This window comes from Variovorax sp. GW821-FHT10D07 (genome assembly GCF_059415325.1).
Genome location: NZ_JBWKMZ010000002.1, coordinates 492,608 through 547,230 on the forward strand (window position 1 = coordinate 492,608; position 54,623 = coordinate 547,230).

Genomic DNA, 54,623 nt, shown 5'->3' on the forward strand with positions numbered 1-54,623 from the left:
CGGATGCCGTTGGCGAACTGGCTGTAGGTCAGGCCCAGTTCACGCGAGGCGGCGTTGATACGCGCGATCCACAGTTGACGGAACACGCGCTTCTTGGTGCGGCGGTCACGGTAGGCGTATTGGCCTGCCTTCATCACCGCCTGTTTGGCGATGCGGAAGACATTGCCGCGGCGACCGCGGAAACCCTTGGCGAGTGCGAGAACTTTCTTGTGGCGGGCGCGAGCCGTTACACCACGTTTGACGCGAGGCATGTGATTACTCCTTGTTCGTCAGTTGATCAAATGCCCATGCCGGGCAGCATCGCGGCCATCGAAACCATGTTGGTTTCGTGCACCGACACCGCACCACGCAGGTGACGCTTGTTCTTGGTGGTCTTCTTGGTCAGGATGTGACGCTTGAAGGCTTGACCGCGCTTGACGGTGCCACCGGGACGAACGCGGAAACGTTTCTTCGCGCTGCTCTTGGTCTTCATTTTGGGCATGTGAATGCTCCTTTAATTTGTGCTCGTGAGGCGCCTTGGATGAACTCCATGGACTTGTTGGCCCCGAGACACTTCTTCATCCCGCCACCGCCTGCGCTTGCCTTTCAGCACGCGCCGGCGATCGGCGAAATCCCTTCAAATTCTCGCTTCCGTCGGCACCCGGGGCTTTCGCCGCCGGGCCCGGCCGGATCCTTCGCTCAGGCGCCGACGGTGGTCGGTGCCGCGGCGGCTTCCGTCGCCGACTTTGCCGGAGCGCTGCCGGGCTTCTTGCGGCCCGGCGCGATCATCATGATCATCTGCCGGCCTTCGAGCTTCGGAAACTGCTCGACGAGGATCGTGTCGCCGAGCTCGTCGCGGATGCGCTGCAGCAGGGCCAGACCGAGTTCCTGGTGCGTGATCTCGCGCCCCCGGAAGCGCAGCGTGATCTTGCACTTGTCGCCATCCTCAAGAAAGCGCCGGATGTTGCGCATCTTGATGTTGTAGTCGCCATCGTCGGTACCGGGCCGGAACTTGATTTCCTTGACCTCGATGACCTTCTGCTTGGACTTCGCCTCGGCCGCCTTCTTCTGCTCGTGGTACTTGAACTTGCCGTACTCGATCAGGCGGCACACCGGTGGATTGGCCGCCGCAACGACCTCCACCAGATCCACGTCCTGCTCACCGGCGAGACGCAAGGCCTCCGCAAGACTCACAACACCCAATTGCTCGTTATCCGGGCCGATCAGGCGGACTTCCGGGGCCATGATTTCCCGGTTCAGGCGATGTTGGCGTTCCTCGCGGTGGCGGCGGTCGCGAAATGCAGTAGCGATGGTTGGTATCCTCTAAGTTTTGCTACAAAAAAAGTAGCGAAAGCCGCTCAGTCCTCGCGGGCAAGCGGTATATTTGGCACAGAAACATGTGGGGTGTTTCGACGACAAATCAACGCTTGTCAGCAATGTCCTGGACGACCCGTTGCACGAACGATTCGAGGGACATTGCACCGAGGTCTTGATTGCCCCGGGCGCGCACTGCGACGGCGCCAGCTTCCTTTTCCTTGTCGCCCACGACAACGATGTAAGGGAGCTTTTGCAACGAATGCTTGCGTATTTTATACGTAATCTTCTCGTTGTGCAGATCAAGCTGGACCCTAAGCCCTTGATTTTGCAGCGTTTTCGCAACTTGCGCAGCGTAGTCGGCCTGTCCTTCGCTGATATTGAGCACCGCCACCTGCACCGGCGCGAGCCAGGCGGGCATCGCGCCGGCATGGTGTTCGATCAGCATGCCGATGAATCGCTCGAGGCTGCCGACGATCGCGCGGTGCAGCATCACCGGGTGCGCGCGGCCGCTCGACTCCGTCACGTACTCGCCGCCCAGGCGCTCGGCCGTGTTGAAGTCGACCTGCATCGTGCCGCACTGCCACTGGCGGCCGATCGCATCGCGCAGCGTGTACTCGATCTTCGGTCCGTAGAAGGCGCCATCGCCCGGGGCGATCACGAACTCCACGCCCGAGCGGCGCAGCGATTCCATCACCGCGTGCTCGGCCTTGTCCCAGAGCTCGTCGGAGCCCACGCGGTTCTCGGGCCGCGTCGCGACCTTGTAGAGGATGTCCGTGAAGCCGAAGTCCGCGTACACCTTCTGCAGCTGTGCCGTGTAGGCGATGCATTCGTCGAGGATCTGGTCCTCCGTGCAGAAGATGTGGCCGTCGTCCTGCGTGAAGCCGCGCACGCGCATGATGCCGTGCAGCGCGCCGCTGGGCTCGTTGCGATGGCACTGGCCGAACTCGCCGTAGCGCAGCGGCAGGTCGCGGTAGCTGCGCAGGTCGCTCTTGAAGATCAGCACGTGGCCAGGGCAGTTCATCGGCTTGAGCGCGTACTCGCGCTTCTCCGACTCCGTCGTGAACATGTTGTCGCGGTAGTTCTGCCAGTGGCCCGTCTTCTCCCACAGGCTCTTGTCGAGGATCTGCGGGCCCTTCACTTCCCAGTAGCCCGTGTCGCGGTAAATGCCGCGCATGTACTGCTCGACCTGCTGCCAGATCGCCCAGCCCTTGGGATGCCAGAACACCACGCCCGGCGCCACTTCGTCGATGTGGAACAGGTCGAGTTCCTTGCCGAGGCGGCGGTGGTCGCGCTTCTCGGCTTCCTCGATGCGCTGGATGTACTGGTCGAGCTGCTTCTTGTCGGCCCAGGCCGTGCCGTAGATGCGCTGCAGCTGCTCGTTCTTGGCATCGCCGCGCCAGTAGGCGCCGGCCAGCTTCGTGAGCTTGAAGACCTTGAGGAAGCGCGTGTTCGGCACGTGCGGGCCGCGGCACATGTCGACGTATTCCTGGTGGTAGTACAGGCCCATGGCCTGCTCGTCGGGCATGTCCTCGACCAGGCGCAGCTTGTAGTCCTCGCCGCGCGACTTGAAGACCTCGATCACCTCGGCGCGCGGCGTCATCTTCTTGACCACGTCGTAGTCCTGCGCGATCAGCTCGCGCATGCGCGCCTCGATCGCGGCCATGTCCTCGGGCGTGAAGGGGCGCTCGAACGCGATGTCGTAGTAGAAGCCCTCCTCGATCACCGGGCCGATCACCATCTTGGCCGTCGGATAGAGCTGCTTGACCGCGTGGCCGACCAGGTGGGCCGTCGAGTGGCGGATGATCTCCAGGCCCTCGTCGTCCTTGGGCGTGATGATCTGGAGCTTGGCATCGTGGTCGATGACGTCGCTGGCGTCGACCAGACGGCCGTCGACCTTGCCGGCCACCGTCATCTTGGCGAGGCCGGGGCCGATGGACTTGGCAACGTCGGCCACCGAGACCGGGCCGGGGTACTCGCGCTGCGAGTTGTCGGGGAGCGTGATGTGGATCATGAAAAACCTCGGGCGAAAAACAAAAAAGCGCGGTGGATGACCGCGCTTTGCTGTGGCAGGGAAGCTGGCTCGAACCAGCGCGCGCGGTTTAGCGGGCGCTTCCTTCGAAGAAGAAAACACCGCAGGTGGCTTGCGGAGTAGTTCGCGGTGTCATAACCAAAGTGCCTTTCTCGCCCTTGTTGACAGTGGAGCCTCGGATTCTAGCCGCTCGGCGCGCGGGCCGTGCCGAGCGCCCCTTTAGTCCATTACGCCGCGGCCGCCGCGTTCTTGAGCCCCAGCACGTCGATCGGCTCGATCGCCGGCGGCTTCGCGAACAGCTCGGGCGCCTTCGCCATCAGCGCCTGCGCGATCGGGCCGACGAGGTGCGCCTGGCGGTCCGCCTCGGTCTCGAACGCATCGAACACGCCGAAGGTGGTCGGCGACAGTCGCAGCGCAAACCAGATCGGCGTGGTGGCTTCGTCGCGCGCCATCGCGAGGCCGGCCTCGAGGAACTGCTGGACCTCGGCCTCCTTGCCGGGCTTGGCTTCGAGGCGGGCGAACAGGGCGAACTTGATCATGGACATCTCCGGTCGTTGCTAGGTGGAAGCGGCGCGCGGATCGCAACCGCTGTGGCGACTCTAGAGTCGCCGCTCGCTCTCACCTATTGGCATTTTTGACATCTTCGATATTGTTATTGCCATGCGACTCGACATCCTCGCGCTCGACGGCGTGTTCGACACCGGCCTGGCCACGGTGGCCGACGTCTTCACCACCGCCAACGAACTGGCGGGCCTGCTCGCGCTCGGCGTGCCGCCCTTCGAGGTCCGCCTCGCCGGCCTGCGCAAGCGCGTGCGCACCGCGCAAGGCCTGAGCGTGCCGGTCGTGCCGTTCGCCGCCGCCAAGGCACCCGACTGGATCGCGATCCCGGCCATCGGCGAGAAGATGCCCGAGGGCCTGGCGCGGGCGCTCGAACGCAAGGACATCGCCGATGCCGGCGCCGCGCTGCGCGAACGTGCCGACGAGGGCGCGAAGATCGCCGCCGCCTGCATCGGCACCTTCGTGCTGGCCGAATCGGGCCTGCTCGATCGTCAGCAGGCCACCACCACCTGGTGGCTCGCCTCGATGTTCCGCCAGCGCTATCCCGAGGTGCGGCTCGACGACACGCGCATGCTCGTGCCCTCGGGCCCGTCGCTGGTCACCGCCGGCGCGGCGCTCGGCCATGTCGACATGGCGCTGTGGCTGGTGCGCCAGGTCAGTCCCGAGCTGGCCGCCACGGTGGCGCGCTACCTGATCGTCGATTCGCGGCCCGCGCAATCCGCCTACGTGATCCACGACCACCTGAGCCATGCCGATCCGATGGTCGAGCGCTTCGAGCGCTGGGCGCGTACGCGGCTGGCCGACGGCTTCTCGCTCGACGACGCGGCGCGCGCCGTCGGCACCAGCAAGCGCACGCTGGCGCGCCGGCTGCAGCAGGTGCTCGGCAAGAGCCCGCTCGGCTACGTGCAGGACCTGCGCGTCGAGCGCGCGGTGCACTTGCTCAAGACCAGCGACCGGAGCCTCGAGCAGATCGCCGCGCTGGTCGGCTACGCCGACGGCGTGACCTTGCGCACCCTGCTGCGCCAGAAGCTGGGCCGCGGCGTGCGCGAAGTGCGCATGCGCGACTGAGGCGGGCCGGGCACGGACGAAAAAAAGCCCGGCGCGCGGCCGGGCTTCAAGGTGACAGCGAATGTCGAGTCAGTTGCTCAGTGGAACTGCTCTTCTTCCGTCGAGCCGGTCAATGCCTTCACGCTCGACTGGCCGCCCTGGATCACGGTGGTCACGTCGTCGAAGTAACCCGCGCCGACTTCCTGCTGGTGCGACACGAAGGTGTAGCCCTGTTCGCGCGCCGCGAATTCCGGCTCCTGCACCATGTTCACGTAGTGCTTCATGCCCTCGCCGCGTGCATAGGCGTGCGCGAACTTGAAGGTGTTGTACCAGTTGACGTGGATGCCGGCCAGCGTGATGAACTGGTACTTGTAGCCCAGGTCCGAGAGGTCTTCCTGGAAGGTGGCGATCTGCTTGTCGTCCAGGTTCTTCTTCCAGTTGAACGACGGCGAGCAGTTGTACGACAGCAGCTTGCCCGGGCAGGCGGCATGCACGGCCTGCGCGAACTCGCGGGCGAAGCCGATGTCGGGCACGCCGGTTTCGCACCACACCAGGTCGGCATAGGGCGCGTAGGCGACGCCGCGGCTGATGGCCTGCTCGAGGCCGTTCTTCACGCGGTAGAAGCCTTCCGAGGTGCGCTCGCCGGTCAGGAAGGGCTTGTCGTTGGCGTCGTGGTCGGAGGTGATCAGGTTCGCGGCCTCGGCGTCGGTGCGGGCCAGCACGATGGTGGGCACGCCCAGCACGTCGGCGGCGAAGCGCGCAGCGATCAGCTTCTCGCAGGCTTCGCGCGTCGGCACCAGCACCTTGCCGCCCATGTGGCCGCACTTCTTGACGGCGGCGAGCTGGTCTTCGAAGTGCACGCCGGCAGCGCCCGCGGCGATCATGTTCTTCATCAGCTCGAAGGCGTTGAGCACGCCGCCGAAACCGGCTTCCGCGTCGGCCACGATCGGCAGGAAGTAGTCGATGAATTCCTTGTCGCCCGGGTTCACGCCACGGCCCCACTGGATTTCATCGGCGCGACGGAAGGTGTTGTTGATGCGGCGGACCATGGTGGGCACCGAGTCGTACGCGTAGAGCGACTGGTCGGGGTACATGGTTTCCGAGCTGTTGCCGTCGGCGGCCACTTGCCAGCCCGACAGGTACACGGCTTCGAGGCCGGCCTTGGCCTGCTGCATGGCCTGGCCGGCGGAGATCGCGCCGAAGGCGTTCACGTAGCCCTTCTTCGAACCACCGTTGATCTTGTCCCAGAGCTTCTCGGCGCCGCGCTTGGCGAGCGTGTAGTCGATCGGGAACGAACCGCGCAGGCGCACCACGTCGGCCGCGCTGTAGCCGCGCTTCACGCCCTTCCAGCGGGGGTCCGTGGCCCATTCTTTCTCGAGGGCGGCAATCTGCTGTTCGCGGCTGAGTTGTTCGGTGAGGGTCTGGGGCATGGTCACTCCGTGAGTTGATTGAAGGGTTGGTTTCGAGCGTTTCGGCGCTGCGGCCATGGGCTTACTGTAATCGCGTCGCCCACTCTTATGTCTTATAGAAGACATATTTTTGCATCAACAAAATCAATAACTTACGGAGATATTTCTCAATGAGAAAACAACTTTCTCATATCGAGAAAAAATACTGCGGTGCAGCAGCGTGGATTTTCACGATGCGCAATCACTCTTTCGTCTGTGAAAAACGCGGGCCTAAACGCGCGCCGTCAACGCCGCGAATGCGCGATCCAGTCGCCACCCGCGATCACCGCGCGACCCTCGATGCGCGACGGATGGATCTCGTAGACCAGGCAATCGAACGCGCGGCCGTCGCTGGCCTGCACGCGCAGCCAGCGCTTGATGTATTCGCCCGAATCGTCGTCGGCGACTTCCTCGAGCCGGTCGAGCGCGGCCTCCACCTGCGCATCGATCGCATAAATCTCGCCCGCCACGTGGCCCTCGCCGCCGAGCACCATGCCCGGATAGGCACCGAGGTCGTAGAGCGTGCCCGCGACCTCGGCATCGGCCACGCGGCGCGGCAGCGGCGCGAAGCGCGCGATGTCGTTGTGCCCACCCGCGCGCAAGGTGCCGTAGACGAAGACGTAGCGCACGCCCGGCGCGTGCGTCGGTTGCGGCATCATCGATGCCTCCTTTGGCATCATCGATGCCTCCTTTCCCAAATCACCCCAGTCTATTGAACCCCGCCGCACCCGCCCCAGGCCGGCTCATGGCCTACGGCTGCCTCGCGCTGAGCATGTCGCTCGTCGGCTGCTACGTCGCTCTCTCCAAGCCGCTGGTCGCGGCCTTCCCGGTGCTGCTGCTGGCCTGGCTGCGCTTCGGCATCGCGGCGCTCGCCATGCCGCACTGGCTGCGCCGCGCGCCCGACGAACCGCCGATGACGGCGCGCACGCGCTGGCTGGTGTTCCTCGAGTCCTTCCTCGGCAACTTCTTGTTCTCGATCTGCATGCTGTTCGGCGTGAGCCTCACGAGCGCGGTCTCGGCGGGCGTGATCATGGCGTCGATCCCGGCGGCGGTCGCGGTGGCGAGCTGGCTGTTCCTGCGCGAACGCATCACGCTGCGCATCGGCCTCGCGATCCTCTGCGCGGCGATCGGCATCGGGCTGCTCGCACTCGCACCGGCGCATGCGAGCGCGCACCCGGGCACGGGAGCGTCCTCGTCGATGCCGTGGCTTGGCAACCTGCTGGTGTTCTGCGCGGTGCTCTGCGAAGCCGCCTACGCGGTGATCGGCAAGTCGCTCACCGGACGGCTCGGCCCCAAGCGGATCTCCTCGCTGATCAACCTCTGGGGCTTCGTGCTCAGCACGCCGCTGGGCATCTGGTTCGCGCTGCAGTTCGACTTCGCCGCGGTGCGCCCCGGCCTCTGGCTGCTGCTGGTCGCCTATGCCCTCGCAGCGAGCATCTGGACGGTGTGGCTCTGGATGACCGGCCTGCGCCACATTCCCGCCGCGCAGGCCGGTGTTTTCGCCGTGATGCTGCCCGTGAGCGCGGCCCTCGTGGGCGTGCTCGTGCTCGGCGAAAGCCTCTCCCTGGTGCAGCTGTTCGCGTTCGCGCTCGCTCTCGCTGGCGTCTTCCTGGCGACCTGGCCCACGCGCCGCAGGCAAAACGGGCGCTCTCCCCTCTGAAAAAACAACAGCCTCCAATGAAAAAACCGCTTTTTCCCTTGGAAACGCGTTTTTTCTCATTTAGCATCCGCGATGCCAGTGGAGACCCTGTTTTTCATTGGTGACTGTTCAACCAAAAAAGGAAATCAACCATGGCAACTGCAAAGAAGGCTCCGGCCAAGAAAGCTCCGGCAAAGAAGGCCGCTGCTCCCGCGAAGAAGGCTGCTGCTCCCGCGAAGAAGGCCGCTGCACCGGCGAAGAAGGCTGCTGCTCCTGCCAAGAAGGCTGCTGCACCGGCGAAGAAGGCTGCTGCTCCTGCCAAGAAGGCTGCACCCGCGAAGAAGGCTGCTGCGAAGGCTCCCGCCAAGAAGCGCACCCCGAACGCCGCCTTCATGAAGGCCCTGACCCCCAGCCCCGCACTGGCTGCCGTGGTCGGCTCGACGCCGCTGCCGCGCACCGCCGTCGTGAGCAAGCTGTGGGACTACATCAAGAAGAACAACCTGCAAGACAAGGCCAACAAGCGCAACATCAACGCCGACGCCAAGCTGAAGGAAATCTTCGGCAAGGCCCAAGTGTCGATGTTCGAACTGGCCGCGCTGATCGGCAAGCACGTCAAGTAAGCGCACCACTCGAACGACCTCCGGGTCGATCAGGAAAGCCGGCGACAGCCGGCTTTTTTTCGTCCGTGCCTTTTGCGATCGCCTCAGCGCGCTGCGTCGGCACCCTGTGCAAAGAAGCGCGAGGGCGTGCAGCCGAAATGGCGACGGAAGGTCTCGATGAATGCGCTCACCGAGCTGTAGCCCACCGTCAGCGCCACCGCCGTCACGGGCTCGCCCATGCCCAGCAATTGCACCGCCTTGAGCAGCCGCGCCTGCTGGCGCCACTGCGCGAAGCTCAGGCCGGTCTCGACGGCGAAGCGGCGCGTGAGCGTGCGGCGTGCCATGCCGATGCGATCGGCCCATTGCTCGAGCGTGTCGTCGCGCGCGGGATCGTCGGCCAGCGCGGTGGCCAGCGCGAGCAGGCGCCGCTCCTGCGGCAGCGCGAGGTGCAGCGAGGTCCGCGCGCCCGCAGCCAGTTCGTCGACCAGCACGGCCACCAGCCGCAGGCGGCGCGCTGTCTCCCCCTCTTCGCCAAGCGACACCAGCCGCCCCACCAGCTCGCGGATCAGCGGCGTCGACGCGAACACATGCGGCTGCGCTGGCAAGGCCGTCGTCAGCGCCGGATCGAGATAAAGGCTCCACCCGGCCGTCGCGCCATGGCTTTGCGCCGCGTGCGCGCAGCGCGGCGCGATCCAGCCGATCCATCCGGGCGGCAGCACCCAACGCCCCGCGCTGGTCTCGATCAGCTGCAGGCCGGCGCGCAGCGCGAACAGCTGGCCTTCCTCGTGCGCATGCGCGCCCGTGGTGCGCGGTGCCTCGTAGGCGTTGAGATCGAGCCGCGCCATGAGCTCAGCCATCGCGTCGCTCCATCTGCGAAATGGCCCGATGGCGATACCGATTGGCACCGCGCCGCAAGCCCGCAACGCGGCGCCTGCCTAGCATCGAAGCCATCGATCCACCCTTCCCTCTCTTCTTCAAGGAACCGCCATGAAAGCCCAGGATGTCCTGCCCGATGACCAGAACTTCGCCGTCCTCAACGGCCAGCCCGTGCGCAAGGGCTCGGTCGGTGCCTTCCTCGCCAACGTGCGCGTGCTGGAGGACGCCCAGGCCGGCGAGGCGCAGCGCCAGGCCGCGCACGAGGACCTCGTCGCGCTGATCCCCGCGCTCGAGGCGCTCGGCCTGTTCGAGGTGTTCGAGCTGCGCTCCGCAGCCCTGCGCGCGGAGGTCGCGAGGCATCGCGCCGCGCTCAGCCCCGCGCCTGCTGCTGCGCCGCGCGCCTGATCGACGACAGCGTGCCGCGCGTGGTGATGACCTCGGGGTCGAGCGGAATCTCGATCAGCGTGCCGGTGTCGGCCGCCAGCGCGCGCAGCAGCGCGGCCTCGAACTGCGCGGTCTCGGTCACGCGCTCGGCGGCATAGCCGTAGGCGCGCGCCAGCCCGCAGAAGTCGGGATTGCGCAGCGCGGTGCCGCTGGTGCGCTCGGGGTACTCGCGCTCCTGGTGCATGCGGATGGTGCCGAACATGCCGTTGTTCAGCAGCACGACGATGCTCTTGCCGCCATGCTGCGCGGCCGTGGCCAGCTCCTGCCCCGTCATCAGGAAATCGCCGTCGCCCGCGATCGTGAAGGCCACCCGGCCGGTCGCGAGGCTGGTGGCGATGCCGGCCGGCACGCCATAGCCCATCGCGCCACTGGTGGGCGCCAGCTGCGTCTTGTGGCCCTTGGCGAGGCCGTGGTAGCGGAAGTAGCGGTGCACCCAGCTCGCGAAGTTGCCGGCACCGTTGGTGATCGTGGCATCGGCCGGCAGGTGCTTCTGCAGCGTCGCCACCACCGCCGCCATGTCGACCGCGCCGCGCGGCGTTTCCTCGGGCATGCCGGCCAGCGCCTGCGGCTCGAGCCAGGCCTGGTAGTCGGCATTCGCCTGCAGCGCCCAGTCCTCCCAGGGCAGCGTGGGCGGCGCGCTCAGCACCTCGAGGCTGCGCGCCGCGGCACTCATGCCGGCATTGATCGCGAGGTCGGCCTGGTAGACGCGGTTGAGCTCCTCGGCGCTGGCATGGATGTGCACCAGCGTCTGCTTCGCCTTCGGCGCCTCGAGCAGCGTGTAGCCGCCGGTGGTCATCTCGCCCAGGCGCGGGCCGATGGCGAGGATCAGGTCGGCGTCCTTCACGCGCTGCGCCAGCTTCGGATTGATCGCGATGCCGGCATCGCCCGCATAGAGCGGATGGTGGTTGTCGAAGGTGTCCTGGAACCGGAAGGCATTGGCCACCGGCAGCCGCCAGTTCTCGGCGAAGCGCTGCAGCGCCTGCGCGGCCTGCGCGGTCCAGCCGCCGCCGCCGGCGATCACCAGCGGCTGGCGCGACTTCAGCAGCAGTTCGCGCAGGGTGCGCAGCGCGCCCGGGTCGCTCCAGGGCTCGACCGCCTCCACCCGCGGCAGCGGCCGCGCGGCGGTCTCGCTGCGCAGCATGTCCTCGGGCAGCACCAGCACCACCGGGCCGGGGCGGCCGTTCATCGCGGTCGAGAAGGCGCGCGCGACGTACTCGGGGATGCGGTTCGCATCGTCGATGCGCTCCACGCGCTTGGCGAAGCCCTTGGTGCTCGGTCCGAAGAAGCTGCCGTAGTCGACCTCCTGGAAGGCCTCGCGGTCGCGGAAGTCGCTGCCCACGTCGCCGACGAACAGCACCATCGGCGTGGAATCCTGGAAGGCGTTGTGCACGCCGATCGAGGCATTGGTGGCGCCCGGGCCGCGCGTCACGAAGCAGATGCCGGGGCGGCCCGTGAGCTTGCCGTGCGCCTCGGCCATGAAGGCCGCGCCGCCCTCCTGCCGGTTGACGATGAAGCGCGCGCGCTCGCCGTAGGCATGGAAGCCGTCGAGCACCGCGAGGAAGCTCTCGCCGGGCACGCCGAACGCGATCTCCATGCCCTGTTCGAGCAGGCACTCGACGATCAGGTGGCCTGCGGGTTGTGATGTACTCATGAGCAGTAGAACTCCAACACTTTGTCCGCGGCGATTATGTGCGCCCGCCCCGCCTCCCTTGTTTTAATTCCCCAAATGGTTAAATTCGCGCCATGAAGGCCACCGCCCCCGACACGCTGGAACCCCGCTCGCGCGATGCCGACCGTTCGCAGCTCGCGATCCTCGCCTCGGCGCGCGACGAGTTCTCGGCGCGCGGCCTCGCGGGTGCGCGCATGGACAGCATCGCCGAGCGCGCGGGCCTCAACAAGCGGCTCATCTACTACTACTTCGGCAGCAAGGACGACCTGTTCCTCGCGGTGCTCGAGCGCACCTACGCCGACATCCGCGAAGCCGAGCAACGGCTGCACCTCGACGAGATCGATCCGGTCGAGGCGATCCGCCAGCTGGTGTCCTTCACCTGGCACTACTACCTCGAGCATCCCGAGTTCATCACCCTGCTCAACAGCGAGAACCTGCACCAGGCCTCGCACCTCAAGCGCTCGGAACGCATCCAGGAGATGAACTCGCCGCTGGTGCAGCTGCTCGACACGGTGCTCGAGCGCGGCCGGCGCGACAACCTGTTCCGCGCGGGCGTCGATCCGGTGCAGCTCTACATCTCGATCGCCTCGCTGTGCTACTTCTACCTCTCGAACAACCACACGCTCTCGGCCATCTTCGGCCGTGACCTGCGCGCGCCCAAGGCGATGGCGCAGCGCCTCTCGCACATGACCGACCTCGTGCTCGGTTACGTGCTGCACTGAAGAGCCCTTCCCGCCGCGCTCCGTCGCTTCCTGCCGCTCCTCGCGCGGCGGCGGGGCCGCGCGCCATCGCCGTGCGCGACGGCCCCCATCGCTTCCACGATCTACGGGTATCCACCAGGGTCCACCCGTTGACGCTGCCGCGCCCGCGTTCCTAAAATCAGCAATTCACTTATTGGTGAATTAAGCTCACAACGACACCAGCGGCCCCGCCGCGCGGAGACACCACCCATGAAGCAACTCGCACGCACCGCCACGCTGGCCGCGATCGTCGGCCTGGGCGCCCTGCTCCCCGCCCTCACCGGCGCGGAAGTCGCCTACCCCAGCAAGCCGATCCGCGTGATCGTGCCCTTCGCGGCCGGCAGCACCACCGACATCATTGCCCGCGCCATCGCCGACAAGATGGGCGCGAGCATGGGCCAGCCGCTGGTGATCGAGAACCGCGGCGGCGCCAGTGGCACCATCGGCCAGCAGGCGGTGGCCACCGCGGCGGCCGACGGCTACACGGTGATGATCCATTCGTCATCGCACACGGTCAGCCCCTCCACCTTCGCCAAGCTGCCCTTCGACACGGTGAACGACTTCGCGGGCGTCACGCCGATCTCCTCGCTGCCCAACGCGCTGGTGATCGCGCCCTCGAAGAACATCAAGACGCTGCCGCAACTGCTGGCCGCCGCGCGCGCCAAGCCCGGCAGCATGAACTTCGCCTCGGCCGGCCAGGGCAGCGCTACGCACCTGAACGCCGAGAAGTTCAAGATGGCCGCCAAGATCGACGCCACCAACATCCCGTTCAAGGGATCGGGCGAGGCCGTCACCGAGGTGCTCTCGGGCCGCGTCGACTACTACTTCTCGCCGATCGCGCCGGTCATCGGCCAGATCAAGGAAGGCCAGCTGCTGGCGCTCGCCGTGGGTTCGCCCAAGCGCGCGGCGGCGCTGCCCGACGTGCCCACCACCGCCGAGGCCGGCGTGCCCGGCTCCGAGTTCAACTTCTGGATCGGAATGATGGCGCCCGCGAAGACGCCGCGCGCCGTGGTCGACCGCCTGCACGACGAGGTGGCGAAGGCCCTCGCCACGCCCGAGGTGAAGGAGCGCTTCCTCAAGCTCGGCGCCGATGCCTGGACGCTCAAGCCCGCGCAGTTCGATGCCTACATCAAGCAGGAGATCGCGAGCAACGCCGAGCTCGTGAAGGCCGCCGGCCTCGCGGTCCAGCAGTAACGCCGCTTCCGCCAGCGCCCGCATCCCCCGCTCCGCCCGCAGCCCACCGACTTCCGACCGAACGTCCCGCGCCGCCACCGGCGCGCTCTCCATGATCCGCAAACTCCTGCTCTCCCCGGCGCTGCGCCCCTTCCTGCTGATCCTGCTGCTGCTGGTGCTGTGGGACCTGGCGATCCGCCTCTTCAAGATCCCGGCCTACCTGATCCCGCCGCCGTGGGAGGTGGTGAAGCAGCTGATCAACGAATGGCCGCGCCTGCTGGCCGAGAGCTGGAAGACCACGCTGGCCACGCTCGGCGGCTTCGGCCTCACCATCCTCATCGGCATTCCGATGGCGATGGTCATCGCCTACTCGCGGCTGGTCGAGTCCTACGTCTATCCGCTGCTGGTGTTCTCGCAGAGCATCCCCAAGGTCGCGATCGCGCCGCTGTTCGTGGTGTGGTTCGGCTTCGGCATCTTCCCCAAGGTGATCTCGGCCTTCCTGCTGGGCTTCTTCCCGGTGGTGGTCTCCACCGTGATGGGCTTCAAGTCGGTCGAGCCCGACATGCTCGATCTCGCGCGCTCGATGGGCGCGAGCCGGCTGCAGACCTTCTTCAAGATCAGCCTGCCGCAGGCGCTGCCGCAGATCTTCAGCGGCCTCAAGGTCTCGGTCACGCTGGCCGTCGTCGGCGCGGTGGTCGGCGAGTTCGTCGGCTCCAACTCGGGCATCGGCTACGTGCTGCAGGTGGCCAACGGCAACTTCGACCTGCCGCTGATGTTCGCCGCGCTGGTCGTGCTCTCGAGCATCGGCGTGATCCTGTTCGTGGCGGTCGACCTAGTCGAGCGCCTGATGATTCCCTGGCACGCCTCGCAGCGCCACGCGGACTGATCCACCCCGCCCTTTTTCTTTCTGGTTCCTTCGCCCACGCCAACAACTCCCTGGAGACAAGACATGAAGAAACTGCTTCCCTCGCTGCTCGCCGCCGCCGCGCTCGCCACCTTCGCCATCGCTCCCGCCCATGCGCAGGGCGACAAGCCCAAGGACAAGGTCACGCTGATGCTCAACTGGTATCTGTACAGCGAGCACGCGCCCTTCTTCCTCGGCAAGGAAAAGGGCTTCTACGCCGAGGAAGGCATCGACCTCGACATCCAGGAAGGCCGCGGCTCCGCCGTCACCGCGCAGGCGGTGGCCGCCAAGTCGGCGACCTTCGGCTACATCGACGTCACGACCATGATCAAGGCCGCCGCCAAGGGCGCGCCGCTGAAGTCCACCGGCGTGCTGTTCCAGGTCAGCCCGATGTCGGTCATGGGCTTCACCGAGAAGAACATCAAGACGCCGAAGGACATCGTCGGCAAGACCGTGGCCGTGACGCCGGGCGACTCGATGTCGCAGATATGGCCGCTGTTCCTCAAGGTCAACGACATCAAGCCCGACCAGGTGAAGATCGTCTCGGGCGACGGCCAGACCAAGCTCAATGCGGTGATCAACGGCCAGGCCGACCTGCTGCTGGGCTACGTGATGGACCAGGCGATCAAGCTGCAGGACGCCACCGGCAAGCCGGTGTCGCCGATCCGCTTCGCCGACTCGGGCGTGAACCAGATCAGTTCCGGGATCATCACCAACAAGAACCTGCTGACCGAGAACCCCGACCTGGTGAAGCGCTTCATGCGCGCCTCGACCAAGGCCGCCGAAGCGGCCGAGAAGAGCCCCGAGGCCGCGGTCGACGCGATGCTCAAGGCCAACCCCAAGGCCGGCGTGCGCGACACGCTGATCGTGGGCATGAAGCAGAGCGTGGCGCTCTATCACACCAAGGACACGGCGAACCAGCGCCCCTTCCGCGTGGCGATGAAGAACGTCAACGAGTCGCTGGACCTGCTGGTGCAGTACGGCGGCATGGACGCCTCGACGCGCGGCAAACCAGAAGACTACGTGACGCTCGATTTCCTGCCGTAAACAGCTCGCCCCCAGGCTCCGCGCACTTCGTGTCGCTTCTCCCACCCCCTACCGGGGGCAACACCAGCGGCCCGGCAAAGCCGGTTCCGCGGTGTTCCCCGAAAACGCCGCAAGCGCCCCGTCACCTCGTTCGCTTCGTCCTTTACTACGCTCCATGTCTCCAGTCCAACTGATCGAAGCGCGCGGCGTCTCGAAGATCTACCAAAGCAAGGATGGCCCCGTCGAGTCGCTGAAGCCGCTCGACTTCGCCATCAAGGAAGGCGAGTTCGTCTCCGTCGTCGGCCCCTCGGGCTGCGGCAAGAGCACCCTGCTCAAGATGGTGGCGGGCCTGCTGCCGATCAGCGGTGGCAGCCTCACGCTGGCGGGCAAGCCGATCCAGGGACCGCAGAAGGACGTGGGCATCGTGTTCCAGAGCGCGGTGCTGCTGCCCTGGCGCAGCGTGGAGGACAACATCCTGCTGCAGGCCGAGATGCGCCACCTGCCGATGGACGCCGCCAAGGCGCGCGCCCACGAGCTGATGGCCATGGCCGGCCTCAAGGGCTTCGAGCGCAAATACCCGTGGCAGCTCTCGGGCGGCATGCAGCAGCGCGCCTCGATCTGCCGCGCGCTGCTGCACGATCCGTCGGTGCTGCTGATGGACGAGCCCTTCGGCGCGCTCGACGCGATGACGCGCGAGAAGATGAACCTCGAGTTGCAGCGCATCTGGATGGCCTCGAAGAAGACCGTGATGCTGATCACCCACAGCATCCCCGAGGCCATCTTCCTGTCGGACCGCGTGATCGTGATGAGCGAGCGCCCCGGCTCGATCGCGGCCGTCTACGACATCGAGCTGCCGCGCGCCCGCACCCTGGACATGATGGCCTCGAGCGAGTTCGGCCACTACACGAAGCTGGTGCGCGCGCATTTCTTCTCGCAGGGCATCCTGGACCACTGAGAGCGAAGCCATGGACGCGCCCCGTTTCCACGTCGAGGAGATCCGCTTCGCCGAGCGCGACGTCGCGCTGCGGCTGCCGTTCCGCTTCGGCGCCGCCACCGTCACCGCCTGCCCGCAGGTCTACGTGCGCGCGCGCATCCGCTTCGAGGACGGCCGCACGGCCAGCGGCTGCGCGGCCGAGATGATGGTGCCCAAGTGGTTCGACAAGAACCCGGCGCTCACCAACGAACAGAACTTCGAGCAGTTGCGCTTCGCGCTGCGCGACGCGCGCGAGGCCTACACCGGCGAGGCCGATGCCCAGACCGCGTGGACGCATTTCGCCGCCAACTACGCCGCGCTGATGGCGCGCGCCCGTGCCAAGGGCCTGCAGCCGCTGGTGGCGGGCTATGGGCCGGCCCTGATCGACCGCGCGATCTTCGATGCGCTGTGCCTGCATGCCGGCACCGGCTTCGCCGCCGCGATGAGCGCCAATCTCGGCGGCATCGACATCGCGGGCAGCGGCCTGGCCGACGACCTCGCCGGTTTCGACATGCCCGGCTTCCTCGCGCGGCAGCGCCCCTCGGAGCGCATCGCCGCGCGCCACACCGTGGGCCTGGCCGACGCGATCGACGACGACGATGCCCTGCCCGACGCACCCGCCGACGGCCTGCCCACCACGCTCGTGGCCGCCGTGCGCCGCTACGGCCTCACGCACTTCAAGCTCAAGCTCTGCGGCGACACCGCGCGCGACATCGACCGGCTCGAACGCATCGCGCGCGCCATCGACGGCCATGCGCAGTTGGTCACGCTCGACGGCAACGAGCAGTACGCCGACGCCGATGCCTTCGGCGCCTTCCTCGACCGTCTGCTGTCCACGCCCGCGCTGTGGGCGCTGGCGAAGAAGACGGTGTTCGTCGAGCAGCCGATCCGGCGCGACGCCGCGCTCGAGCGCGACGTGCGCTCGCTCGGCCGGCGCATCCCGCTGCTCATCGACGAATCCGATGCCACGCTCGATGCCTTCGTGCGGGCACGCGAACTCGGCTACACCGGCGTGTCGAGCAAGAGCTGCAAGGGCTTCTACAAATCGGCCGTCAACGCGGCGCGCTGCGCGCGCTGGAACGCGGCCGACGACGGCACGCGCTACTTCCTCTCGGGCGAGGACCTGACCATGCAGGCCGGCCTCGGCGTGCAGCAGGACCTGGCGCTCGTGAGCTGGCTCGGCCTCTCGCACGTCGAGCGCAACGGCCACCACTACGTCAACGGCCTCGCGGCCGTGCCCGAGGCCGAGCAGCGGGCGCTGCTGCGCGCCCACCCCGATCTCTACGAATCCAGCGATGGCGCGGTGCGCCTCGCGATCCGCGGCGGACAGCTCGCCCTGTCCTCGCTCGCTTCCGCGCCCGGCTTCGCCACCGGCCAGCCCGGCGCGGGCATCTCGTGGGACGCCATGCGTTCCGTCTACTGAAGCAGCGCTTCTCTGTCCCTCTCTCACTCAAGGAAAGAACATGCCCACCCAACGTCTAGGAATCATCATGCACGGCGTCACAGGCCGCATGGGCATGAACCAGCACCTGATCCGCTCGATCTGCGCCATTCGCGCCCAGGGCGGCGTGACGCTGTCGAACGGCGACAAGGTGATGCCCGACCCGATCCTGATCGGCCGCAACGCCGAGAAGATCGAGGCGCTGGCCAAGGCCCACGGCATCCAGCGCTGGGGCACCGACCTCGACAAGGCGCTCGAGAACAAGGACGACACCGTCTTCTTCGACGCCGGCACCACGCAGATGCGCCCCACCCTGCTGGCCAAGGCGATCCGCGCCGGCAAGCACGTCTACTGCGAGAAGCCCATCGCCACCAACCTCAACGAGGCGGTGGAGATCGCGCGCCTGGCCGAGGAGGCCAAGGAGAAGCACGGCCTCAAGCACGGCGCGGTGCAGGACAAGCTGTTCCTGCCCGGCCTGCGCAAGCTCGACATGCTGCGCCGCGCCGGCTTCTTCGGCCGCATGCTCAGCGTGCGCCTGGAGTTCGGCTACTGGGTGTTCGAGGGCGACCTGCAGCCGATCCAGCGCCCGAGCTGGAACTACCGCAAGGAAGACGGCGGCGGGATGATCCTCGACATGATGTGCCACTGGCGCTACGTGCTCGACAACCTGTTCGGCGAGGTCAAGTCGGTGAGCTGCCTGGGCACCACCCATATCCCGAAGCGCTGGGACGAGGCCGGCCAGCCCTACGAGGCCACCGCCGACGACGCCGCCTACGCCACCTGCGAGCTCACCGGCCACAACGGCGAGCCGGTGATCGCGCAGATCAACATGAGCTGGGTCACGCGCGTGCGCCGCGACGACCTCGTGACCTTCCACGTCGACGGCACCGACGGCTCGGCCGTGGCCGGCCTGTCGAGCTGCCGCGCCCAGTCGCGCGTGGCCACGCCGCGCCCGGTGTGGAACCCCGACGAGAAGCAGACCATGAACTTCCTCGACCAGTGGCAGGAGATTCCGGACTCGCAGGTCTACGACAACGGCTTCAAGATCCAGTGGGAACACTTCATCCGCCACGTGGTGGAGGACGCGCCCTACAAGTGGACCCTGCCCGAAGGCGCCAAGGGCGTGCAGCTGGTCGAGGCCGCGCTCGAATCGTGGCAGGACCGCCGCTGGGTCGACGTGCCCGCGCTGAAGGTCTGAGGAGGCGACCGCGCATGGCCCTGTCGCTCACCCTTCCCACCGCCGGCGGCGCGCTCGCCCCCTACACGTTGCGCGGCAGCGTGCCGGTCAAACCGGCCGCCGGCGTGCGCTTCGACCGCATCGCCTACTCGGCCGCGCACGTCGTGGCCGACCCGCTCGCGGCCATTGATCCCTGGCTGCAATGCGCGGTCGACTGGGACGCCACCCTCGCCTACCGGCGCCACCTCTACGCGCTCGGCCTGGGCGTGGCGGAGGCCATGGACACCGCGCAGCGCGGCATGGGCCTGGACTGGCCGACCTCGCTCGAGCTGATCCGCCGCTCGATCGACGCCGCCAGCGACATTCCCGGCGCGCTCGTGGCCTCGGGCTGCGGCACCGACCACCTCGACATCGATGCGGTGAAGAGCGTGGACGACGTGATCCGCGGCTACGAGGAGCAGATGGCCGCCATCGAGAAGCTCGGCGGCAAGCTGATCGTGATGTGCAGCCGCGCGCTGGCCCGCGTTGCGAAGAGCCCGGCCGACTACGAGCGCGTGTACGACCGCATCCTGAGCCAGGCGAAGCAGCCCGTGGTGCTGCACTGGCTCGGCGAGATGTTCGACCCCGCGCTGGCCGGCTACTGGGGAACGATCGACGTCGATGCCGCGATGGAGACCGCGCTCGGCGTGATCGCGGCTCATCCCGACAAGGTCGACGGCATCAAGATCTCGCTGCTCGACAAGGACAAGGAGATCGCCATGCGCCGGCGCCTGCCGACCACCGGCGGCCCCGACGGCCAGGGCGTTCGCATGTACACCGGCGACGACTTCAACTACGCCGAGCTGATCGCGGGCGACGGCCACGGCAGCCACCCCACGCACGGCAAGAGCGACGCGCTGCTGGGCATCTTCGACGCCATCGCGCCGGCCGCCAGCGCCGCCCTCGGCGAACTGGCCGCGGGCCGCGTCAAGCGCTTCCACGAGATCCTCGGCCCCACCGTGCCGCTGTCGCGCCACATCTTTGCCGCGCCCACGCGCTTCTACAAGACCGGCGTGGTCTTCATGGCCTGGCTCAACGGCCACCAGAAGCACTTCACCATGGTCGGCGGCCAGCAGAGCACGCGCTCGCTGCAGCACTTCGCCGAGCTGTTCCGGCTGGCCGACGCGGCCAACCTGTTCGAGCAGCCCGAGCTCGCGGTGCGGCGCATGAAGACGCTGCTGTCGCTGCACGGCGTGGAGTGAGCCCGTCCATGCGCGACTTCTCGCAGAACCACGACTGGCTCTCGATCAACACCGCCACGGTGCGCAAGCAGTCGGGCGCCGAGGTGCCGCTCGACCGCATCGTCGACCAGTGCGCCGAGCGCGGCATCCGCGCCATCAGCCCATGGCGCGACCAGGTCGCGGCCGTCGGCATCGACAGGATCGCGCGGCAGCTGAAGGCGCACGGCATCGGCCTCTCGGGCTACTGCCGCGGCGGCTTCTTCCCGGCGCCCGATGCCGCGGGCCTGAAGGCCGCGCTCGACGACAACCGCCGCGCCATCGACGAGGCGAAGACGCTCGATGCGCCCTGCCTCGTGCTGGTGGTCGGCGCGCTGCCCGGCGCGCTCGACGGCAAGGCCGCCTACCGGGACATCGCGCGGGCGCGCTCCGAAGTGCGCGACGGCATCGCGGCTTCGCTCGAGTACGCGCGCGAGGTCGGCATGCCGCTGGCCATCGAGCCCCTGCACCCCATGCAGGCGGCCGACCGCGCCTGCATCAACACCCTGGAGCACGCGCTCGACCTCTGCGACGAGCTCGATGCCGGCAGGAGCGGCATGCTCGGCGTGGCGCTCGACATCTACCACGTGTGGTGGGACCCGAAGCTGCAGCAGCAGATCGCGCGCGCGGGCCGCGAGCGCCTGCTGGCCTACCACGTCTGCGACTGGCTCACGCCCACGCGTGACCTGCTGTCCGACCGCGGGATGATGGGCGACGGCGTGGTCGAGCTCAAGAAGATCCGCGGCTGGGTGGAGGACGCCGGCTTCGCGGGCTTCAGCGAGGTCGAGATCTTCTCGAACCTCGACTGGTGGCAGCGGCCGGGGGCCGAGACGCTCGACGTCTGCATCGAGCGGCATCGCAGCGCGGTCTGAGCTCGCCCCCGGGGCGAGCAAGCCATGGCGGCCTGTGCTGCAATGCGCCCATGCCCGCCCCCAGCCTCGACGACCTGCGCCGCTACGCCGTGGCGCGCACTCTGTTCAAGCCCACCACGCTCCCCGGCGCGATCAAGAAGCTCGGCTTCGTGCAGGCCGATCCGATCCGCGCCCCGGCGCGCGCGCAGGACCTGACGCTGCGCCACCGTGTCAACGACTACCGCGCGGGCGATCTCGAGCGGCGCTACACGCGGCTCGCGATCGAGGAGGATTGCCTGGTCAACTACGGCTTCCTGCCGCGCGAGCACCTGGCGCTGATGCATCCGCGCGAGGCCGCCAAGCCCTGGGACGCCGAGACGCGGCGCAAGGCCGCCGACGTGCTGGCCTTCGTGCGCGAGCGCGGGCGCGTGCATCCGCGCGAGGTCGAGCAGCACTTCGCGCACGGCCGCATGCGCAACTACTGGGGCGGCTCGGGCAATGCGTCGACGCACCTGCTCGACGGCATGCACTACCGCGGTCTTCTGCGCGTCGTGCGGCGCGACAGCGGCACGCGCATCTACGAGGCGGTCGAGCATGCGCCGGCCGACGAGAGCCCGGCCGGCCGCGCGCGCCGCGCGGCCGCGCTGATCGAACTGATCGTGCGCAAGTACGCGCCGCTGCCGGCCGGCAGCCTGACCTACCTGGTGCGGCTGCTCGGCTACGGCGCGCCGCACCTGGCGGCACAGACCCAGGCCGCGCTGCGCCTCGCGCGCGAGGAGCTCGCGAGCCTGCGCATCGACGGCACCACCTGGTACTGGCCGGCCGACGAGAACCCGGCCTCGCGCCGCCATGCGCCCGACGACGCGGTGCGCCTGCTCGCGCCCTTCGACCCCGTGGTGTGGGACCGCCGCCGCTTCGAGCTGCTCTGGGGCTGGACCTACAAGTTCGAGGCCTACACGCCCGCGCCGCAGCGCCAGTTCGGCTACTACGCGCTGCCGCTGCTGTGGCACGACCGCGTGATCGGCTGGGCCAACGTCAGCGCACCCGAGGGACGGCCCCAGCCCGCCTTCGGCTACGTCGAGGGCCGCAAGCCGCACGGCGCGGCCTTCCGCGCGGCGCTCGACGACGAACTCGGACGCATGGCCCAGTTCCTCACAGCGCGCTGAGCCGGCCGCGGGCCACCCCCGGCGGCCTGGGGTCTTGGCCCGTGCGCGACAGGGCCGGCCGCGGCGCCTGCCTAGAATCGCCCTCGCCCCGGTGCGAGCCGGGGCAAGCGTTCTCAGGGCGGGGTGCAATTCCCCACCGGCGGTGATGGCGGCGTTCTTCGAACAGAAGGCACCGCATGAGCCCGCGAGCGCCCGTGGCTTGCAACGAGCCGCGGGGTCAGCAGACCCGGTGCGATCCCGGGGCCGACGGTCACAGTCCGGATGAAAGAGAGCGCGAAATGCGGGCCGGCCCGCGCGCTCCTGCCATGGAGCGTGCGGTCTGCTCCGTGGTTTCGTGCGCCCTGATTCAGGAAACCTGCTTTTGAAGAGGCACACCATGAGTCAGATCAACGACCTTCCCCTTTCCGCCATCGCCGCGACGGACGCGCCGCGCGGCCAGCGCATCGCCTTCGTCGAGGCGCAGTGGCATTCCGACATCGTCCACCAGGCGCGCGACGCCTTCCTCGAGGAGATGGAGCGCCTGGGCGTGCCGCGCGATCGCATCGACGTCTTCGACGTGCCCGGGGCCTTCGAGATCCCGCTGCATGCCAAGCGGCTCGCGCTGTCGGGCCGCTACGCCGGCATCGTGGCCTGCGCGCTGGTGGTGGACGGCGGCATCTACCGGCACGAGTTCGTGGCCAGCACGGTGGTCAGCACGCTGATGTCGCTGCAGCTCGAGACCAACGTGCCGATCTTCTCGGCCGTGCTCACGCCGCACCACTTCCACGAGCACGTGGAGCACCGCAAGTACTTCCACCGCCATTTCGCGGTCAAGGGTTCCGAGGTGGCCGAGGCCTGCGTCAAGACGCTGAAAGGTCTGCAAGAGGTCGAAACGCTGCTGGCGGCCTGAACGCGGGCGCGCTAGTCTGGGTGGATGGCTTCCCCGTCATCCCCTTCCTCGCCCTCCGCCGCGCCCGATCGCTACACGCTCTACGGCGCGCCCGGCTCGGGCGCCACGCCCGTGCATGCGGCGCTCACGCTGATCGGCCTCGGCGACCAGGTCGACACGGTCGACATCGCGACCTGGGAAGGCGATGCCGAGCGCGACCGCATCGCCGACCTCAACCCGATGCGCCAGGTGCCGGCGCTGGTGCTGCCCTCGGGCGAACTGATGACCGAGAGCGCGGCGATCCTGATCTGGCTCGGCGACCGCCATCCCGAGGCCGGCCTCTGCCCCGCACCCGGCGATGCGCTGCGCGCGCAGTACCTGCGCTGGATGGTCTACCTGCCGGCCGCGATCTATTCGATGTTCTGGGTGCGCGACGATCCCGCGCGGCTGGTGCCCGACAAGGCGGCGCAGCCCGCGATGCTCGAGCGCTCGGCCGAGCGCGTGGCCCATTGCTGGCACCTGATGGACACGCAGATCGACCCGCCCTCGCCCTACCTGCTCGGCGAGCGCATCGGCGTGCTCGACCTCTACGTGGCCGTGATGTCGCGCTGGACGCCGTGCCGCGAACGCTTCTACCGCGAGGCGCCGCGCATGGCCGAGGTGGTGAAGCGCGTCGATGCCGAGCCGCGGCTGGCCGCGTTCTGGGCCGAGCGCTTTCCGTTCACGCCGGGCTGGGAACGCGGCGGGTGATGCCCGTCGGGCCGCGGCTTCCGATAATCGCGCCATGACCCGCAAAGAAGCCACCACCGACTACCCGATGACGATCTACCACAAGCCCAACTGCAGCACCTCGCGCAACGTACTGTCGTTGATCCGCGAAAGCGGCGTGGAGCCCGAGATCGTCGAGTACCTGAAGACGCCGCCGTCGAAGAAGAAGCTGCGCGAGCTCGCCGACGCGATGGGCCTGAAGGCGCGCGAACTGCTGCGCACCAAGGAAGAACCGTACGCCGCACTGAAGCTCGACGACCCGAAGTGGAGCGACGACCAGATCCTCGGCTTCATCGTCGAGCACCCGATCCTGCTGCAGCGCCCGATCGTGGTGTCGCCGCGCGGCACGCTGATGTGCCGGCCATGGGAACGGGTGCGCGAGATCCTGCCTGCCGCCTAAGGGCTGTCCGATTCGCGCAGTGTCCAGCCGTTTTCGCTGGACGCCAGCCGATGGGTCAGTGCGAGCGCGTCGAGGAAGCACGCATCGTGCGAGGCCACGACGAGCACGCCCGGGAAGCCTCGCAGCGCCTGCTCGAGCGCGAGCACCGAGGCGATGTCGAGGTGGTTCGTGGGCTCGTCGAGCAACAGCATCTCGGCCGGCTCGCCGCTCCACAGCGCGCAGGCCAGCGCGGCCTTGAGCCGTTCGCCGCCGCTCAGTTGCGCCAGCGGCCGCAGCACTTCGGCCGCACCGAGCCCCAGCAGCGCGAGCCGGGTGCGCAACTCGCCTTCGGGCAGCGGCGAATGCAGTGCATCGAGCTGCTGCAGCAATGACCTGTCGAGCGGCATCGCGGCGCCGCCGTCCTGATCGAGCCATGCCGAGCGCTGCGGTGCTTCGCAACGCCCGACGATCGGTGCCTGCTGTCCCGCGAGCATGCGCAGCAGGCTGGTCTTGCCGCAGCCATTGGGGCCGCCGATGCCGATGCGCACGGGACCATGCAGGCACAGGTCCAGCGGCTTCGCGCCGGCCGGTTGCGCGGGCACCGCGCCCTCGAGCCACAGCACGCGGCGCCCTGCGGGAACCACCGAGCCCGGCAATGCGAGCGCGATCGCCGACGGTGGCGCCACGCCGGCGGCCGCCTCGCGCACCGCGGCATCGAGCGTCGCGCGGCTCTCGCGCTGCCGCTCGTGCTCGCGGCCCGCGTGGGCCTCGGCATTGCCCTTGAGGCGGCCCAGGTAGAGCCCACCGAGATTGGCATCGCGTGCCCAGGCCGCGCCGCGTGCGCTGCGCCGCTGCTGCGCGTCGTGCTGCCGGCGCAGTTCGCGCAAGGCGGCGTCGCGCTCGTTTCGCGCATGCGCGAGCCGGGCCTGCGCGGCATCGGCCTCGCGCTCGCGCCAGGCGCTGTAGGCCTGCCAGCCGCCGGTGCAGCCGCGCAGGCCGCCGGCCGGCGTGATCTCGACGATGCGGTCCATGCCCTCGAGCAGTTCGCGGTCGTGGCTCGCGACCACCACCACGCCGCGCCAGGCCGCGAGCCGCTCGCGCAGCCAGCGCCGTGCATCGGCATCGAGATGGTTGCTGGGCTCGTCGAGCAGCAGCGCATCGACGCCCGAGAGAAAGGCGCCGGCCAGCGCGACGCGGGTGCGCTCGCCGCCGCTCAGGCTGTCGGCGCGGCGGTCGATGGCGAAGGGCAGGCCCGCATCGGTGAGCGCGGCCGCGAAGCGCGCGCGCAGGTCCCAGCAGCCCTCGGCATCGTCGAAGTCGGCGGGCGTGCCCTGCCCGGCCTCGATGCGCGCGAGCGCGGCGAAAGGGCGTGCGAGGCCCGCGAGCGCGGACAGGTCCGCATCCGGCGCGGCGCCGGCGTTCTGCGCCACGTGCACACGGCGCGAGGGCCGCACGATCGCGCCGGCGGTGGGTTCGCGCCGGCCCGCGAGCAGGTCGAGCAGCATCGACTTGCCGGCGCCATTGCGCCCGACCAGCCCGATGCGCCCGGGCTGGAAGGTCTCGCAGAGATCGTCGAACAACAGGTGCCCGCCCGGCAGCGCGAGGCTGGCGTGGCGCAGCTCGAAGCCGGCGGTGGCGGAAAGAGAAAAGGAAGCGTCCGGCCCTGAACCCGGGCGCGGTGCGTGCGTGCGATGAGCCATGCCGGCCCTCCCATGAATCGTTGGCAAGGCGATGCACGGTGGTCATGCATCGCGGCGATCAAGGAAGGCTCAAAGGCGCATTTCGGGGGGACGCTCCGGAAAAAACGAAAGGACCCTGAAAGGCCCCGGGCCGGTTTGGAGGCGGGCCTCGCGCGAAGGTTCCGCGACTTTTCTTTCTCTGTCTTCTTCAGCGCCGCAGCAACGCGGGCAGCGCCGAGGCCAGCATCGCCACGCCCGAGGCCGTCAGCAGGCTCAGCACGATCTTGCGGAAGGTGGCCTCGCTGATGCCGATGTACAGCCGCGCGCCGAGCCGCACCGGCACGAACACGGCCACCGCGACCAGGCCCAGCAGCGGGAGGGTCGACACGGCGACGCCGCCGCGCGCCACGTGCAGCGAGAAGGCCACCACCAGCATCGTGAGGTTGAAGTTCTGGATCACCGCGCGCTGGGTGTCGCGCTCGAAGCCGCGCAGGGTGCACCACAGCGTGGGCACCACGCCCGAGAAGCCGCCGATGCCGGCCATCGCGCCGCCGATGGCACCGGCCACGCCGTCGGCCACCCGGCCGCCGAAGCGCACGCGCGGCAGCCGCTGCGACATCAGCATCGCGGGGCACCACAGCACCAGCACCACGCCGAGGCAGACCTTGAACAGCTCGACGTCGAGGTGCGGCAGCAGCCAGACGCCGAAGGGAATGCCCGCGAGGCCGCCGGCGACGAAGGGCCACAGCAGCTGGCGGTCGAAGCGGCGGCGCACGCTGAAGGCGGTGATCAGTTGCCCGGTCATGCCGCCGAACAGCGCGAGGATGGCCGCGAGCTGCGGGTCGAGGGTCCAGGCCCAGACCGACATCGACACCATGCTGAACGCAAAGCCGGACAGGCCCTGCACGAATCCCGCCAGCACCGCGCCGACGATCACATAGAGATACAAGGCCTGCATGGCGGCCGATGATATCGGCCGCCGCGAACGCAGCAGGGATCAGGCCGAGGCCGGCACCAGCGCCGTGCGGCGCACGCGCGTCACGTTGAAGGCGCTCGCGATCAGCACGCCCTGCACCAGCGCCAGGCCCACGATCACGGCCACGTACTGGCCATGGTCCATCAGGCGGCCGAAGATCAGCGGCGCCACGGCCTGCCCGATGTCGAGGCCGGCATAGACCACGCCATAGACGCGGCCGGTGGCATTGGGCGGCGTCGAGCGCTTGACCAGCAGGTCGCGCGAGGGACCGGCCACGCCCGAGACGAAGCCCATGGCGCCGAACAGCACCGGCACCACCAGCGGCGGGAAGTCGGCGAAGGCCAGCACCAAGGCCAGCGCGGCGGCGATGCCGAAGCCCAGGCCCACGATGCGCTCGCAGCGCGAGGGATCGGAAGCCAGGAAGCCGCCCGCCACCATGCCGGCCGAGCTCGCCACCATGTAGACCGTGAGGCACACCGCCACGATGCCGACCGGCACCGCGTGCAGGTGGCCGGCCGCGACCGGCGCGAAGGTCTGGACCACGCTGATCACGGCCGCATAGAAGAAGAAGAAACCGAAGCACATCCACACGGCCGGGATGCGCAGGAAGTCGAACTGCCCGCCCACCGCGGCCTCGCCCTGGCCGGTAGCCTTGTGCACGGCCTTCACGTCGAGGTCGAGTACGCGACGGTAGACCCACAGCACCAGCAGCACCACGATCGCGAGCACGCCGGCCGAGGCCAGCGCCACGCGCCACGAGGTGGCGATGGCGATCGGCACCACGAAGGCCGGCGCCAGCGCCCAGCCCAGGCTGCCGGTGATGCCATGCACGCTGTAGGCATGGCCCAGGCGCGTGGGTGCGACCTTGCGGTTGAACAGCGTGTAGTCGACCGGGTGGAACACGCCGTTGCCGATGCCGCCGACCACGGCGCACAGCAGCAGCATCCAGTAGCTCTGCGCCAGCGCGTAGCCGAAGGCGGCCAGCCCCAGCGCGCCCAGGCCCACGAACAGCACCGGCCGCGGGCCCAGCTTGTCGACGATGAAGCCCGAGGCGGCCTGCACGATGCACGAGACCACGAAGAACACCGTCAGCACCGCGCCCAGCTCGGTGTAGCTCACGCCGAAGGCGTCCTTGAGCCAGGGGAACAGCGGCGCCAGGATCAGCTGGCTGAAGTGGCTGATCGCATGCGCCAGCCCGACCAGGCCGATCAGTTGGGCGTCTTTGCGCAGGGTGGTCGGGGGGGTGGCGTTGGGAGTGGTCGAGGCGGAAGAAGACATGGATTGCTACAAAAAACCGGGGCAAGCCCCGATGCTATGTCCGGGCCCGGCGGCAGAATGGCGATACCGCGACAACATTTGTCGAAACCATGCCAAGCGAGCCCCCCACCCCTGCGGACGGCGTTCCGCGACCCGACAAGCCGCGCGCGGCCCCGGTGCCCGCGCCGGTCACCAGCGTGGCCTCGCTCACGCCGCACCTGTACGCGCCCGACGCGGTGCGGCCGCTGCGCGCCAAGGAACACTTCCTGAGCGCCGACACCTTCGTCGAGCTGCACCAGCATCCGTGGCCGCAGCTGACCTTCTCGACCCGGGGCGTGATCCGCCTCAACACCCAGGACGGCAGCTACATCGTGCCGCCCTCGCGCGCGGTCTGGGTGCCGGCCGACATGCCGCACAGCATCATGCTGATCGAGGACGCCGAGCTGCGCACCATCTACCTGCATGCCTGGCTGGGCCCGGCCTGGGAGAAATGCGAGGTGCTCGAGATCAGCCCGCTGCTGCGCGCGCTGATGCTGGCGCTGGACACCACGCCCGACGGCCTGCCCCCCACCGACGCGCATGCGCCGCAGCGCGAACGCATGATCGCGCCGCTTTTGGTCGACGAGCTCGAGCGCGCCACGCAGATCCGCATCGACGTGCCGTTGCCCGCCGACAAGCGGCTGCGCCAGCTCTGCGAGGCGCTGCTGCGCAACCCGGCCGACCGCGCCACCCTGGCCGAACGCGCCGCCAGCATCGGCGCCAGCGAACGCACGGTGGCGCGCATGTTCCGCGACCAGCTCGGCATGAGCTGGCAGCAGTGGCGCCAGCAGGCGGTGATGGCGCATGCGCTGCCGCTGCTGGCGCGCGGCATGGCCGTGAGCCAGGTGGCGGCCGCCAGCGGCTACGCCACCGACAGCGCCTTCTGCGCCATGTTCAAGGCCGCCACCGGGCGTTCGCCGACCTCGTTCCAGCACCGCAAGCGCGGTCCCTCGTCCGCGCACGCCTGAGGTGCTTTGCGGCGTCCGGTCATGGGGCTCTGGCAAGATCGGCCGCCAGCCCGCCATGAACCGACCGCTCCCCCTGCCCCTGCCCGCCGCACCGGCCACGCCCACCTGGGGCGCCGAGATCGGGCGCCGCGTGCGCAGCCTGTTCCTGCTGAAGGCGGTCGGCACCACGGTCTTCACCTGGCTGTTCTTCATCGGCTACTTCCACCTGCTGCGCAACCCGGCCTTTCCGGTCACGGTGATGCCGCTGACCGCGCTCGACGCGCTGGTCCCGTTCCAGCCGCACTTCCTGGGTGCCTACCTGTCGCTGTGGCTCTACGTGGGCGTGGCGCCCGGGCTGCAGCCGAACTTCCGCGAGCTGCTGGTCTACGGCTTCTGGGTCGGCGGGCTGTGCCTCACGGGGCTGGGCCTGTTCTACCTGTGGCCGACGCAGATACCTCCTCTGGCCATCGACGTTTCGGGCTATCGGGGCTTCGAGATGCTGCAGGGCGTGGACGCGGCCGGCAACGCCTGCCCGTCGATGCACGTGGCGGTGGCGATCTTCACCGCGGTACGGCTCGAGCACGTGCTGCGCGAGGCCCGCACGCCGCTGTGGCCGCGGCTCTTGAACTGGCTCTGGTTCGCGGCCATCGCCTGGTCGACGCTGGCGGTCAAGCAGCACGTGGCGCTCGATGCACTGGCCGGCGCGCTGCTCGGGCTGGCCTTCGCGCTGCCCTCGCTGCGCTGGCGTCCGGGTTACCGAGCACGCTGACTCCCCCTTCCGGCCGGCATGTCCCTGCGGTGGGAGCGGATATCATTGGCGCTCACCGACCCTAGACATACGCCGAGCGAGGAAGGGATCGATTGCAATCGATCAGCGGCTGGCAAGAGAGACCACAGGCATCGCACGATGAGTTCGCTGAAGGAATTGCAGGACCTGATCCAAGAGAAGTACGGCATCGAACCGTCGACCCTCGACCCCCATGCCTCCATGCGGGAGAAAGGCGGCCTCGATTCGCTGGCGCTGGCCGAATTCCTGTTCGCCATCGAAGACCACTTCGGCATCACCATGCCCGACGAGGACGCCAACATCGACACGCTGGCCGAACTGGCCGTGCTGGTCGACAAGGTCCGCGCCGCCAAGCCAGCGTGAACACGCCCTCGGAGGTCGCCGTCACCGGGCTGGGCGTCGTCGCCCCGCACGGCGACCATCCCGACACCTTGTTCGAGGCCCTGCTGCAGGGCCGCTCGGCCATCGCGCCGGTGTTTCCCGAACTCCCCAAGCCGGCCGCCGCCGCCACCGTCGCCTTCGACGAGAGCCGCTGGTTCACCAAGCTGCAGCTCGCGGGCGTCGACCGCGTGAGTCAGCTCGCGGTGGCCGCCGCCGACCTCGCGATGCGCGATGCCGGCATTTCCGCCCTTGCCGACAGCGGCCTCGATGCCGAACGCGTGGGCGTCTACGGCGGCTGCGGCATGGGCGGCGCGGCGGCGCTCGAGGCTGCCTACCGCGGCAACGGCCGCGTGTCGCCGCTGACCATTCCGGCCTTCATGCCCAATGCGCCGGCGGCCCACGTGTCGATGCGCCAGGGCGTGCAGGGCCCGGTGCTCACCTACTCGGTGGCCTGTGCCTCGTCGTCGGTGGCGATCGCGGAAGCCGCCAAGGCGATCCAGCGCGGCGAGGTCGATCTCGCCATCGCGGGCGGCAGCGAAGCGCTGATCGTGCCCGGCGTGGTGCTGGCCTGGCAGGCGATGATGACGCTGGCCGGCTTCCAGCCCGGCGAGGCGGCGCAGGCCGTCAAGCCCTTCGCGGCCGACCGCAGCGGCTTCGCGCTCGGCGAGGGCGCGGCCTTCGTGGTGCTCGAATCGGCCGAGCGCGCACGCCGGCGCGGCGCGCGCATCCATGCGCTGCTCGCCGGCTGGGGCCTGAGCAGCGATGCCACCCATCTCACCAAGCCCGACGCGCCCGGCCAGGCGCGCGCATTGCGCTCGGCCCTGCGCCAGGCCGGCCTGGCGCCGCGCGACGTGGGCTATTGCAACGCGCACGGCACCGCCACCCGCATCGGCGACGCGGTGGAGCGCAATGCGCTGGCCGCGGTCTGGGGCGACGATCTCGACGGCCTGCGCACCAGCTCGACCAAGGCGCTGCATGGCCACCTGCTCGGCGGCGCCGGCGCGCTCGAGGCGGTCATCACCATCCTCGCGCTGCGCGAACGCCGGCTGCCGCCCAACGTGAACGGCGGCCAGGCCGATCCCGACTGCGCGCTGAATCTCGTGGCCACAGGCGATGCCGACGCGCCCGCGCTCGAGGCGGCGATCAGCAACTCCTTCGCCTTCGGCGGCACGAACTCGGTGCTGCTGTTCCGCCGCGCCTGAATCGCGCCGGCCTCAAGCGGTCGGCAGTTCGCAGACCCAGTCGATGAAGGCCTGCACCAGCGGATCGGCCGCGCGCTGCGGCGGCACGAACACGCTGTAGCCGCGGCGCGAGGGCGCCTCGTGCTCGCAGGCCAGCGCCAGTTCGCCCGAGCGCAGCGCGCGCTCGACGTAGTAGCGCGGCACCAGCCCCACGCCGAGGTCGGCCCGCACCGCCTCGACCAGCATCGAGAACAGGTCGAAGCGATGGCCGGCGATCAGGTTCTCGGGCGGCTGCATCGCGGCGGGCGCCTGCGCGAACCACTCCTCCCAGGCACCGAGCCGGCTGCGCAGTTGCAGCAACGGTGCCGCGCGGAAATCGCCGCGCGCCATCTCGGCGCGGCCGCGGGCGCCGGGCGCGCACACCGCCACGCAGGCCTCGGCCATCAGCGGCTGCGTGTGGGCGCCGGGCCAGACCGCATCGTCGTACTGCACGCCGACGTCGAAGGGCAGGTCCTCCATGTAGCGCAGCGTCGGGAAGACCTGCAGGTGCAGGCTGCAGCCCGGCTGCAGCGCCGTGAAGCCGGGCAGCCGCGGCAGCAGCCAGCCCTCGGCCAGCACCGGCACCGCGCCCACGATCAACCGCAGGCCGTCGGTGCGCCGCGCCATCGCCTCGAGCGTGTGGTCCTGCAGCCGGATCAGGTCGCCCGAGATCTGGCCGTGGTAGCGCCGGCCGGCCTCGGTCAGCGTGGTGCCGCGCGCGGAACGCTGCACCAGCCGCACGCCGATCTGGCTTTCGAGCAGCCGCAGCTGCTGGCTCACGGCGCTGTGCGTGAGGCACAGCTCCTCGGCGGCACGGCTCACGCCGTGCTGGCGCGCGACCGCGTCGAAGACCAGCAGCGCGCGCGTGCTCGGGATGTGACGTCGCATGGTGTTCGTTAGAAAAACTGACGGAGTCGAAGATTAAACCCCAGCACGACAGCCGACTGAAAGGAAGAATCGCCGACGCTTCGTCCTCGGCGAACCGATGATGCCGTCATCGAGGGTTCGAATCCCTCCGGCTCCGTCGAACGACGGTTTTTCTTTCAACAGGATCCCTCACTCCCGGACTACCGCATGCCCCGTCTCGCGCCCTCTTCCCTCCGCCTCGCCCCGCTCGCCCTCGCCCTCGCGGTGTTCGGCACCGCCCCGCTCGCCCATGCGCAGAGCGCGGCGGTGGCGCCCACGCCGGCCCAGGTGAGCCCGGAGGTCGAGAAGGCCTACACGCAATTGATGGCCGCGCCCACGGTCCAGAAGCTGCTCGAGGCGGTGAAGGCCGACCACGAGCGCTCGGTGGAAGACCTGAAGCTGCTGACCGAGATCGAGGCGCCGCCGTTCAAGGAACAGAAGCGCGCCGAGGCCTTCCTCGCGCGCATGAAGGCGCTGGGCCTGGCCGACGCGAAGATCGATGCCGAAGGCAATGTCGTCGGCCTGCGCAAGGGCACGGGCAATGGTCCGAAGCTGCTGATCTCGGCCCACCTCGACACCGTGTTCCCGGCCGGCACCGACGTGAAGGTGAAGGAGCGCGAGGGCAAGCTGTTCGCCCCGGGCATCTCCGACGACACGCGCGGCCTGTCGGTGCTGCTGTCGTGGCTCAAGGTGCTCAACGACAACAAGATCCAGACCCGCGGCGACCTGCTGTTCGTCGGCAATGTCGGCGAGGAGGAACTCGGCAACCTGCGCGGCATGAAGGCGATCTTCCGCGACCATCTCGACATCGACGGCATGGTCGGCCTCGAGCCCTCGCCCGACGGCAACGTGCTGGTGCTGGGCACCGCGAGCCATCGCTACGAAGTGAGCTTCAAGGGCCCGGGCGGCCACAGCTTCGGCGCCTTCGGCCAGGTGCCCAGCGCGATCCACGGCATGGGCCGCGCCATCGCCAAGATCGCCGAGGTGCGCACGCCCAGCTTCCCCAAGACCACCTTCACGGTCGGCACGGTCGGCGGCGGCACCTCGGTCAACACCATCGCGCCCGATGCGCGCATGGCGATCGACATCCGCTCCGACGACATGGCCTCGCTGCTCGAGGCCGAGAAGAAGATCCTCGCCACGCTCGACGAAGCCGTGGCCGAGGAGAACAAGCGCTGGAACGTGAACACGCTGAGCGTGAGCACCAGGCTGATCGGCGACCGCCCTGGTGGCCGCACCCCACCGGATTCGGTGATCGTCGAGGCCGCCACGCGCGCCAACGCGGCCTTCGGCCACAAGACCTTGCTGCGCGGCGGCAGCACCGACGCCAACGTGCCGATCTCGCTCGGCATCCCCGCGATCATCATCGGCGGCGGCGGCAAGACCGGCGGCTTCCACGCGCTCAGCGAGTGGATCGACGTGACCGATGGCTGGAAGGGCGCGCAGAACTCGCTGGTGACGGTGCTCGGCCTGGTCGGCGTCGCGGGCGTGAGCGAACCGCTGCTGCCCAAGCGCCCGGCGCGCACGCGCTGAGCCGGTCCGCGCGGCGACCTCCTTTCGCCACCGGGGCGGCGTATGCTGTGCCCGCATATCCATTCGCACCAAGGAGGTCGCCATGAAGTTCCGTTCCACCCTGATCGCGCTCGCCCTGCTCGCGGCCGGCGTCTCGGCCAGCGCCGAATCGAAGCTGCTCGATCAGCTCAAGAACCAGATGGGCGGCGGCGCGGCCAGCGCCGGCAGCAACGGTGGCAGCAGCGGCGGCGCGACCGCCGGGCTGGCCGAGAACCTCGGCTTCTCGATGCCCGCGATCGGCAACAACACCATGGGCAACGCGGCCGGCGTGCTGCAGTACTGCATCAAGAACAACTACCTGGGCGGCGGCGACGCGGCCTCGGTCAAGGACAAGCTGCTGGCCAAGATCACCGGCCAGAAGCAGCAGCAGACCGGCTTCGCGAACGGCGCCAAGGGCCTGCTCAAGGGCGGCGACGGCCAGACGCTCAACTTCAAGCTGCTGACCTCGAAGGTCAAGGAAAAGGGCTGCGACTACGTGCTGAAGAACGCGACCAAGCTGCTCTGAGGCCCGGGGCCCCGGCAGCGGCGATGCCGGGGTAAACCGTGCTGCGCCGGCACCGTGCGGCGCACTAACATCGCACGGTCGCGGCATTTTTCCTCTTCCCTTCGTTCTCGTGCCGCGTCCGCCCACGCCCCGCGTGCGCGACAGACCGCTTTCCATGACGCCGCCACCCGCCACCTCCGCTTCTTCCCCGTCCCTGCGCCAGCGCCTGGCGCGCTGGGTTCCCTGTCTGGGCTGGCCGCGCCCCTCCGCCGCCCTGCTGCGCGGCGAGGCGATGGCCGGCATCACGGTCGCGCTGATGGTGATCCCGCAGGGCGTGGCCTATGCGGCGCTCGCGGGCATGCCGCTGGTCACCGGCGTCTACGCGGCGCTGTTCCCGGCGCTGATCGCCGTGATGTTCAGTTCCTCGCAACGGCTGTCGGTCGGTCCGACCGCGCTCACCAGCCTGCTGGTGGGCGCCTCGCTCGCGCCGCTGGCGGTGGCCGGCAGCCCCGAATGGGTGGCGATGGCGGTGTGGCTCACGCTGATGTCGGGCGCGATCCAGATCGTGCTGGGCGCGGGCGGCTTCGGCTGGATGCTGCGGCTGGTGAACTCGCCGGTGCTGATCGGCTTCACGCAGGGCGCGGCGGTGCTGATCGCGATCTCGCAATTGCCGGCGCTGCTGGGCTTCACCGGGCGCACCATCCCGCAGGTGCTGCGCGGCGACGGCCCGCTGCCCGACCTCACGGCCATCGCCTTCGGCCTCGGCGGCATCGCCGTGTTGTGGCTGGGCAAGCGCTTCGTGCCGCGCTTTCCCACCACCATGGCGCTGGTGGCCGGCGCGGCCGCGCTGAGCTGGGGCATCAGCTATGCGCTGCGCGGCGGCGCGGTGGTCGGCAGCCTGCCCTCGGGCCTGCCCGACTTCTACTGGCCCGGCCTGCTGCCGGCCAGCACCTTCAGCGCGCTGGTCCTGCCGGCGCTGATGATCACGCTGGTGAGCTTTCTCGAGACCGCCTCGAGCGCCAAGGTCGACAACGCGCGCGCGGGCACGCTGTGGAACGAGAACCAGGACCTGATCGGCCAGGGCCTGGCCAAGCTGGCCTCGGGCTTCACGGGCGCCTTTCCCACCAGTTCCTCGTTCTCGCGCTCGGCGATCACGCTCTACGCCGGCGCGCAGACCGGCTGGGCCACGCTGTTCAGCGTGGTGGTGGTGGCCGGCGCGCTGCTGTGGCTGATGCCGCTGCTCTACCACGTGCCGCAGGCGGTGCTGGCGTCGGTGGTGGTGACGGCCATCCTCGGGCTGGTCAAGCCCTCGAGCTTCACGGCCCTGTGGCGCATCTCGCGGCTCGAGGCCGGCATCGCCATCGGCACCTTCGTGCTCACCATCGCGACCGCGCCCAGCATCTACTGGGGCGTGCTCGGCGGCCTGCTCGCGAGCCTGGCGAACTACATGTACCGCCACCTGCACCCGCGCATCATCGAGGTCGGCCTGCATCCCGACGGCAGCCTGCGCGACCGCCACCTGTGGAAGCTGCCGCCGCTGGCGCCGCACCTGCATGCGCTGCGCATGGACGCCGAACTCGACTTCGCCTCGGCCTCCACGCTCGAGCGCGCGCTCACGGTGGCGCTGGCCGCCCGGCCCGACCTCACCGACGTGTGCCTGTTCGCCCAGCCGATCAACCGCATCGACATCACCGGCGCCGAGGTGTTCGGCTCGATCCGCCGCATGCTCGAATCGCGCGGCGTGCGGCTGCACCTGAGCGGCCTCAAGCTGCCCGCGATGCAGGTGCTGGAACGCGCCGGCCTGCTGGCGCCGGGGCCGCTCTTGTTCAGCTACCGCACCGACGGCGAGGCGCTGGCGGCGCTGGTGCCGCGCATCGAGGTGCCGCTGCCTACCGAGGCCGAGGCCCAGGCCGCGCACTGAGCGAGCGTCCATGAAGACCACGATCGAGGAACTGCTGGCCTTCCGCACCGTGGTCGACACCGGCTCGATCACGGCCGCGGCCGAGCAGCTCTCGCAGACGGTCTCGGGCGTGAGCCGCGCGCTGAGCCGGCTCGAGCAGAAGCTGGCCACCACGCTGCTGCGCCGCACCACCCGGCGGCTCGAGCTGACCGAGGAAGGCGCGGCCTTCCTGCAGCGCACCCGCAGCATCCTCGACGCCATCGACGAGGCCGAGGAGCAGATGGCCTCGCGCCGCGAGCAGCCCGCGGGCCGGCTGCGCGTGAATGCCGCCTCGCCCTACATGCTGCATGCGGTGGTGCCGCTGGTGGCCGAGTTCCGCCGCCGCTATCCGCAGATCGAGCTCGAGCTCGACACCGACGACCTGCCGATCGACCTGCTCGAGCGCCGCACCGACATCGCGATCCGCATCGGCCCGCTGCGCGACTCCACGCTGCATGCGCGGCCGCTGGGCACGCACCGGCTGCGCGTGCTCGCGAGCCCGGCCTACCTCGAGGCCCACGGCCGGCCGCGCAAGGTGGAGGAGCTCGCCACGCACACGCTGCTGGGCTTCACCCAGCCCGAGTCGCTCAACCGCTGGCCGCTGCGCGGCCCGCACGGCGACGAATGGCAGATCGTGCCCAGCCTCGCGGCCTCGAGCGGCGAGACCCTGCGCCAGCTCGCGCTGGCCGGCGTGGGCATGGTGTGCCTGTCGGACTTCATGACCGCGGCCGACCGCGCGAGCGGCGCGCTGGTGCAGGTGCTGGCCAGGGACACGGTCGACGTGCGCCAGCCGGTCAACGCGGTCTACTACCGCAACACGCAGCTGTCGGCGCGCATCACCTCGTTCCTGGATTTCCTGGCCGAGCGGCTCGCGGACTGAGCCGCGCCGCGCGCCTGTTGCGCCTACTGCGCCTTGGCGACGAAGGGCTCGACCGCCGCCGAGCGGATCTCGTAGCCGCTCACGCCCATGTCGGCCGAGGCGTAGCGCGCCGCGCGCAGGGTGCCGCGCACATGCACCGTGTCCATCGCATGCAGGCCCTTCACCGTCTCGTGGGCGATCACGCGCACGATCTGGTTGGCCGGCGGCGGCGGCGTGTGGATGCAGGCGCCGAAGTACGGCACCAGCAGGAACTCGCGGATGCCGTCGGGCGAGGCGTCCAGCGGCACCACGAAGCCGGTCAGGCGGCCGTCGACGCCGTCGAGCGCCACGTTCACCGGCGCGTTGTCCCAGACCGCGCGCATCTCGTCGAGCATCTGGATCGCGCGCGGGTCGTTGTCGCGCAGCGATTCGAGGCTGATGTTGCGGTAGCGCTGGGTCGGGTCCCAGCTCTTGGGGATCAGTTCCTCCCACTTGAGCTCGGGCGCCACGCCGGCCGCCGCGCTGGCCGGGGCCGCGCGCTCGGGTCCGCATCCGGCCAGCAGCCCCGCGGCCAGCGCCAGCGAGAGGGCCGCGACGCGCACGGGAGCGAAACGCTTCGTCAAGAAACTCATCGACAGGATTGTGCAAGCGCCGCGTGACCGCAGGTTTAAGCGGGACTTAACCGGCCCCTCCCCAAAAGCGGCCGAACACGACAGAATCGCGCGCACCACGAAACATGAGGAGCAGCACATGGCGGCAACGGTCTGGCTGGGGTTGACTTCGTTGGGGATCGTCCATACGGCGATCAGCCTGGTAGCGTTGGCGGCGGGGGCACTGGCCCTGGTCCGTTACAAGGAGATCTCCTGGCGCACCGGCCTGGGCCGGCTCTACGTCTGGACCACGGTGCTGACCTGCCTCACGGGCTTCGGCATCTTCCAGCATGGCGGCTTCGGCCGGCCGCACGTGCTGGGCATCGTGACCCTGCTGGCGCTGGCCATTGGCTTCCAGGCCGGGCGCGGCCGGCTCTTCGGGCGCTTCGCGCGCCATGCCGAGCTGGCGGCCTACTCGGCCACCTTCATGTTCCACTGGATTCCGACCTTCACCGAAACGCTGACGCGGCTGCCGCTCGGCGCGCCGCTGCTGGCGAGCCCCGATGCGCCCGAACTCAAGGCGATCACCGGCGTGCTGCTGGTGCTCTATGCGGTGGGCCTGAGCCTGCAGATCCGGCGGCTGCGCGGCGGCACCGCGCCGCTCAGTCCCCCCGGACCGGTCCGCGCAGGCTCTTGACCTGCGAGCGCTGGCTCTTGCCCTCGAGCCGGCGCTGCTTCGAACCGTAGGTAGGCTTGGTGGCGCGCCGCGCGCGCGGCACCGTCGCCACGCTGTCGACCACGGCCTGCAGGCGCGCAATCGCATCGGCGCGGTTCATCTCCTGGCTGCGGTGCTGCTGGGCCTTGAGCACCAGCACGCCCTCCTGCGTGATGCGGCTGTCGCGCAGCGCGAGCAGCCGCTCCTTCAGGTCCTCGGGCAGCGAACTCGCGCGGATGTCGTAGCGCAGGTGGACCGCGCTCGAGACCTTGTTGACGTTCTGCCCGCCCGCGCCCTGGGCACGGATCGCGCTGAAATCGATCTCGGATTCGTCGACGAGGATGGGGAGATGGCGCTGCACGGGCTGCATTGTGCGCGGTGCGGCGAGGCGGGAAGCTGGGGGGAGCGTGGGGAGAGCGGTCTGGAAGGAGGCATGTCGCGTCGGGCAGACCACCCCGCCCGACGCGCTGCACACACCCGGAGTCCTCTCCTCGATCACTCGCTCCTCCTCTCCGGGCAGGCAGAAGATTAGCGGGGGTATGGCTTCGGGCCATCCTCCTTGTGGAGGATGCCGCCACACACCGCGTTCCGTTCCTCGCGCCGGATCAGACGCGCTCGAACACCGCGGCGATGCCCTGGCCGCCGCCGATGCACATCGTGACCAGCGCATAGCGGCCCTGCACGCGGTGCAGCTCGGCGATCGCTTTCACCGCGATGATCGCGCCCGTGGCGCCCACCGGGTGGCCCAGCGAGATGCCCGAACCGTTGGGATTGACCTTGGCCGGGTCGAAGCCCAGCTCCTGGATCACCGCGCAGGCCTGGGCCGCGAAGGCCTCGTTCGACTCGATCACGTCGAAGTCGCCGACCTTGAGGCCGGTGCGCTCGAGCACCTTGCGCGTGGCCGGCACCGGGCCGATGCCCATGTAGGCCGGCTCCACGCCCGCGTGCGCATAGCCCACGAGGCGCGCCAGCGGCTTCAGGCCCTCGGCCTTCGCGCGCGCGCCCTCGGCCAGCACCAGCGCGGCGGCGCCGTCGTTGATGCCCGAGGCATTGCCGGCGGTCACGAGGCCATCCTTCCTGAAGGCCGGCTTCATCTTGGCGAGCGTCTCCAGCGTGGTGTCGGCGCGCACGTGCTCGTCGGTGTCGAACAGCACCACGCCCTTGCGCGTCTTGACCTCGACCGCAACGATCTGCTCCTTGAAGCGTCCCGCGGCGATGGCGGCCGCGGCACGCTGCTGGCTGGCCACGGCCAGCGCGTCCTGCTGCTCGCGCGTGATGCCGTAGCGCGCCGCCACGTTCTCGGCCGTGATGCCCATGTGGATCTTCTCCCACGGGTCATGGAGGATGCCGAGCATGTAGTCGAGCAGCTGCACGTCGCCCATGCGCGCGCCGTAGCGCGCGGCGGTGTCGAAGTACGGGCCGCGGCTCATCGATTCGGAGCCGCCGCCGATCGCGATGTCGCAGTCGCCCAGCGCGATCGCCTGCGCCGCCGAGACGATGGCCTGCAGGCCCGAGCCGCAGAGGCGGTTGACGTTGAAGGCCGGCGTCTCGATCGGGCAGCCGGCATCGATGGCGGCGACGCGGCTGAGGTAGGCGTCCTTGGTGTCGGTGGGGATCACGTTGCCCATCACCACGTGGCCGATGGCCGCGGGCGCGACACCGCTGCGCTCGATCGCGGCCTTGACCGCGGTGGTCGCCAGCTGGGTGTTGGGCACGTCCTTCAGCGAACCGCCGAAGGTGCCGATGGCCGTGCGGGCGCTGCCGACGACGAAGATCTCGCGTGAGGTCATGAACTGCTCCTGGATGAAATGAACGAAAAGGGAAAAGAGGAAAAGGGGATCAGCGGCCTTCGAAGCGTGCCGGCTTCTTCGCGAAGAAGGCGTCGACGCCGCTGCGGAAATCCTGGCTCGCTGCGCAGACCTGGAAGGCAGCCGACTCGGCGGCGAGCTGCGCCGGCAGCTCGCGCTCGAAGCTGCCGCGCATCAGCCGCCGCAACTGGCCCAGCGCCACGGTCGGCCCGTTGGCCAGGCGCTGCGCCAGCGCCATCGCCTCGCCGGCCAGCGCATCGGCCGGCAGCACGCGGTTGATGAGGCCGATGCGCTCGGCCTCGGCCGCTTCGAGCATGTCGCCGAGCATCGCGATCTCGAGCGCGCGCCGCAGACCGACCCAGCGCGGCAGCGCCCACGAGGCGCCGACGTCGCAGCTCGCGCCGATGTTGACGTAGGCCAGGTTGAAGCGCGTGCCCTCGGCCGCGAGCACGAAGTCGGCCTGCAGCATCAGGCTCAGGCCCGCGCCGGCCGCCACGCCGTGCACCTGCGCGACCACCGGCGCGTCGATGGTGGCGAGCACTTCCAGCGCCTCGTGCAGCGGACCGATCAGCGCGGCCGCGCCGCCCTGCGGATCGGCGCTCAGCAGCGCGAGGTCGCCGCCGGCCATGAAGCCCTTGCCGGCGCCGCTCAGCAGCACCGCGCGCACCGAGCGATCAGCCGCGATGGCGCGCACCGCCGCGAGGAAGGCCTGCGCCATTGGCACGTCGATGGCATTGAGCGCCGCGGGGCGGTTGAAGCGCAGCGTGGCGACCGCGCCTTCGCGGCCGATCTCGAGCGGGGTGTCGGGGGTGGTGGTGGTCATCGTTGTCTGCTCCATGGCATGGGAAGTTCAGGCGGCGGTCGCGCGCGGCTTGCGGCGCACAGGTGCCGCGGGCACCTGCCGCAGCACGCCGTTGAGCAACAGCGCGATCGCCTGGTCGGCGATCTGCTCGGGCGTGAGGTCGCCGTCGCGCCGGTACCAGCGGCCGATCCAGCTCAGCGCACCGGCCAGCATGAAGGCGGCCATCTTCGGGTCGCAGGGCGCGATCGAGCCCTCGGCGATGCCCTCGTCGATCAGCCGGCGAAACTCGTGGTCGATGCCGGCCTTGAGGCGGCGCAGCTCCTTCTTGAGCGGCTCGGGCAGCGGGTCCTCGCCGATGCGGATCACGCACTTGCCGAACTCCTCGCAGACGATGGCCGAGTAGCTGCGCATGCAGGCCATGAGCTGGTCGAGCGCGCGGCCGCCGTTGCGACGCACCTCGTCGATGCCCTCCTGCATCATGCCCAGCGCGGCGCGCACGCACTCGAGCAGGATGTCGTCCTTGCTCTTCACGTAGTAGTAGAGCGTGGGCTTGGTCACGTGCAGCCGCTCGGCGATGTCGTCGAGCGAGGTGGCATGGAAGCCGCGCTCGTTGAACAGCTGCGCCGCCGTCTGCAGCACGGCCTGGCGCTTGAGTTCGCGCTGCATCGCGCGCTGTGCCGAGGGCACCCAGGGCGATTCGTCCGTGGCCTCGGTGGAAGAGGCCTTGGCGGCGGAGGCACGGCGCTTGGTGAGGGTCATGGGGCGATCCGGGTTTGCGCGCAGGGGTAAGTCCTGATGCCGCGGCGAAGTCGCGTCTGGAAGATCGCGGACGTTACCGAGGAGTAGAAATTCTACGGGCAAGTAGCCCGCGATGCGGATGCCGGAGGAACCCTGAGGCGGCGGCGCATCGCTCACCTGCTCTTTCTCTTCTCGTTCAGAAGCCCGGACACAGGACACGACTCGACGCCATGCACGCCGACACCGAGCGCCCGCGCGCCACCTCGCCCGCCGACGGAAGCGCCGCCGCGCCCGTGCTGCGCGTGGAGGCGCTCACCTTGGCCTTCGGCGGGGTGAAGGCGCTCAGCGGCGTGGGCTTCGACGTGCAGCCCGGCTCGATCACCGCGGTGATCGGTCCCAACGGCGCGGGCAAGACCTCGCTGTTCAACACGGTCTCGGGCTTCTACCGGCCGACCGCCGGCCGCGTGGTCTTCGAGGGCGCGGACATCACGCGGCTGCCGGCGCCCAGGCGCGCCGCGCTCGGGCTGGCGCGCAGCTTCCAGAACATCGCGCTGTTCCGCGGCATGACGGTGCTCGACAACATCAAGCTCGGCCGCCACGTGCACCTGAAGGCCAACGTGTTCGACGCGCTGTTCTACCTGGGCCGCGCGCGCCGCGAGGAGGCCGAGCTGCGCCGCGACATCGAGGAGCGGATCATCGACTTCCTCGAGATCGACCACATCCGCCATGCCAGCGTGGCCGCCCTGCCCTACGGCCTGCAGAAGCGCGTGGAGATGGCGCGCGCGCTCGCGATGCGCCCCAAGGTGCTGATGCTCGACGAGCCGGTGGCCGGCATGAACCGCGAGGAGACCGAGGACATGGCGCGCTTCATCCTCGACGTGCGGCGCGAATGGGGCATCACGGTGCTGATGGTGGAGCACGACATGGGGATGGTGATGGACCTGTCGGACCACGTGGTGGTGCTCAACTTCGGCCAGGTGATCGCGCAGGGCACGCCGGCGCAGGTGCAGGCCGATCCCGAGGTGGTGCGCGCCTACCTGGGCGCGGGCGACGTGGGCGAGCTGCGGCGCAGGCTGCGCGGCCAGGCGGCGGCCACCGCGGCAACGGCAACGGCGGTGGCGTGATGGATTGGGCCTACCTGTTCGAGATCGCGCTGACCGGCCTGGCCGGCGGCGGGCTCTATGCGCTCGCGGCGCTGGCCTTCGTGCTGGTCTACAAGGCCACGCGGGTGGTCAACATCGCGATCGGCGAGATGCTGATGATCGGCGCCTACCTGTTCTTCGCCTTCGCCGCGACCTTCTCGCTGCCGATCTGGCTCGCGGTGCTGGGCTCGGTGCTGGGCACGGGGCTGCTGGGCGCGGTGATCGAGCGCACGATGATCCGCCCGCTGCTGGGCGAGCCGCCGATCTCGGCCTTCATGGTGACGGTGGGCCTGGCCTCGGTGCTGGTGGGCCTGGTCGAGATCGTCTGGACCGCCGACCAGCGCCGGCTGCCCGAGTTCATGCCGAGCGCGCCGGTGATGGTGGGCGAAGCCTTCCTCGCGCCCAAGGTGGCCTACGGCGCGCTCGCGGCGCTGGTGCTGATCGTGCTGGTGCTGCTGCTGTTCCGCTTCTGGCGCGGCGGCGTGGCCTTGCGTGCCACGGCGTCGGACCAGGGCGCGGCCTACATGATGGGCATCAACGTGCCGCGCGTGTTCTCACTGGCCTGGGTGGCCTCGGCCATGATCGCGGCGGTCGCCGGCATCGTGGTCGGCGCGATCGGCGGCATCTCCTCGTCGATGGGGATCTTCGGTCTCTCGGTGCTGGTGGTGGTGATCGTGGGCGGTCTGGACAGCGTGCTCGGCGCGCTGGTGGGCGGTCTCTTCATCGGCCTGGTCGAGGCGCTGGCCGGGTCCTACCTCGGCGGCGAATACAAGCTGCTCGCGACCTTCGTGGTGCTGGTGATCGTGCTGATGATCCGGCCTTACGGGTTGTTCGGTACGCATGAGATCGAGAGGCTCTGATGATGGTCTTCCCTTTCTCGATACGTACGGGGCGGGCTCACGCCGGCGGGGTACTCCCCTCCGCGAATGTCCCCCGGCCTTCGGCCTCCTCCTTGATTTCGCTGCGGGGAGTACCCCACCGGCGCGCGCCTGGACACGACCGTGGATCCGGCCGCACAACGACTGCGCTCCTCGTGCACAGGGCAGTGGGTGCTTCCCGCAGCGAAATAAAGGAGGAGCCGAAGGCGGGGGACATTCGCGGAGGGAAGTACCCGCTGTCCTGTGCACGCGCCCCGGCCCATCCTCGCATCTCTTCAAAGCAGGCACGCAGATGCGCATAGGCACCCTCAAGCAAAGCTACATCGCCGACGCCGCGCTGTTCGACTCCCGCACCCAGAAGACCTGGCTGTGGGTCGGCGCGGCCCTGCTCGTGCTGTTCCCCTTCATGGCCAGCGACTACTGGCTCTACCTCGCCTGCCTCGTCGCCATCAACGTCGCGAGCGCCACCGGCCTCAACATCCTCACCGGCTACACCGGCCTCGTGAGCATGGGCCAGGCCGCGTTCATGGGCCTCGGTGCCTACACCGTCGCCATCCTGCAGATTCGATACGGCACGCCCTTCCTGTTCAACCTCTTCGCGGGCGGCGTCGTGGCCATGGTGGGTGGTCTCGTCGTCGGCATTCCCTCGCTGCGGGTCAAGGGCTTGTACCTCGCCATCGCCACCATCGCGGCCTCGTTCATCACCCACTTCCTGTTCGCCAACCTCAAGCTCACCGGGGGTACCACCGGCCTGTCGCTGCCGCCCGCGCAACTCTTCGGCATCGCACTCGACACCTCGTTCCGTTTGTACTGGCTGATCCTGCCGATCACCGTGCTGATGCTGCTGGGCGCCGCCAACCTGTTTCGCACCCGCGTGGGCCGCGCCTTCATCGCCATCCGCGATCGCGACATCTCGGCCGAAGTCTTGGGCATTCCGCTGCTGCGCTACAAGCTGCTCTCGTTCGGCCTCTCGGCGTTCTATGCCGGCGTGGCCGGCGGCCTCTGGGCCTACTTCTTCCGCGTCGTCACGCCCGAGAGCTTTCCGCTGCTGATGTCGATCTTCTTCCTCGCCGCCATCATCGTCGGCGGCATGGGCTCGATCCTCGGCGGCATCCTCGGCGCGGTGTTCATGACCATGGTGCCCGAGCTGCTCAAGCTGGTGTTCGACCTGCTGCCGGGCGGCCACGAGATGACCGTCTTCCTGTCGCCGGTGCGCACGGTCGTCTTCGGCCTGCTGATCGTCGGCTTCCTGGTGTTCGAGCCGCACGGGCTCGCCGAAGTGTGGCGGCGCATCCGCCGTTTCTTTCATCTGTGGCCTTTCAAGAACTGACAAGGAGACGAAGCATGGCATCCGACAAGAAGACCCCCGTCCTGCGCCGCCGCGAACTCATCGTGGCCGCCGGCGCCGCGCTCGCAGCGCCGCTCAGCGTGCATGCCCAGTCGGGCGAGGACATCGTCATCGGCGGCTCGATCCCAATGACCGGCGTGTTCGCCTTCGCCGGCATCGGCATCAACGCCGGCATCGCCGACTACGTGAAGATCGTCAACGACGGCGGCGGCATCAAGGGCCGCAAGCTGCGCTACGTGCCCGAGGACACCGGCTACAAGGTCGACGTCTCGGTCGCCACCTACAAGAAGATCACCAGCCAGAACAAGGTCAATCTCTACTACGGCGATTCGACCGGCTTCTCGAAGACCATCAATCCCGAGCTCGACCGCAGCGGCCAGATCCTCATGGCCGGCGCCTCGTTCGCGACCGAGCTCAACGACCCGGCCAAGTACCCGAACCAGTTCCTGGTCGGCCCCGACTACACCGAGATGATCGGCATCCTGCTGCGCCACATCGCCAAGGAGAAGCCCGGCGCGAAGGTGGCCTTCGTCTATTCCGACTCCGAGTTCGGCCGCGATCCCATCGAGTCGAGCGAGGCCGCCGCCAAGAAGCTGGGCCTCACGGTGCCCGTCAAGATCATGACGCCCGCCGGCAGTGTCGACGTCTCGACCGAGGTCATCAAGCTGCGCCGCGCCGCGCCCGACTACACCATCTTCCACGGCTACGTGCTCGCGCCCATTCCCGAGTTCGTGCAGCAGGGCAAGCAGATGGGCATGACCACCAAGTGGATGGGCACCTTCTGGACCATGGACAGCTCCACCGTCATGAAGATGGGCGAGGCCGGCGATGGTTTCATGGGCGTCATGCCCTACCGCTACTACTACGACACCTCGGCCAAGGCGCCGATGCTCGAGAAGATCCGCGCGCTGCGCCCCGAATACCAGAGCACCGCCTACACCCAGGGCTTCCTCACCGCCATGCTGTTCACCGAGGCCGCCAAGCGCACCCTCGACGCCGGCAAGCCGCTGGACGGCAAGAACCTCAAGGCCGCGCTCAACAGCATCAAGGACTTCGACACTGGCGGCCTGATCGGCGTGCCGATCACCATCAAGGGCAACTCCATTCCGGTGGGCCGCGTCTACCGCGCCGACATGAAGGCGCAGAAGATGGTGGCGGCATCCGACTGGATCTCGCTCGACAAGTGAGCGGACGGCGGCGATGAACAACGGCGGCGGCAGCCTCATCCTCGAGGTCAACAACATCGAGGTGGTCTACAACAAGGTCGTGCAGGTGCTGCGCGGCCTGTCGCTGGCCGTGCCGCGCGGACAGATCGTGGCGCTGCTGGGCAGCAACGGCGCCGGCAAGTCGACCACGCTCAAGGCCATCTCGGGCCTGCTGCCGCTCGAGGACGGCGAGCTCGAGGCCGGACGCATCGCCTTCGACGGCCAGCCCACCGAGCGGCTCGCGCCGCAGCAGCTGGTGCGGCGCGGCCTCGCGCACGTGATGGAGGGACGGCGCGTGTTCGAGGACCTGACGGTCGAGGAGAACCTCGTGGCCGCCACCTACGCGCGCGCCGGCCGCGGCGCGCAAGCGCGCGACTTCGACGCCGTCTATGCCTACTTCCCGCGGCTGCACGAGCGGCGCCGCGGCCTCGCGGGCTACCTCTCGGGCGGCGAGCAGCAGATGCTCGCGATCGGCCGCGCGCTGGTGGCCGAGCCCCAGCTGATCCTGCTCGACGAGCCCTCGCTCGGCCTCTCGCCCAAGCTGGTGGAGGAGATCTTCGGGATCATCGCGCGCATCAACGCCGAGCGCGGCGTGTCGATGCTGCTGGTGGAGCAGAACGCCAGCCTCGCGCTGGCCGTGGCCGACAGCGGCTACATCATGGAGAACGGAAAGATCGTGATCGACGGCAGCGCCGAGCGGCTCGCGGCCGACCCCGACGTGCGCGAGTTCTACCTGGGCGTCGGCGGTGCCGGCGAATCGAGGAGTTTTCGCGAGTTGAAGCACTACAAGCGGCGCAAGCGCTGGTTGTCATGACGCATCCCCTCCCCGAACGAAGCCTGCCGCAGATGCTGCGCGAGCAGGCGCGCGCGCAGGGTGCGCGCATCGCGATCCGGCAGAAGGACTTCGGCATCTGGCATCCGCTGAGCTGGGCCGACTACCACCGGCGCGCGGTCCACGTCGGCCTGGGTTTCGCGGCGCTGGGCCTGGCGCGCGGCGGCCATGTGGGCGTGATCTCGGAGAACCGCGTCGAATGGGTGCTGGCGCAGATGGGCGCGGGCCTGATCGGCGCCGTGACCGTGGGCGTCTATCCCACCAGCCCGACCAACGAGGTGGCCTACGTGGTCGGCCATGCCGACATCGAGATCGTGGTCTGCGAGGACCAGGAACAGGCCGACAAGGTGCTCGAGGCCATCGACACGCTGCCGCGGCTGCGCCGCATCGTCGTGATCGAGACCAAGGGCCTCGCGAGCTACGGTGCCGAGGCGCGCGAACGCCTCCTGAGCTTCGCCGAGCTCGAGGCCGCCGGTGCCGCGCTGCAGACGCGCGAGGGCGATGCGCGCGTGGACGCCGCGCTGGCCGCGCAGTCGCTCGACGACATCGGTCTCATGATCTACACCTCGGGCTCCACCGGCGCGCCCAAGGGCGCGATGATCTCGTGGCGCAACATCCGCGGCGTGGTGCCGGGCATCGTCGAGCGGCTGCGGCTCGACGCGCGCACCACCCACCTGTCGTACCTGCCGCTGTGCCACGTGGCCGAGCAGATGCTGACCAGCTTCGTGCCGCTGTACCTGGGCTCGCAGGTCAACTTCGGCGAATCGATACGCACCGTGCAGGAGGACCTGCGCGAGGTCGCGCCCACCATGTTCCTCGGCGTGCCGCGCATCTGGGAGAAGCTGCACGCCTCCATCAGCATCAAGATGCAGGACACCGGCCGGCTGCGCCAGGCGCTCTACCGCCGCGCGCTGGCCACCTGCGCGCCGCTGGCAGAGAAGCCGCGCGCGCAGTGGACCCCGGGCGAGCGGCTGCGCTTCGGCCTGGCCTACTGGAGCGTGCTGCGCGCGCTGCAGAACTTCATCGGCCTGCGCAACGCGCGCGTGGCGCTGACCGGCGCCGCACCGATCCCGCCCGACGTGGTGCGCTTCTTCCGCACGCTGGGCGTGCCGCTGGTCGAGGTCTACGGCCTCACCGAATCGACCGGCATGGTCAGCGGCCACCGGCTCGACCAGGTGAAGGTGGGCACCGTGGGGCCGGCCACCGAGGGCGTGGAGCACCGCGTGGGCGACCAGGGCGAGCTGCAGATCCGCGGCGAGATGGTGTTCCGTGGCTACTACAAGAACCCCGAGGCCACGGCCGCCTCGATCCGCGACGGCTGGCTGCACACCGGGGACGTGGTGGCCGAGGAAGGCGGCCAGCTGCGCATCGTCGACCGGCTCAAGGACATCATGATCACCGCGGGTGGCAAGAACCTCACGCCCTCGGAGATCGAGAACACGATGAAGGCCAGCCCCTACGTCAAGGAATGCATCGTGATCGCCGAGGGGCGCAAGTTCGTCTCGGCGCTGGTGCAGATCGACTACGAGACCGTGAGCAAATGGGCCGAGGCGCAGCGCCTGGCCTTCACCCACTTCCGTTCGCTGGTCGAGTTGCCGCGCGTGCGCGAGCTGATCGATGCCGAGCTGCAGCGCGGCAATGCGCGCCTCGCGCAGGTGGCGCAGGTGCGGCGCTTCCACCTGCTGACCAAGGAACTCGACCACGACGATGGCGAGGTCACCGCGACCATGAAGGTGCGGCGCTCGAGCATCTACAAGACCTATGCGGGGGAGATCGAGGCGCTGTACGCCTGAGGGTCGTCAGAAAAGAAAAGGCCGGCGCGAAGCCGGCCTTTCGTGATCTGAAAAAAACTGCAGCCGTGTTGCAGCTGCTTACTCGCCGCGCGTCGCGGGCCGGGCCTGCACGTCCGTCACGTTGCCGCCGCGCTCGCGCAGCAGCGGGCTGCGCACCGACTCGCCACGCGCACGCGCGTTGGCCACGTCGGCGGCAGAGGGCTCGGCCGGCTGGGCGGCGCTGCGGAAGCGTTCGAAGCCCGAACGCGGGTTGAAGCGCATCACCCATGGCGTCACGGGCTTGCCCGTGAGACGGCCCCAGGCGTAGCGCACGCCCCACACCGCGGCCAGCAGCACCACGGCAACCGCCAGGCTGGCCGCGAAGACCAGGCCCAGCATCACGAGGATCACGCGAAGAATGAAGTTCATCATTCCATCTTAGGCCGAGGCTTCGGCCGCAGGTTCCCCGGTTTTTCCGGGATTTCCTGCTTTTGCGAAGCCGAACTGGCCTGGCGAGCGGATCGGGTCGGTCGTGACCTCGATCGTGTCCTTCGGCCCGAAGCTGCCGTCGAGCAGCAGCCGCGAGAGCGGGTTCTCGATGCGCTGCTGGATCGCGCGCTTCAGCGGACGGGCACCGAACACCGGGTCGAAGCCGACCTTGGCGATCTCGGCCAGCGCCGCCGGCGACACCTCCAGGCCCAGGTCCATCTTCGCGAGCCGTGCCTGCAGCACCTTGAGCTGGATCGCGGCGATCGATTCGATGTTCTTTGCGTCGAGCGCATGGAACACGACCGTCTCGTCGATGCGGTTGAGGAACTCGGGGCGGAAGTAGTTCTTCAGCTCGTCCCACACCGCTTCCTTGATCTCCTCGCCCGGCTTGCCCACCATGGCCTGGATGATCGGCGAGCCGATGTTGCTGGTCATCACGATCACCGTGTTCTTGAAGTCCACGGTGCGGCCCTGGCCATCGGTCAGGCGGCCATCGTCGAGCACCTGCAGCAGCACGTTGAACACGTCCGGGTGCGCCTTCTCGACCTCGTCGAGCAGCACCACGCTGTAGGGCTTGCGGCGCACGGCTTCCGTCAGGTAGCCGCCCTCCTCGTAGCCCACGTAGCCGGGCGGCGCGCCGATCAGGCGGGCCACCGAGTGCTTCTCCATGAACTCGCTCATGTCGATGCGGATCAGGTGATCCTCGCTGTCGAACAGGAAGCCCGCGAGCGCCTTGCAGAGTTCGGTCTTGCCCACGCCCGTGGGGCCGAGGAACAGGAACGAACCCGTGGGGCGGTTCGGATCGGACAGACCCGAGCGCGAGCGGCGGATCGCATTGGCGACCGCGCCGATGGCCTCGTCCTGGCCCACCACGCGCTCGTGCAGCTTGTCTTCCATCACGAGCAGCTTGTCACGCTCACCCTGCATCAGCTTGGCGACCGGGATGCCGGTGGCGCGCGCCACGACCTCGGCGATCTCTTCCGCGCCGACCTGGGTGCGCAGCAGCGTGTGCGCGCTCGACTTGCCCTTGTTGGCTTCGCTGGCCTCGGCTTCCTTCAGGCGCTTCTCGAGCGCCGGCAACTGGCCGTACTGCAGCTCGGCGACCTTGTTGAAGTCGCCCTTGCGCTTCCATTCCTCGATCTGGAACTTGATCTTGTCGATGTCCTCGCGCACGTGCGCGCTGCCCTGGGCCTGGGCCTTCTCGGCCTGCCAGATCTCGTCGTAGTCGGCGATCTCCTTCTGCAGCTTGGTGATCTCGTCCTCGATCAGGCCGAAGCGCTTCTGCGAGGCCTCGTCCTTCTCGCGACGCACGGCCTCGCGTTCGATCTGCAGCTGGATCAGGCGGCGGTCGAGGCGGTCCATCACCTCGGGCTTGGAGTCCATCTCGATCTTGATCTTGGCCGCGGCCTCGTCGATCAGGTCGATGGCCTTGTCGGGCAGGAAGCGGTCGGTGACGTAGCGGTCGGAGAGTTCGGCCGCGGCCACGATGGCCGGGTCGGTGATCTGCACGCCATGGTGCACTTCGTACTTCTCCTGCAGGCCGCGCAGGATCGCGATGGTGGCCTCGACGCTGGGCTCGCCCACGATGATCTTCTGGAAGCGGCGCTCGAGCGCGGCGTCCTTCTCGATGTACTTGCGGTATTCGTCGAGCGTGGTGGCGCCCACGCAGTGCAGCTCGCCGCGCGCGAGCGCGGGCTTGAGCATGTTGCCCGCGTCCATCGCGCCCTCGGCCTTGCCGGCGCCGACCATGGTGTGGAGCTCGTCGATGAAGACGATGGTCTGGCCCTCGTCCTTCGCGAGTTCGTTGAGCACGGTCTTCAGCCGTTCCTCGAACTCGCCGCGGAACTTGGCGCCCGCGAGCAGCGAGGCCATGTCGAGCGACAGCACGCGCTTGCCCTTGAGCGAATCGGGCACCTCGCCCGCGACGATGCGCTGCGCGAGGCCTTCGACGATGGCGGTCTTGCCCACGCCGGGTTCGCCGATCAGCACGGGGTTGTTCTTGGTGCGGCGTTGCAGCACCTGGATCGCGCGGCGGATCTCCTCGTCGCGGCCGATCACCGGGTCGAGCTTGCCCAGGCGCGCGCGCTCGGTGAGGTCGAGCGTGTATTTCTTCAGTGCTTCGCGCTGGCCTTCGGCATCGGCGCTGTTCACGCCCTGGCCGCCGCGCACCGCGTCGATCGCGGACTCGAGCGACTTGCGCGAGAGGCCGTTCTCCTTGGCGATCCGGCCGACGTCGCTCTTGCTGTCGGCCACGGCCAGCAGGAAGAGTTCGCCCGCGATGAACTGGTCGTTGCGCTTGAGGGCTTCCTTCTCGGTCGCCTGCAGCAGCTTGCCGAGCTCGGGACCGACCTGCACGATGTCGTGGCCCTGCACCTGGGGCAGCTTCTTGATGGCCGCCTCGGCGGCCTGGGCGAGGCCGGGCACGTTGACCCCGGCGCGCTCGAGCAGCGCGCGCGGGCCGTCGTCCTGGCGCAGCATCGCGGCCAGCAGGTGGGCCGGCTCGATGTAGGCGTTGTCGTTGCCGAGCGCGAGCGACTGCGCGTCGCCCAGCGCTTCCTGGAACTTGGTGGTGAGTTTGTCTTGTCGCATGGTGGTATTCCTGCATCCAAAATAGGGCTGTTCGGGCACGATTCAAGGTTGCGGGCCGGTCCCGCGTGGCGGGCACGGCTATTGCACGATGCCCGCACCCTTCCGCCCGTAGGCATTTCTCTCTTCTCGAATGGAGTCGATCATGGTTTTTTCAATGCAGCGCGTCCAACCGGTGCGCCGCGCGCTCGGCGTGGGCCTCCTCGCGGCTGCCCTGGGCATGGCCGGGCTGGCACAGGCCCAGAGCGGCACGCCGATCCGCATCCTGGTCGGCTTTCCGGCCGGTGCCGGCACCGACGCGATCGCGCGCACGCTGGGCGAGAAGCTCAAGGACGAGCTCGGCGCGCCGGTGGTGGTCGAGAACCGCGCGGGCGCGGGCGGCCAGATCGCCGCGCAGGTGCTGAAGTCCTCGCCGGCCGACGGCCACACGCTGTTCCTCACGCACGACCACACGATCTCGATCCTGCCGCAGGTGGTCAAGAACCCGGGCTTCAATCCCGCCACCGACTTCGTGCCCGTGGCCGGCTTCGCGACCTTCGCCAACGTGCTCGCGGTGTCGGGCGGCACGCCGGCCAAGAGCATCGACGAGTACGTCAAGTGGGTGCGCACGCAGAAGGGCGGCAAGGAGACCATCGGCATCCCGGCGCCGGCCTCGATCCCCGAGTTCCTCGTGAAGATGATCTCGGACAAGTACAAGATCGACGTGCAGCCCGCGCCCTACCGCGGCAGCGCGCCGATGACGGCCGACATGCTGGGCAACCAGATCACGGCCGGCATCGCCTCGGTGCCCGACTTCATCGAGAACCACAAGGCCGGCAAGCTGCGCATCGTGGCCTCGATTGGCGCCAAGCGCCAAGCGCTGCTGCCCAACGTGCCGACCTTCACCGAGCTGGGCTTCGCGAACCTCGAGGACCTGCCCTACTACGGCATCTTCGCGCCCGTGGGCACGCCCCAGCCGATCATCGACAAGTACGGCGAGGCGCTGCAGAAGGTGCTGGCCATGCCCGACGTGAAGCAGAAGCTCACCACGCTGGGCCTGACGGTCGGCTACGAGCCGCAGGGCCAGTTCGCGGGCCGCGTGCGCAGCTACACGCAGACCTGGGAGCGGATCATCCAGTCGAGCGGCTTCAAGCCGCTGTGAGCGAGCTCAGGCGTTCGACGCGCTGATGCCCCAGCGCGCGAGCGCCGCGTCGTCCGCGACGCGCGCATCGACCCAGCGGGCGCCCTCGGGCGTCTGCTCCTTCTTCCAGAACGGCGCCTGGGTCTTGAGGTAGTCCATCAGGAACTCGCAGGCCTGGAAGCTCTCGCCGCGGTGCGCCGAGGCCACCGCCACCATCATGATCTGCGCGAGCGGCTGCAGCAGGCCCACGCGGTGGATCACACGCACGCCGAGGATGTCGAAGCGTTCGTGTGCTTCGTCGATCATGGCCTCGATCGATTTCTCGGTCATGCCGGGATAGTGCTCGAGCTCCATCGACGCGACATCGGCGCCATCGTTGCGGTCGCGCACGGTGCCGATGAAGCTGCAGACCGCGCCGATGCGCGCGTCGCTCGCGCGCAGGGCGGCGACTTCGGCGCCGAGATCGAAATCGGCCGTCTGGATGGTGACGCGTTGCGGAAATGCCATGTGCAAATTGTGGCACCGCGGCGCTCGCGGCTAAACTCCAGCCCCATGTTCGCCCTGACCGCACGTTCGCCCGCACCTTCGACCGAAGGCACGAACGGCGCGCGCCTGGGCGGCAAAGCCAAAAAACCAAAGCTCGTCTGACCGGAGCTTCGGTTCCGTCGTCGGATGAGCGACGGAACCGGCACAGGCACTGGCCCCGCATGGGTTGCGCGCGCATCGGACGATGGTTCCTTCCATCGGTCGATCGTCGAAAGGACGCCCGCGTGCCCGCCAACCATCCTTCTTCCGCCACCGCCGCTCCCGATTTCTCGGGCCTGTGGATTCCCCTCGTGACCCCGTTTCGCGACGGCGCGCTCGACCATGCGGCGCTGGCCGCGCTCACGCGCCGCCTGGCCGCCGATGGCGTGGCCGGCTTCGTGGTCTGCGGCTCCACCGGCGAGGCCGCGGCGCTCGACGAGGCCGAGCAGCTCGCCGCGCTCGACACGGTGGCCGAGGCCGCGGGCGGCCTGCCGCTGATCATGGGCCTCTCGGGCTACCACCTGGGCAAGACCACGGCCTGGGTGCGCCGGCTCGCGCAGCGCCCGCTCGCGGGCCTGCTGGTGCCGGCGCCGCACTACATCCGACCCTCGCAGGCCGGCCTGCTCGAATGGTTCGGCGCCATCGCCGAGGCCAGCGCCGCGCCGCTGCTGATCTACGACATCCCCTACCGCACCGGCGC

55 protein-coding genes, 1 pseudogene and 1 riboswitch (2 of these 57 running past the window's edge) are annotated in these 54,623 nt (G+C 69.0%); of the genes and pseudogenes, 34 read left to right on the forward strand and 22 right to left on the reverse strand.

Going from position 1 to position 54,623, the window contains the following annotated elements; translation table 11 throughout:
- The 5 genes from rplT to AC07PU_RS07605 form a co-directional block, all read right to left on the reverse strand.
- Positions 1 to 251, reverse strand: the 5' portion of a protein-coding gene (gene rplT / locus AC07PU_RS07585; protein ID WP_012747009.1) for a 50S ribosomal protein L20. The gene continues 109 nt to the left of window position 1, outside the view; only the first 251 of its 360 coding nucleotides appear in the window; it begins with the start codon at positions 249 to 251; its stop codon lies off the left edge, out of view.
- A 26-nt stretch (positions 252 to 277) separates the two neighbouring features.
- A complete protein-coding gene (gene rpmI / locus AC07PU_RS07590; protein ID WP_057596107.1) occupies positions 278 to 481 on the reverse strand; it encodes a 50S ribosomal protein L35 in 204 nt (67 codons plus the stop codon).
- Between the two features lie 197 nt (positions 482 to 678).
- Positions 679 to 1,299, reverse strand: a complete 621-nt coding sequence (infC, locus tag AC07PU_RS07595; protein WP_093342892.1) for a translation initiation factor IF-3 — start codon at positions 1,297 to 1,299, stop codon at positions 679 to 681.
- Positions 1,300 to 1,399: 100 nt separating this feature from the next.
- Positions 1,400 to 3,307: a threonine--tRNA ligase gene (thrS, locus tag AC07PU_RS07600; protein WP_208509700.1), complete on the reverse strand. Its 1,908-nt coding sequence runs from the start codon at positions 3,305 to 3,307 to the stop codon at positions 1,400 to 1,402.
- A gap of 245 nt (positions 3,308 to 3,552) precedes the next feature.
- Positions 3,553 to 3,864, reverse strand: coding sequence for a putative quinol monooxygenase (locus AC07PU_RS07605; protein ID WP_495316531.1), 312 nt, complete (start codon positions 3,862 to 3,864; stop codon positions 3,553 to 3,555).
- Positions 3,865 to 3,985: 121 nt separating this feature from the next.
- Between AC07PU_RS07605 and AC07PU_RS07610 the strand changes: the two genes are divergently transcribed.
- A complete protein-coding gene (locus AC07PU_RS07610) occupies positions 3,986 to 4,951 on the forward strand; it encodes a GlxA family transcriptional regulator (protein ID WP_495316533.1) in 966 nt (321 codons plus the stop codon).
- A 77-nt stretch (positions 4,952 to 5,028) separates the two neighbouring features.
- Here AC07PU_RS07610 and aceA read toward each other — a convergent pair whose 3' ends face one another.
- Both aceA and AC07PU_RS07620 read right to left on the reverse strand, forming a co-directional pair.
- On the reverse strand, positions 5,029 to 6,360 hold the full coding sequence (gene aceA, locus AC07PU_RS07615) for an isocitrate lyase (protein ID WP_093342897.1): 1,332 nt from the start codon (positions 6,358 to 6,360) through the stop codon (positions 5,029 to 5,031).
- A 263-nt stretch (positions 6,361 to 6,623) separates the two neighbouring features.
- A complete protein-coding gene (locus tag AC07PU_RS07620) occupies positions 6,624 to 7,037 on the reverse strand; it encodes a gamma-glutamylcyclotransferase family protein (RefSeq protein ID WP_495316536.1) in 414 nt (137 codons plus the stop codon).
- Between the two features lie 86 nt (positions 7,038 to 7,123).
- Between AC07PU_RS07620 and AC07PU_RS07625 the strand changes: the two genes are divergently transcribed.
- Positions 7,124 to 8,038, forward strand: coding sequence for a DMT family transporter (locus tag AC07PU_RS07625; RefSeq protein ID WP_208509703.1), 915 nt, complete (start codon positions 7,124 to 7,126; stop codon positions 8,036 to 8,038).
- A 131-nt stretch (positions 8,039 to 8,169) separates the two neighbouring features.
- The gene (locus tag AC07PU_RS07630; protein WP_093342900.1) at positions 8,170 to 8,637 is read left to right on the forward strand and encodes an SWIB/MDM2 domain-containing protein; all 468 of its coding nucleotides are present in this window, start codon (positions 8,170 to 8,172) and stop codon (positions 8,635 to 8,637) included.
- Between the two features lie 83 nt (positions 8,638 to 8,720).
- Here AC07PU_RS07630 and AC07PU_RS07635 read toward each other — a convergent pair whose 3' ends face one another.
- Complete coding sequence (locus tag AC07PU_RS07635) at positions 8,721 to 9,473, reverse strand: AraC family transcriptional regulator (protein WP_495316539.1); 753 nt, start codon at positions 9,471 to 9,473, stop codon at positions 8,721 to 8,723.
- A gap of 130 nt (positions 9,474 to 9,603) precedes the next feature.
- Here AC07PU_RS07635 and AC07PU_RS07640 point away from each other — a divergent pair, with 130 nt between their 5' ends.
- Positions 9,604 to 9,897: a hypothetical protein gene (locus AC07PU_RS07640; protein WP_209540877.1), complete on the forward strand. Its 294-nt coding sequence runs from the start codon at positions 9,604 to 9,606 to the stop codon at positions 9,895 to 9,897.
- Here the strand turns inward: AC07PU_RS07640 and AC07PU_RS07645 are convergent.
- Positions 9,863 to 11,587: a thiamine pyrophosphate-binding protein gene (locus tag AC07PU_RS07645; RefSeq protein ID WP_495316542.1), complete on the reverse strand. Its 1,725-nt coding sequence runs from the start codon at positions 11,585 to 11,587 to the stop codon at positions 9,863 to 9,865. The genes AC07PU_RS07640 and AC07PU_RS07645 overlap by 35 nt on opposite strands.
- Positions 11,588 to 11,679: 92 nt before the next feature.
- Between AC07PU_RS07645 and AC07PU_RS07650 the strand changes: the two genes are divergently transcribed.
- From AC07PU_RS07650 to arsC, 13 genes are all read left to right on the forward strand, one after another.
- Positions 11,680 to 12,327, forward strand: coding sequence for a TetR/AcrR family transcriptional regulator (locus AC07PU_RS07650; protein ID WP_281077614.1), 648 nt, complete (start codon positions 11,680 to 11,682; stop codon positions 12,325 to 12,327).
- Positions 12,328 to 12,555: 228 nt separating this feature from the next.
- A complete protein-coding gene (locus AC07PU_RS07655) occupies positions 12,556 to 13,539 on the forward strand; it encodes a tripartite tricarboxylate transporter substrate binding protein (RefSeq protein ID WP_495316545.1) in 984 nt (327 codons plus the stop codon).
- Between the two features lie 91 nt (positions 13,540 to 13,630).
- Positions 13,631 to 14,404 (forward strand): ABC transporter permease, encoded by a 774-nt coding sequence (locus tag AC07PU_RS07660; RefSeq protein WP_093342908.1) that lies wholly within the window; start codon positions 13,631 to 13,633, stop codon positions 14,402 to 14,404.
- Between the two features lie 63 nt (positions 14,405 to 14,467).
- Positions 14,468 to 15,469, forward strand: coding sequence for an ABC transporter substrate-binding protein (locus AC07PU_RS07665; RefSeq protein ID WP_495316547.1), 1,002 nt, complete (start codon positions 14,468 to 14,470; stop codon positions 15,467 to 15,469).
- 154 nt (positions 15,470 to 15,623) lie between these two features.
- A complete protein-coding gene (locus AC07PU_RS07670; protein WP_093342911.1) occupies positions 15,624 to 16,403 on the forward strand; it encodes an ABC transporter ATP-binding protein in 780 nt (259 codons plus the stop codon).
- Between the two features lie 10 nt (positions 16,404 to 16,413).
- Positions 16,414 to 17,844 carry an enolase C-terminal domain-like protein gene (locus tag AC07PU_RS07675; RefSeq protein ID WP_495316549.1) on the forward strand — a complete coding sequence of 477 codons (1,431 nt, stop codon included), beginning with the start codon at positions 16,414 to 16,416 and terminating at the stop codon, positions 17,842 to 17,844.
- A 40-nt stretch (positions 17,845 to 17,884) separates the two neighbouring features.
- A complete protein-coding gene (locus AC07PU_RS07680) occupies positions 17,885 to 19,060 on the forward strand; it encodes a Gfo/Idh/MocA family protein (protein ID WP_209540883.1) in 1,176 nt (391 codons plus the stop codon).
- Positions 19,061 to 19,074: 14 nt separating this feature from the next.
- On the forward strand, positions 19,075 to 20,280 hold the full coding sequence (locus AC07PU_RS07685) for a dihydrodipicolinate synthase family protein (protein ID WP_495316552.1): 1,206 nt from the start codon (positions 19,075 to 19,077) through the stop codon (positions 20,278 to 20,280).
- A gap of 8 nt (positions 20,281 to 20,288) precedes the next feature.
- The gene (locus AC07PU_RS07690; RefSeq protein WP_495316554.1) at positions 20,289 to 21,167 is read left to right on the forward strand and encodes a sugar phosphate isomerase/epimerase family protein; all 879 of its coding nucleotides are present in this window, start codon (positions 20,289 to 20,291) and stop codon (positions 21,165 to 21,167) included.
- Positions 21,168 to 21,217: 50 nt separating this feature from the next.
- Positions 21,218 to 22,312: a DNA glycosylase AlkZ-like family protein gene (locus AC07PU_RS07695; RefSeq protein WP_495316556.1), complete on the forward strand. Its 1,095-nt coding sequence runs from the start codon at positions 21,218 to 21,220 to the stop codon at positions 22,310 to 22,312.
- Between the two features lie 105 nt (positions 22,313 to 22,417).
- Positions 22,418 to 22,589, forward strand: a riboswitch (FMN riboswitch).
- A gap of 99 nt (positions 22,590 to 22,688) precedes the next feature.
- Entirely contained in the window at positions 22,689 to 23,201 is a 513-nt protein-coding gene (locus tag AC07PU_RS07700) for a 6,7-dimethyl-8-ribityllumazine synthase (protein ID WP_093342920.1), read from the forward strand.
- 24 nt (positions 23,202 to 23,225) lie between these two features.
- Positions 23,226 to 23,930, forward strand: coding sequence for a glutathione S-transferase family protein (locus AC07PU_RS07705; protein WP_495316559.1), 705 nt, complete (start codon positions 23,226 to 23,228; stop codon positions 23,928 to 23,930).
- Positions 23,931 to 23,964: 34 nt separating this feature from the next.
- Positions 23,965 to 24,348, forward strand: coding sequence for an arsenate reductase (glutaredoxin) (gene arsC / locus AC07PU_RS07710; RefSeq protein WP_057596135.1), 384 nt, complete (start codon positions 23,965 to 23,967; stop codon positions 24,346 to 24,348).
- Here arsC and AC07PU_RS07715 read toward each other — a convergent pair.
- From AC07PU_RS07715 to AC07PU_RS07730, 4 genes and pseudogenes are all read right to left on the reverse strand, one after another.
- Positions 24,345 to 25,358 (reverse strand): ATP-binding cassette domain-containing protein, encoded by a 1,014-nt coding sequence (locus AC07PU_RS07715; RefSeq protein ID WP_495317251.1) that lies wholly within the window; start codon positions 25,356 to 25,358, stop codon positions 24,345 to 24,347. The two genes, arsC and AC07PU_RS07715, sit on opposite strands and share 4 nt — an antisense overlap.
- An 89-nt stretch (positions 25,359 to 25,447) precedes the next feature.
- A pseudogene (locus tag AC07PU_RS07720) lies at positions 25,448 to 26,027 on the reverse strand (ATP-binding cassette domain-containing protein); the annotation flags it as partial.
- Positions 26,028 to 26,214: 187 nt separating this feature from the next.
- The gene (locus tag AC07PU_RS07725) at positions 26,215 to 26,964 is read right to left on the reverse strand and encodes a sulfite exporter TauE/SafE family protein (RefSeq protein WP_495316561.1); all 750 of its coding nucleotides are present in this window, start codon (positions 26,962 to 26,964) and stop codon (positions 26,215 to 26,217) included.
- A 39-nt stretch (positions 26,965 to 27,003) separates the two neighbouring features.
- Positions 27,004 to 28,260, reverse strand: a complete 1,257-nt coding sequence (locus AC07PU_RS07730) for an MFS transporter (RefSeq protein ID WP_495316563.1) — start codon at positions 28,258 to 28,260, stop codon at positions 27,004 to 27,006.
- An 89-nt stretch (positions 28,261 to 28,349) separates the two neighbouring features.
- On the opposite strand from AC07PU_RS07730, the gene AC07PU_RS07735 reads away from it, so the two are divergent.
- The 4 genes from AC07PU_RS07735 (at position 28,350) to AC07PU_RS07750 (ending at position 31,595) form a co-directional block, all read left to right on the forward strand.
- On the forward strand, positions 28,350 to 29,246 hold the full coding sequence (locus AC07PU_RS07735) for an AraC family transcriptional regulator (protein ID WP_256222509.1): 897 nt from the start codon (positions 28,350 to 28,352) through the stop codon (positions 29,244 to 29,246).
- A 55-nt stretch (positions 29,247 to 29,301) separates the two neighbouring features.
- The gene (locus tag AC07PU_RS07740; RefSeq protein ID WP_495316566.1) at positions 29,302 to 29,994 is read left to right on the forward strand and encodes a phosphatase PAP2 family protein; all 693 of its coding nucleotides are present in this window, start codon (positions 29,302 to 29,304) and stop codon (positions 29,992 to 29,994) included.
- A 138-nt stretch (positions 29,995 to 30,132) separates the two neighbouring features.
- Complete coding sequence (locus AC07PU_RS07745) at positions 30,133 to 30,375, forward strand: acyl carrier protein (protein WP_057597863.1); 243 nt, start codon at positions 30,133 to 30,135, stop codon at positions 30,373 to 30,375.
- Positions 30,372 to 31,595 carry a beta-ketoacyl-[acyl-carrier-protein] synthase family protein gene (locus AC07PU_RS07750; protein ID WP_495316569.1) on the forward strand — a complete coding sequence of 408 codons (1,224 nt, stop codon included), beginning with the start codon at positions 30,372 to 30,374 and terminating at the stop codon, positions 31,593 to 31,595. The genes AC07PU_RS07745 and AC07PU_RS07750 overlap by 4 nt, the downstream gene beginning before the upstream one ends.
- Positions 31,596 to 31,607: 12 nt before the next feature.
- On the opposite strand, the gene AC07PU_RS07755 is transcribed toward AC07PU_RS07750, so the two are convergent.
- Positions 31,608 to 32,501, reverse strand: a complete 894-nt coding sequence (locus AC07PU_RS07755; RefSeq protein ID WP_296781342.1) for a LysR substrate-binding domain-containing protein — start codon at positions 32,499 to 32,501, stop codon at positions 31,608 to 31,610.
- 186 nt (positions 32,502 to 32,687) lie between these two features.
- Here AC07PU_RS07755 and AC07PU_RS07760 point away from each other — a divergent pair, with 186 nt between their 5' ends.
- The 4 genes from AC07PU_RS07760 to AC07PU_RS07775 all read left to right on the forward strand — a co-directional run bounded on the left by AC07PU_RS07760 (position 32,688) and on the right by AC07PU_RS07775 (position 37,394).
- Positions 32,688 to 34,052 (forward strand): M20/M25/M40 family metallo-hydrolase, encoded by a 1,365-nt coding sequence (locus AC07PU_RS07760; protein WP_495316572.1) that lies wholly within the window; start codon positions 32,688 to 32,690, stop codon positions 34,050 to 34,052.
- 82 nt (positions 34,053 to 34,134) lie between these two features.
- Positions 34,135 to 34,596, forward strand: a complete 462-nt coding sequence (locus tag AC07PU_RS07765; protein WP_208511200.1) for a DUF2501 domain-containing protein — start codon at positions 34,135 to 34,137, stop codon at positions 34,594 to 34,596.
- Positions 34,597 to 34,750: 154 nt separating this feature from the next.
- Positions 34,751 to 36,496, forward strand: coding sequence for a SulP family inorganic anion transporter (locus tag AC07PU_RS07770; RefSeq protein ID WP_495316575.1), 1,746 nt, complete (start codon positions 34,751 to 34,753; stop codon positions 36,494 to 36,496).
- A 10-nt stretch (positions 36,497 to 36,506) separates the two neighbouring features.
- Positions 36,507 to 37,394, forward strand: coding sequence for a LysR substrate-binding domain-containing protein (locus AC07PU_RS07775; RefSeq protein WP_490876625.1), 888 nt, complete (start codon positions 36,507 to 36,509; stop codon positions 37,392 to 37,394).
- A 23-nt stretch (positions 37,395 to 37,417) separates the two neighbouring features.
- Here AC07PU_RS07775 and AC07PU_RS07780 read toward each other — a convergent pair whose 3' ends face one another.
- Positions 37,418 to 38,005: a DUF3299 domain-containing protein gene (locus tag AC07PU_RS07780; RefSeq protein WP_495316578.1), complete on the reverse strand. Its 588-nt coding sequence runs from the start codon at positions 38,003 to 38,005 to the stop codon at positions 37,418 to 37,420.
- 118 nt (positions 38,006 to 38,123) lie between these two features.
- Between AC07PU_RS07780 and AC07PU_RS07785 the strand changes: the two genes are divergently transcribed.
- Positions 38,124 to 38,660 carry a hypothetical protein gene (locus AC07PU_RS07785; RefSeq protein ID WP_495316580.1) on the forward strand — a complete coding sequence of 179 codons (537 nt, stop codon included), beginning with the start codon at positions 38,124 to 38,126 and terminating at the stop codon, positions 38,658 to 38,660.
- On the opposite strand, the gene arfB is transcribed toward AC07PU_RS07785, so the two are convergent.
- From arfB to AC07PU_RS07805, 4 genes are all read right to left on the reverse strand, one after another.
- Positions 38,626 to 39,048: an alternative ribosome rescue aminoacyl-tRNA hydrolase ArfB gene (arfB, locus tag AC07PU_RS07790; RefSeq protein ID WP_495316582.1), complete on the reverse strand. Its 423-nt coding sequence runs from the start codon at positions 39,046 to 39,048 to the stop codon at positions 38,626 to 38,628. The two genes, AC07PU_RS07785 and arfB, sit on opposite strands and share 35 nt — an antisense overlap.
- Before the next feature lie 235 nt (positions 39,049 to 39,283).
- The gene (locus tag AC07PU_RS07795; RefSeq protein WP_495316584.1) at positions 39,284 to 40,468 is read right to left on the reverse strand and encodes an acetyl-CoA C-acyltransferase family protein; all 1,185 of its coding nucleotides are present in this window, start codon (positions 40,466 to 40,468) and stop codon (positions 39,284 to 39,286) included.
- A 49-nt stretch (positions 40,469 to 40,517) separates the two neighbouring features.
- Positions 40,518 to 41,309, reverse strand: coding sequence for an enoyl-CoA hydratase/isomerase family protein (locus tag AC07PU_RS07800; protein WP_495316586.1), 792 nt, complete (start codon positions 41,307 to 41,309; stop codon positions 40,518 to 40,520).
- 27 nt (positions 41,310 to 41,336) lie between these two features.
- Positions 41,337 to 42,047, reverse strand: coding sequence for a TetR/AcrR family transcriptional regulator (locus AC07PU_RS07805; RefSeq protein ID WP_495316588.1), 711 nt, complete (start codon positions 42,045 to 42,047; stop codon positions 41,337 to 41,339).
- 209 nt (positions 42,048 to 42,256) lie between these two features.
- Between AC07PU_RS07805 and AC07PU_RS07810 the strand changes: the two genes are divergently transcribed.
- The 6 genes from AC07PU_RS07810 to AC07PU_RS07835 all read left to right on the forward strand — a co-directional run bounded on the left by AC07PU_RS07810 (position 42,257) and on the right by AC07PU_RS07835 (position 49,224).
- Entirely contained in the window at positions 42,257 to 43,150 is an 894-nt protein-coding gene (locus AC07PU_RS07810) for an ABC transporter ATP-binding protein (RefSeq protein ID WP_395348008.1), read from the forward strand.
- Positions 43,150 to 44,028, forward strand: coding sequence for a branched-chain amino acid ABC transporter permease (locus tag AC07PU_RS07815; protein ID WP_057595845.1), 879 nt, complete (start codon positions 43,150 to 43,152; stop codon positions 44,026 to 44,028). Before AC07PU_RS07810 ends, AC07PU_RS07815 begins: the two co-directional genes overlap by 1 nt.
- A 310-nt stretch (positions 44,029 to 44,338) precedes the next feature.
- Positions 44,339 to 45,376 (forward strand): branched-chain amino acid ABC transporter permease, encoded by a 1,038-nt coding sequence (locus tag AC07PU_RS07820; protein ID WP_495316591.1) that lies wholly within the window; start codon positions 44,339 to 44,341, stop codon positions 45,374 to 45,376.
- Between the two features lie 14 nt (positions 45,377 to 45,390).
- A complete protein-coding gene (locus AC07PU_RS07825; RefSeq protein WP_422097435.1) occupies positions 45,391 to 46,581 on the forward strand; it encodes an ABC transporter substrate-binding protein in 1,191 nt (396 codons plus the stop codon).
- Between the two features lie 13 nt (positions 46,582 to 46,594).
- Positions 46,595 to 47,413 carry an ABC transporter ATP-binding protein gene (locus tag AC07PU_RS07830; protein WP_495316594.1) on the forward strand — a complete coding sequence of 273 codons (819 nt, stop codon included), beginning with the start codon at positions 46,595 to 46,597 and terminating at the stop codon, positions 47,411 to 47,413.
- On the forward strand, positions 47,410 to 49,224 hold the full coding sequence (locus tag AC07PU_RS07835; RefSeq protein ID WP_495316596.1) for an AMP-dependent synthetase/ligase: 1,815 nt from the start codon (positions 47,410 to 47,412) through the stop codon (positions 49,222 to 49,224). Before AC07PU_RS07830 ends, AC07PU_RS07835 begins: the two co-directional genes overlap by 4 nt.
- A 78-nt stretch (positions 49,225 to 49,302) precedes the next feature.
- Here AC07PU_RS07835 and AC07PU_RS07840 read toward each other — a convergent pair whose 3' ends face one another.
- Together AC07PU_RS07840 and clpB are read right to left on the reverse strand one after the other, a co-directional pair.
- Complete coding sequence (locus AC07PU_RS07840; protein WP_256222512.1) at positions 49,303 to 49,632, reverse strand: hypothetical protein; 330 nt, start codon at positions 49,630 to 49,632, stop codon at positions 49,303 to 49,305.
- A gap of 9 nt (positions 49,633 to 49,641) precedes the next feature.
- A complete protein-coding gene (gene clpB, locus AC07PU_RS07845) occupies positions 49,642 to 52,281 on the reverse strand; it encodes an ATP-dependent chaperone ClpB (protein ID WP_495316599.1) in 2,640 nt (879 codons plus the stop codon).
- Between the two features lie 142 nt (positions 52,282 to 52,423).
- Here clpB and AC07PU_RS07850 point away from each other — a divergent pair, with 142 nt between their 5' ends.
- The gene (locus tag AC07PU_RS07850; RefSeq protein WP_093343468.1) at positions 52,424 to 53,419 is read left to right on the forward strand and encodes a Bug family tripartite tricarboxylate transporter substrate binding protein; all 996 of its coding nucleotides are present in this window, start codon (positions 52,424 to 52,426) and stop codon (positions 53,417 to 53,419) included.
- A gap of 6 nt (positions 53,420 to 53,425) precedes the next feature.
- Here AC07PU_RS07850 and AC07PU_RS07855 read toward each other — a convergent pair whose 3' ends face one another.
- Entirely contained in the window at positions 53,426 to 53,905 is a 480-nt protein-coding gene (locus tag AC07PU_RS07855) for a molybdenum cofactor biosynthesis protein MoaE (protein WP_203205322.1), read from the reverse strand.
- A 263-nt stretch (positions 53,906 to 54,168) separates the two neighbouring features.
- Between AC07PU_RS07855 and AC07PU_RS07860 the strand changes: the two genes are divergently transcribed.
- Positions 54,169 to 54,623, forward strand: the 5' portion of a protein-coding gene (locus tag AC07PU_RS07860) for a 4-hydroxy-tetrahydrodipicolinate synthase family protein (RefSeq protein WP_495316602.1). It continues 448 nt past the right edge of the window; 455 of the gene's 903 nt are visible here — the first part of the coding sequence; the start codon lies at positions 54,169 to 54,171; the stop codon falls past the right edge of the window.

Coding starts and splice junctions, on each gene's coding strand:
- AC07PU_RS07805 (WP_495316588.1), bottom strand. CDS start 42,047: ATGACCCTCACCAAGCGCCGTGCCTCCGCCGCCAAGGCCTCTTCCACC.
- AC07PU_RS07830 (WP_495316594.1), top strand. CDS start 46,595: ATGAACAACGGCGGCGGCAGCCTCATCCTCGAGGTCAACAACATCGAG.
- AC07PU_RS07855 (WP_203205322.1), bottom strand. CDS start 53,905: ATGGCATTTCCGCAACGCGTCACCATCCAGACGGCCGATTTCGATCTC.
- AC07PU_RS07850 (WP_093343468.1), top strand. CDS start 52,424: ATGGTTTTTTCAATGCAGCGCGTCCAACCGGTGCGCCGCGCGCTCGGC.
- AC07PU_RS07745 (WP_057597863.1), top strand. CDS start 30,133: ATGAGTTCGCTGAAGGAATTGCAGGACCTGATCCAAGAGAAGTACGGC.
- AC07PU_RS07630 (WP_093342900.1), top strand. CDS start 8,170: ATGGCAACTGCAAAGAAGGCTCCGGCCAAGAAAGCTCCGGCAAAGAAG.
- AC07PU_RS07665 (WP_495316547.1), top strand. CDS start 14,468: ATGAAGAAACTGCTTCCCTCGCTGCTCGCCGCCGCCGCGCTCGCCACC.
- AC07PU_RS07795 (WP_495316584.1), bottom strand. CDS start 40,468: ATGACCTCACGCGAGATCTTCGTCGTCGGCAGCGCCCGCACGGCCATC.
- arsC (WP_057596135.1), top strand. CDS start 23,965: ATGACCCGCAAAGAAGCCACCACCGACTACCCGATGACGATCTACCAC.
- AC07PU_RS07645 (WP_495316542.1), bottom strand. CDS start 11,587: ATGAGTACATCACAACCCGCAGGCCACCTGATCGTCGAGTGCCTGCTC.
- AC07PU_RS07655 (WP_495316545.1), top strand. CDS start 12,556: ATGAAGCAACTCGCACGCACCGCCACGCTGGCCGCGATCGTCGGCCTG.
- AC07PU_RS07700 (WP_093342920.1), top strand. CDS start 22,689: ATGAGTCAGATCAACGACCTTCCCCTTTCCGCCATCGCCGCGACGGAC.
- aceA (WP_093342897.1), bottom strand. CDS start 6,360: ATGCCCCAGACCCTCACCGAACAACTCAGCCGCGAACAGCAGATTGCC.
- AC07PU_RS07800 (WP_495316586.1), bottom strand. CDS start 41,309: ATGACCACCACCACCCCCGACACCCCGCTCGAGATCGGCCGCGAAGGC.
- AC07PU_RS07825 (WP_422097435.1), top strand. CDS start 45,391: ATGGCATCCGACAAGAAGACCCCCGTCCTGCGCCGCCGCGAACTCATC.
- AC07PU_RS07625 (WP_208509703.1), top strand. CDS start 7,124: ATGGCCTACGGCTGCCTCGCGCTGAGCATGTCGCTCGTCGGCTGCTAC.
- AC07PU_RS07730 (WP_495316563.1), bottom strand. CDS start 28,260: ATGTCTTCTTCCGCCTCGACCACTCCCAACGCCACCCCCCCGACCACC.
- AC07PU_RS07690 (WP_495316554.1), top strand. CDS start 20,289: ATGCGCGACTTCTCGCAGAACCACGACTGGCTCTCGATCAACACCGCC.
- AC07PU_RS07675 (WP_495316549.1), top strand. CDS start 16,414: ATGGACGCGCCCCGTTTCCACGTCGAGGAGATCCGCTTCGCCGAGCGC.
- AC07PU_RS07785 (WP_495316580.1), top strand. CDS start 38,124: ATGGCGGCAACGGTCTGGCTGGGGTTGACTTCGTTGGGGATCGTCCAT.
- AC07PU_RS07770 (WP_495316575.1), top strand. CDS start 34,751: ATGACGCCGCCACCCGCCACCTCCGCTTCTTCCCCGTCCCTGCGCCAG.
- AC07PU_RS07775 (WP_490876625.1), top strand. CDS start 36,507: ATGAAGACCACGATCGAGGAACTGCTGGCCTTCCGCACCGTGGTCGAC.
- AC07PU_RS07725 (WP_495316561.1), bottom strand. CDS start 26,964: ATGCAGGCCTTGTATCTCTATGTGATCGTCGGCGCGGTGCTGGCGGGA.
- AC07PU_RS07680 (WP_209540883.1), top strand. CDS start 17,885: ATGCCCACCCAACGTCTAGGAATCATCATGCACGGCGTCACAGGCCGC.
- AC07PU_RS07670 (WP_093342911.1), top strand. CDS start 15,624: ATGTCTCCAGTCCAACTGATCGAAGCGCGCGGCGTCTCGAAGATCTAC.
- AC07PU_RS07685 (WP_495316552.1), top strand. CDS start 19,075: ATGGCCCTGTCGCTCACCCTTCCCACCGCCGGCGGCGCGCTCGCCCCC.
- AC07PU_RS07760 (WP_495316572.1), top strand. CDS start 32,688: ATGCCCCGTCTCGCGCCCTCTTCCCTCCGCCTCGCCCCGCTCGCCCTC.
- thrS (WP_208509700.1), bottom strand. CDS start 3,307: ATGATCCACATCACGCTCCCCGACAACTCGCAGCGCGAGTACCCCGGC.
- AC07PU_RS07635 (WP_495316539.1), bottom strand. CDS start 9,473: ATGGCTGAGCTCATGGCGCGGCTCGATCTCAACGCCTACGAGGCACCG.
- AC07PU_RS07610 (WP_495316533.1), top strand. CDS start 3,986: ATGCGACTCGACATCCTCGCGCTCGACGGCGTGTTCGACACCGGCCTG.
- AC07PU_RS07835 (WP_495316596.1), top strand. CDS start 47,410: ATGACGCATCCCCTCCCCGAACGAAGCCTGCCGCAGATGCTGCGCGAG.
- AC07PU_RS07620 (WP_495316536.1), bottom strand. CDS start 7,037: ATGATGCCGCAACCGACGCACGCGCCGGGCGTGCGCTACGTCTTCGTC.
- rpmI (WP_057596107.1), bottom strand. CDS start 481: ATGCCCAAAATGAAGACCAAGAGCAGCGCGAAGAAACGTTTCCGCGTT.
- AC07PU_RS07605 (WP_495316531.1), bottom strand. CDS start 3,864: ATGATCAAGTTCGCCCTGTTCGCCCGCCTCGAAGCCAAGCCCGGCAAG.
- AC07PU_RS07820 (WP_495316591.1), top strand. CDS start 44,339: ATGCGCATAGGCACCCTCAAGCAAAGCTACATCGCCGACGCCGCGCTG.
- AC07PU_RS07650 (WP_281077614.1), top strand. CDS start 11,680: ATGAAGGCCACCGCCCCCGACACGCTGGAACCCCGCTCGCGCGATGCC.
- AC07PU_RS07815 (WP_057595845.1), top strand. CDS start 43,150: ATGGATTGGGCCTACCTGTTCGAGATCGCGCTGACCGGCCTGGCCGGC.
- AC07PU_RS07765 (WP_208511200.1), top strand. CDS start 34,135: ATGAAGTTCCGTTCCACCCTGATCGCGCTCGCCCTGCTCGCGGCCGGC.
- AC07PU_RS07695 (WP_495316556.1), top strand. CDS start 21,218: ATGCCCGCCCCCAGCCTCGACGACCTGCGCCGCTACGCCGTGGCGCGC.
- AC07PU_RS07640 (WP_209540877.1), top strand. CDS start 9,604: ATGAAAGCCCAGGATGTCCTGCCCGATGACCAGAACTTCGCCGTCCTC.
- AC07PU_RS07715 (WP_495317251.1), bottom strand. CDS start 25,358: ATGGACCGCATCGTCGAGATCACGCCGGCCGGCGGCCTGCGCGGCTGC.
- AC07PU_RS07840 (WP_256222512.1), bottom strand. CDS start 49,632: ATGAACTTCATTCTTCGCGTGATCCTCGTGATGCTGGGCCTGGTCTTC.
- arfB (WP_495316582.1), bottom strand. CDS start 39,048: ATGCAGCCCGTGCAGCGCCATCTCCCCATCCTCGTCGACGAATCCGAG.
- clpB (WP_495316599.1), bottom strand. CDS start 52,281: ATGCGACAAGACAAACTCACCACCAAGTTCCAGGAAGCGCTGGGCGAC.
- AC07PU_RS07660 (WP_093342908.1), top strand. CDS start 13,631: ATGATCCGCAAACTCCTGCTCTCCCCGGCGCTGCGCCCCTTCCTGCTG.
- AC07PU_RS07705 (WP_495316559.1), top strand. CDS start 23,226: ATGGCTTCCCCGTCATCCCCTTCCTCGCCCTCCGCCGCGCCCGATCGC.
- AC07PU_RS07735 (WP_256222509.1), top strand. CDS start 28,350: ATGCCAAGCGAGCCCCCCACCCCTGCGGACGGCGTTCCGCGACCCGAC.
- AC07PU_RS07755 (WP_296781342.1), bottom strand. CDS start 32,501: ATGCGACGTCACATCCCGAGCACGCGCGCGCTGCTGGTCTTCGACGCG.
- AC07PU_RS07740 (WP_495316566.1), top strand. CDS start 29,302: ATGAACCGACCGCTCCCCCTGCCCCTGCCCGCCGCACCGGCCACGCCC.
- AC07PU_RS07780 (WP_495316578.1), bottom strand. CDS start 38,005: ATGAGTTTCTTGACGAAGCGTTTCGCTCCCGTGCGCGTCGCGGCCCTC.
- AC07PU_RS07810 (WP_395348008.1), top strand. CDS start 42,257: ATGCACGCCGACACCGAGCGCCCGCGCGCCACCTCGCCCGCCGACGGA.